We start from the raw sequence: 56,053 nt of genomic DNA, 5'->3' as shown, positions 1-56,053 counted from the left end.
CCGATCGTGGCGTACGCGGGCGGGTACGCCGGGCTGTATCTGACCTCCATGGTGGTTACGGTCCTCGGCGGGGTGCTGGTGTGGAAGATCCGCTCAGTGCCGTGAGCCGCTCAGTGCCGTGACTTCTGGGCGGCGATCGCGTCCCGGTACCAGGCGTACGAGGCCTTCGGTGTGCGCTCAAGCGTCTCGTAGTCGACGTGGACGAGGCCGAAGCGCTGGGACGCGCCCTCGACCCACTCGATGTTGTCGGTGAGCGACCAGGTGAAGTAGCCGCGTACGTCGACTCCCGCTCCGATCGCCTCGTGCAGCGAGCGCAGATGGGCGTCGAGGAAGGCGATACGACGAGGATCGTCAAGGCCGTCGTACGAGCAGCCGTTCTCGGTGATGTACAGCGGCGGCAGGCCGTCGCCGAACCGGTCCTTCAGCTGTACGAGCAGCTCGCGCAGCCCGTCGGGGACGACCGGCCAGCCGAAGTCGGTGCGCTCGTCGCTCTCGATGTCCCGCAGCCCGAAGGGGAGTTCGGCGGGCATGCCGACGCCCGCGAAGTCCCCGAGGGCGTTGTTCGAAGGCGCGCCGACGAGCATCGGGTGGTAGTAGTTCACGCCGTACCAGTCGAGGGGAGCGGAGATGACGGCGAGATCGTCGGCCACCGGTCCCGGCATCAGGGCGGCGAAGTTCTCGTCGGGGTAACGGCCGGTCAGGATCGGGTCGGCGAACAACCAGTTGGTGATCGTGTCGTACAGCTCCGCGCCGAACCGGTCCTCTTCGCTCGTTCCCGCGCTCCACACGGGCGAGTGGGAGACGGCGATGCCGATGTTCGCCGCGCCCGCCGCGCGCAGTGCCTGGACGGCGAGGCCGTGGGCGAGCAGCTGGTGGTGGGCGGCGGGCAGCGCGTCGAAAAGAAGCTGCTTGCCGGGCGCGTGCTCGCCGAGGGCGTAGCCGAGCAGGGTGACCTCGGCCGGCTCGTTGATGGTGATCCACATCGGTACGCGGTCGGCGAGCCGTTCGGCGACCACGGACGCGTACTCGGCGAACCGGGCCGCCGTGTCGCGATTGAGCCAGCCGCCCGCCTCGTCCAGCGGGAGCGGGGTGTCCCAGTGGTAGAGGGTGGGCGCCGGCGTGATGCCGTGGGCGCACAGTTCGTCGACGAGCCGGTCGTAGAAGTCGAGCCCGGCGGCGCTCACCCGGCCGCTGCCGCCGGGGACGACGCGCGGCCAGCTGACCGAGAAGCGGAAGGCGTCCGCGCCGAGCCCGGCGAGCAGGGCGACGTCCTCGCGGTAGCGGGCGTGGAAGCCGGTGCCGCGCGAGGCGTCGGCGCCGTCCTTGATCCGGCTCTGGGCGGCGAAGGCATCCCATCCGGAGGGGCCCTTGCCGTCGGTGTCGGCGGCCCCCTCGGTCTGGAAGGCGGAGGCGGACGCGCCCCAGAGGAAGCCGGGCGGGAACGCGGGCAGCGGCGGCGGCATCGACATGGTTGGTGACCTTAATGGCCCCAACGTCACCGCCTCTAGACCCCGATCTTGCCAGGATGGGAGTCGGCAGAGACGACGAGGGGACCGCCAGTGCTGTTCGAGGTGTGGGCGCCGCAGGCCGAGGACCGGGTCGCGCTGTGGCTGGAGGGCGAGGAGCGCCCGATGGTGCGCGCCGAGGGGCGTGCGGGCTGGTGGCACGCGGAGGCCGACGCGGGCGACGGCGCGCGGTACGGCTTCGCGCTGGACGGCGGTCCCGTGCTGCCCGATCCGCGCTCGCGGCGCCAGCCGGAAGGACCGGACGCCCCGAGCGCGGTGGTCGACCAGGGTGCGTACGAGTGGCGTCACGCGTGGGCGGGGCGCGGGCTCGGCGGCGCGGTGCTGTACGAGCTGCACATTGGCACGTACACCCGCGAGGGCACCCTGGACGCTGCTGCCGAACGGCTGGGCGAGCTGGCCGAGTTGGGGATCACACATATCGAGCTGATGCCGTTGTGCCCCTTCCCCGGGGTGCACGGCTGGGGCTACGAGGGCGTGTCGCTGTGGGCTGTGCACGAGCCGTACGGCGGGCCCGAGGCGCTCAAGCGCTTTGTCGACACGGCGCACGGGCACGGCCTCGGGGTGGTGCTGGACGTGGTCCACAACCACCTCGGCCCGTCGGGGAACCACCTGCCCGCCTTCGGCCCCTACTTCACCGACACCCACCACACGCCGTGGGGTTCGGCAGTCAACCTCGACGCCCCGGGCTCGGACGACGTGCGTGCGTATCTGCTGGGCAGCGTGCTGGCCTGGCTGCTCGACTACCGTCTGGACGGCCTGCGTCTGGACGCGGTGCACGCCCTCGCCGACACCCGGGCGCTGACCTTCCTCGAGGAGCTCTCGACCGCCGTCGACGCGATCTCCGGCGAGATCGGTCGGCCGCTGTTCCTGATCGCCGAGTCGGATCTGTGCGACCCGCGGACGACGAGGCCACGCGAGGCGGGCGGCCTCGGTCTGCACGCGCAGTGGAACGACGACTTCCACCACGCCCTGCACACCGTGCTGACCGGCGAATCCCAGGGCTACTACGCCGACTTCGCCGCCACTCCCCTCGCGGCCCTCGCCAGGACCCTCACCCGCGTCTTCTTCCACGACGGCACGTACTCGTCCTTCCGCGGCCGTACGCACGGCCGCCCGGTCGATGTGACGAGCACCTCCGCACTCCGCTTCCTCGGCTATGCGCAGACGCACGACCAGATCGGCAACCGGGCGCTGGGCGACCGGCTCTCTGCCGCCCTCTCCCCCGGGCTGCTGGCGTGCGCGGCCGCGCTGGTGCTGACCGGGCCCTTCACACCGATGCTGTTCATGGGCGAGGAGTGGGGCGCCCGTACGCCCTGGCAGTTCTTCACCGACCACACCGATCCGGAGCTCGCCGAGGCTGTACGGGCCGGCAGACGGCGGGAGTTCGCGGCGCACGGCTGGGCGGCCGAGCAGATCCCCGACCCGCAGGATCCGCGGACCAGGGAGCACTCCTGTCTGGACCGGGCCGAACGGGAGCGGGAGCCGCACGCCCGGCTGCTGGCCTGGCACCGCGAACTGATCGCGCTGCGCCGTACGCAGTCCGATCTGGCCGACCCCGATCTCGCCGCGGTGAAGGTGGCGTACGACGAACAGGCGCGCTGGCTGGCCTTCCGGCGCGGCGATCTGCGGGTCGCGGTCAATCTCGCCAAGGATCCGGCCGCGATTCCACTGGGCGGCGGCGGCCGTGTGCTGGCCGCCTGGGAACCGGTCGAGGCACCGGGCGCGGACGGCCTGTTGCACCTCCCGCCGGAGTCCTGTGTCGTCCTGGCAGACGACTGAAAACATTTGCCTTCGAGCGCACTCAAGCTCCTACTGTCGCTGCTATGAGGCAACGGAATCTGGGCAGGACAGGTCTGCGCGTCAGCGAGCTCTGTCTCGGCACGATGAGCTTCGCCGACGACGCGAGCGGACATCGCATCCTCGACGCCTTCACCGAGGCGGGCGGCACCTTCATCGACACCGCCGACATGTACGGGCGCGGCGGCTCGGAGGAGATCCTGGGCCGCTGGCTCAAGGGGCGCAGGCGCGACGACCTGGTCGTCGCGACCAAAGTGTGGGGACGGATGGGCGACGCGCCCAACGACGGCGGGCTGAGCCGCAAGCACATCGTGGCGGCCGTGGAGGCGAGCCTGCGCCGTCTCGGCACGGACTACATCGATCTGTACCAGACGCATGTGTGGGATCCGACGACGCCGATCGAGGAGACTCTCGCCACGCTCGACACCCTGGTGAAGGCCGGCAAGGTCCGCTATGTGGGCGCCAGCAATGTGTCCGCCTCCCAGTTGCAGCGCTCCCTCGATGTGGCCCGGCACCGTGGGTGGGAGCCCTATGTGTGTCTCCAGCCGCTCTACAACCTGCTGCGCCGCGAGTTGGAGTGGGAACTGGCGCAGCTGTGCGAGGCCGAGGGCGTCGGCGTCATTCCGTGGAGCCCGCTGTCGGGCGGCTGGCTGACCGGCAAGTACCGGCGCGGTATGGAGTCCGTGCCGGCCGACTCCCGGGAGGCCCGGTTCCAGGAGCAGTCGGGGAACGAGGGCTGGCGCGAGCGGGACACCGAGGACACCTGGCGGGTGCTGGACGCGCTGCACGAGGTGGCCGACGAAGCGGGCCGTACGCCGTCGCAGGTGGCGCTGCGCTGGCTGGCGGAGCGGCCGGCGGTGACCGCGCCCATCGTCGGGCCGCGTACGGCCGAGCAGCTGACGGACAATCTGGGCGCGGTCGGCTGGGAGCTGACGGCGGACCAGACCGCGAAGCTGGACGCGGCGAGCGCGCGCCCGCTGCCGTATCCGTACGACATGCTGGCGCGCCACAGCCACCACGACCCGCGCTAGAGCGGGCCCTCGGGCCCCGAACGCCTTCCGGCGACCGGGGCCCGGGGGCGGAGCCCCAGCTACTCCACGATCGCCATCTCGCGTGAGGTGGTGTTCAGGCGGCGGCCGCCGTCCTCGGTGACCGTGACGATGTCCTCGATGCGGACGCCGAAGCGCCCGGGGAGATAGATTCCCGGCTCCACGGAGAAGCACATCCCGGGTACCAGCGGCCGCCCCTCGCCCTCGATCATGTACGGCGGTTCATGCGTGGTGACGCCGATGCCGTGGCCGGTGCGGTGGATGAACAGGTCGCCGTACCCGGCCTCGTCGATGATCTCGCGGGCGGCGCGGTCGATCTCCTGGCAGGCCACGCCCGGCTGCACGGCCTCGATGCCGGCCCGCTGCGCCTCCTGTACGACGTCGTGGATGTGCTGCTCGGCGGGGCCCGGCTCGCCGACATGGACGGTACGGGAGGTGTCGGAGCCGTAGCCGTGCTTGAGGCCGCCGAAGTCGAGGACGACCATGTCGCCGTGCTCGATGGTGCGGTCACCGGCCTCGTGGTGCGGATTGGCGCCGTTCGGGCCGGAGCCGACGACGGTGAAGTCGACCTGGGAGTGGCCGAAGTGCTTGAGCAGGGCGGCGAGATCAGCCGCGACGTCCGTTTCCTTCCGCCCCGAAAAGCGGATCTTGAGGATCTCCTCGTACGCCGCGTCGGCGGCCGCGCCGGCCGCGGCCAGCCGCTCCAGCTCGGCCGCGTCCTTGACCGCCCGCAGCATCGGCAGCGCTTCGGTGAGCGATACGTACGAAGTTCCCGGCAGCTCCCTCTGCAGGCCGAGCAGATGCATCGCCCAGGCGTTGTCGCTGATGCCGAAACAACCGTCCACATCGAGCAGCGGCGCGGTGACGCCGTACGGATCCTTGCCGTCGGTCCAGTCCCGCAGGGTCAGCGCGCCGGCGCCCGGGGCCCGCTCGGCGTCCGGGGCCTCCAGGGTGGGGACGACGAGCACCGGGTCCTGGCCTGCCGCAAGGACGAGGAGGGTCAGCCGCTCGGTGATCGCGGGCCGGTAGCCGGTGAGGTACGTGAGGTCGGGGCCGGGCGCGACCAGCACTCCGGCGAGCCCCGCGTCGGCTGCGGAGTCGGCGGCACGGACCATCCGGGCCTGGTAGTCAGCGGCGGTGAAGGGCGCGGGCGTCGTGGACATGGGGCCATCCTGCCCGCAGCTCGTGGGGCGCGCGAGCTCAGTCCTGGCCCTTGGCCACGAGCCGCTCGAGAAGTTCCTGGAACTCGTCGCCGACCACGATCCGAAGGCCCTCGCCGTCCTCGTCGTGGTCGCTGAGCTGGGTGAGCGTGCCGTCGCGCCACCAGTAGACGTACGGGCTGATGGCCCCGGGGGTGTCGACGTAGCCGGAGGCAGCGAAGGAGGCCATGGCGTTGAGGGCGGGGATCATCCCGGCGTCGTGGATGCAGTGGAAGGCGAGTTGGTGCCGGAAGGGCATGGCCACCAGTGCGCCGTCGGCGGTGAGCTGCTGACCGGTCACCTGCCGTACGACGCTGTCCAGCGCCAGGACCCGGCTGGCGGTGTAGAAGGAGTCGCCGAGGACCACTTCGAAGCGCATGCCCTCGCCGTCCTTGACGGTCTCGTGCCCCTCGACGGGCAGTCCCCTGAGGTTGTAGAGCGCCTGGTCGCGCAGGTACTGGAGGTCGCCGAGGGGTTCCAGCGCCTCGTCGGTGAGCATCATGACGCTCTCCGGGAGGTCGAGCGCGATGATCTCGTACAGGCCGGGGGCCAGGGCGCGGGCGTAGCCGAAGTTCTCCGGGTTGAAGCCGTCGCGGCCGACGACGCGGGGGTAGAGCTGGGCGCGGATCTGCTCGGTGGGCAGAGTGTCGAGCGCGGAGGGGGCGTCCATGGTGCGAAGCACCATCCCGACGTGCTGGCGGACGAGTTCGGGCCAGGCCCGCGGCCCGCGTTCGTCGTTGTGGCAGACGGCGGCGAGGTTGGCGAGGCCGAACTGGCGGCCCGCGCTGTCGGTCACCACGTCCGCGTAGACGGTCACCTCCAGGCCCGATTCGGCGAAGGCCTCCCGCACCTGGGCGCGGAAGCGTGTGCCCTCGTCGGCCGAGAAGAAGGAGAACTCGGGGTCCCGGGGTGCATCGCGTCCGTCACGCTTCGGCCCTCGCCGGAACAACCCCACGTCAACCGCCTTCGCTCGTCCGCTCGCATGCAGGGCTTCGAGCGTACCGACCCCGTCCGGCTCCTTCGCCGCGGGCCGGTGCGTGCGGCGGGCCCAGGGCGCTACGGGGACTGCGTGACCACGAAGTCGGCGCGGTTGCGGCCACGGGCCACCAGCCGGGCGTTGGGCTCGTCGGAATCGTGGACCCAGCGCTCGGCATACTGCCGCTGCTTGCCGAACCGCACATGCCGGTCGACCAGGCGGCGTACGCGCACGGCGTCGTCGATCTCCAGGTACCAGACCTCGTCGAGAAGGGGCCGGACCTGCGCCCAGGGGCCTTCGTCATGGAGAAGGTAATTCCCCTCGGTGACGATGAGCGGGACGTCGGGGGCGATCGGGATGCTGCCGGCGATCGGCTCCTCCAGGGCGCGGTCGAAGGCGGGTGCGTAGACCGTGGCGTCCGGTGCGGGGGCACGCATCCGGGCGAGCATGGCGGCGTATCCGGCGGCGTCGAAGGTGTCGGGGGCACCCTTGCGGCCGGCGCGGCCAAGGCGTTCGAGTTCGGCCTGGGCGAGGTGGAAGCCGTCCATGGGGACGAGGACGGCGAGCCCGTCGAGGGCGTCGACGAGATGGGCGGCGAGGGTCGACTTCCCGGCGCCCGGGGCTCCCGCGATGCCGAGGACGAGGCGGCGACCGGGGACGGCGAGGGCGCGGGCGCGGTACAGGACGTGCGGTGGGTACTGCGGCGGAGGTGGCGCATGCATGCTGCGCATTGTTCCATCGCGTTGATCGATCTTCGTCATACGTATAACGTGGAACGCATGTCCTACATCGCCCTGGTCACCCTCGTCGTCCGTGAGTACGACGAGGCCATCGCCTTCTACACCGACGCGCTCGGCTTCGAGCTGGTCGAGGACACCGACCGCGGAGACGGCAGCCGCTGGGTGGTGGTCCGCCCGCCCGGGTCGGGCGGCGGCACCGCGCTGCTGCTGGCCCGCGCCAAGGGGGAGGTCCAGCGCGCGAGTGTGGGCGCGCAGACGGGCGGCCGGGTCGGCTTCTTCCTGCACACCCAGGATTTCGCGGCCGACCACGCGAGGATGACGGCGGCGGGCGTGCGCTTCCTGGAGGAACCGCGGCACGAGACGTACGGCTCGGTCGCGGTCTTCGAGGATCTGTACGGCAACCGCTGGGACCTGCTGCAGCCCGAGTAGTCTGCGGGCGCGTTCGCCGTCGAGCACATGCCTACGGTGCGACCGGTTTCCTCGTCGGCCGGAGATCGAGCTCCGCGCGAACGGTCTTCCCGAGCCCTCCGCGCTCCAGGACCTCCCACCGGCAGGCGAGCGCCTCGACGAGGACGAGGCCGCGGCCGGATTCGGCCAGGGGCGGCAGCGGCGGTACTTCTCCCGGGTGGGGCGGTCGCTGCTCGGTACGGGTGTCGGAGACCTCGATCCGGAGCGTGTCCGGGCTCAGGGTGAGCGTCAGCTCGAAGTCCCGGCCGGGTACGCGCCCGTGGGTCGCCGCATTCGCGGCGAGTTCCGCGACGAGCACGGCGGCGGTGTCGGAGGGCTCGGAGTCGTACGGGATGCCCCAGGCGTGCAGCTGGTGGAGGGCGAGGCGCCTGGCGAGCCGGGCGCCTCGACGGGTGGCACTGAAGCGCTGGGTGAACACACGTACGGTGAGGGGCTGTTGGGGGCTGGGTGCGTGCATGCGACCACGGTGGCCGCCGGGAGCCGCGTTCCCCCAGATCAGGAACCCGTACGCCGAGTCAGCGTACGGGTACCCACAGTGGACAGTACGGGTAACTGACCGTGACCATGGGCGGGTTGCGGGGTTGCTCAGCGCAGGCACGTGGGAGGTGGCCGTAGATGACGGAGACGGCGGGCGCACCGGGCGGTTCGGGCGGGGAGCCGGAGGTATCGGACAGCCTGAAGGCGTTCGGGGAGGTGGTCAAGGCCTTCCGGAGGCGGGCGAGGCTGACACAGGAGGAGTTCGCACCGAGGGTGCGGTACTCGCTCCCGACGGTGGCGTCGATCGAGCAGGGCCGCCGCTTCCCGCCGGCGGATTTCGTCGACCGGGCGGAGGAGGTACTGGACGCGTTCGGCACGCTGAAAGGCGCGGCACGGCATCTGTCGCGGCGGCCGGGGCTGGCGAGCTGGTTCCGGCAGTGGGCGAGTCTGGAGGCGGAGGCGGTCAGTCTCTACACATACGAATGCCGGTTGATTCCGGGCCTGTTGCAGACGGAGGCGTACGCGCGGACGCTGTTCACGAACCAGCTGCCGCCGCTGGGCGACGAGCAGATCGAGGCACAGTTGGCCGCACGGCTGGAGCGGCAGCGGTTACTTCGGGAGCGGTCGAACACGGCGTACAGCTTCATCCTCGAAGAGCACCTGTTCCTGCGGCGGACGGGCGGGCGGCAGGTCACGCTGGAGCTGATCGACCACGTCCTCGGTCTCGCCGAACTCCGCAACATCGAGATCCAGATCATGCCGGTGGTACGGCAGAGCCACGCGGGCCTCGACGGTCCCATGCAACTGCTGGAGACCCCGGACAACCGCTGGCTCGGGTACTGCGAGGGGCAGGAGAGCGGCCAGTTCATCTCCGACCCCAAAGTGGTCAGCATGCTCCAGATGCGGTATGCCAGGATGCGGTCACAGGCTCTTACCCTGGAGGACTCCCTGGGCCTGTTGCGGCAGATGCGAGGAGCGGCATGAGCACCACAGAACTGGTCTGGTTCAAGAGCAGCTACAGCGGCGGCTCCGGCGACTCATGCGTCGAAGTCGCCCTGTCCTGGCACAAGTCCAGCCACAGCAGCGGCTCCGGTGACGACTGCGTCGAGATCGCCACCTGCCCCACCACCGTCCACGTCCGCGACTCCAAGGACACGGAGGGCCCCCAACTCGCCCTCACCCCCGCCTCCTGGACGAGCTTCGTCACCTACGCCGCCGAAGCCCGGGGCTGACGCGGCTCAGGCGTGCGCGGTGCCGCCGTCGCCTCACTGTTCACATGCACCCGGGCGACGCCGCCGAGCGCCTTGATCGCTCGCTCCACCCGCTGGAGCATCACCCCCAGTTCGGCGGCGCGCTCCGGCAGCAGTTCGTGCAGGTCGTAGTGGCCTCGCACATGGCCGAGCGGCGATTGTCAGAGGTCGCTCCTATCGTTGTTGTCTTCGGTAGATCACCGCAGAGAACCACGGGGAATCATGACTGCGACGACCATCACCGTGCCCACGCACGCGCTCCATCCGTCGATCACGCACGAGGCGACGCGGCACCGTCTGACCGGGGCCGGGCTGCCCGCCACGCACAGCCTGATGCGGTTCGCGCCGCTGGCCGAGTCACGGGTGGTGACTGTGCGGCAGTATCTGGTCGACAAGGAGGCAGACCCTGCGAACCTCGACGCGGACATCGCGGATCTGCTCGTCGTCGGACACCTCATTGTCGAGAACGGCGACGCGGAGGAGGTCGTACTCGACGGGGGTACGGGGCGCTTGTTCAGCATGTGGCTGTACGAGAAGTCCCCGCACAACGCCGAGCTGTTCCCGCTCGCCCCGTCGCTTGACGCCCTGGCGCGTTTCCTTGAGATTGTCGACGAATTCGCCGCCCTGCGCGGCCGGTTCGCCGGACTGGCCGAGCGGACCGGCGCCAACGTCGTGGCGGAGGCATCGGCCCTGCTGATGTCGGTCTTCACCGACGAGGACTGGGGCCACGACGGGTGGGGCAGCGCGGGCACCCCGGCCGAGTGGGATCACGCGATCCCCGCGTTCTGGCGCATAGCCGCGCTGATACGGCCGATGGCACTGGTCGCCGGCCCGGGGCAGGGCCTGCGTCTGGACCTGCCCGACGGGCTGCTGGACGAGGAGTTCGGGGCCGACGGGGTCGTCCGCATCGATCCGTCGGAGCTGCCTGCGGCCCTGGAGCACGAGCCGACGCGGCGGCTCCTGACGGACATCGGGCTCCCGAAGGAGGAGCTCATGTTCGGCCTGTGGCGCGACGAATACCTGCTGCTGACTCTCGCGGAGGCCGATGCGCGTGAGGACGGCGACGCTTCCCGTGAGACACCGGCGGACGGGGACAGGCTGATCAGTCTCGGCAGTCTGGTCCACGACTTCGAGGTCGTGATCGACGGCCGTACGGGCCTCCTCTCGTACCACGAGTACGGCGCAGGCACGACGACGCCGGTCAACGCGGACATCTCCACGCTGGCGTTCACGGTGTGGATGTACAACCGTCAGCAGAACATGGAGAAGGAGCACGACTTCACGCAGGACTTCTACCACCAGCTCGCCGAGACCATGGTCGCCGTGCTCGCCTCGGTCGACCCCGTCGCCTGCCTCCCCGCGAAGGACGCCGACGACTACCGCTACTGGCCGGAGGTGTTCCACGACGAGGCGGGCGGCGTGCTCTGACGTCCGTGTTCAGGTAAGCCGGAAGACCGGGCCGCGGGGCGTGAACGGCAGCGCGGCCCCCTGCGGGATCAGGAAGGCGTGCTCCCGCCGTACGCGCAGCACGTCGCACCAGCCGTCGGTGATCACGAGCACCGGGGCGGTGGGCGGGAAGTCATCGGCCCGCTGCAACAGGTCGATCCCGGGCTGCAGTTCGGTCCCGCCGCGTCCGCGGACCCGCACCCGTCCGGCGATCTCGGTCGGTGGCAGATACCCGGCGTCGTACGCCGCGGCGTCGCAGAACACGACGCGTGCCGCCGGTACGTCGCGGGCATCGGCGTACGAGGCGATGGCGCCGAGCGCCTTGCCGAGCAGCGCGCTGTTCATCGAGCCGGAGGTGTCGAGGACGACTCCGAAGGTGCAGCGCGGTGTCTCCTCGGAGGGGAAGTACCGACCGGCGCGGGGAATGTCCGGGGTGGACGCCTGTCGCCTGGCCGGGCGGGCATAGGACCGCACGGGCTCGGGCCGGGGCACGAACTCGTCGAACCAGCGGGCCAGTCGCGCGTCCCACGGCACGGGCGGATGGGCCAGGGCCCTGATCTCCTGGATCAGCCCCGCGGGCAGCAGACCGCGTGCCCCGTACCGGTGAAGGTCGAAACCCTGGACCAGGCCGCGGCGGTAGAAGTCGTCCAGGTCGGCGTACGGGCGGGCGGCCGCGTGCGGCAGCGGCTCGCCGAGGATGTCACCGGCGCCCTTGCCGCGCAGGGTCGCGAGCCGGCGACGGCGGCGCAGGTCGGTGGCGATGCGGTCGTAGACCTCCTCCACCGACAGGTCCTTGAGGTCCGGGTCGTACAGCAGCCCTTCGGGCACCTCGCCGACACGCATCTCGACGAGCCAGCCGTTCACGACGAAGTCGGCGGCGACGTTGAACAACAACGGGTCGCGGGCCCCGCAGCGTTCACCGTGACGCAGGGCGGCGTGCAGCATCTCGTGCGCGAGAATGAACCGCCATTCCTCGTCGGTGAAGGTGCGCAGCGGGTTGATGTAGATCTCCCCGGCGGCGGAGCTCACGGCGGCGACGGAGATGTCCTGGGCGCGGGCGAGTTCGGCGTCGGCGACGACGGTGAGACCCGCTGCGAGTCCGCCGAGCAGCGGGTACGAGGAGACGAACCAGTTCAGGGCGCGGTTCCAGGGCCGCTGCGCGACGCGCTCTCCGGTGGTCCGGTCGCGACGGCCGCCCGCGACGTCCATGGCGGCGGACACGCTGCGGGTGAGCGCGTGCGCGAAGGCCGTCTCCCAGTCGGGCGCGGTGGTGTTCCACTCCCGCCAGGGCTGCAGCACCTGGTCGGGGTGTTCGCCCGCGGTGCCGCAGTGCTCGTAGGCGGCGGGGATGCCGTCGCGGCGCCAGCGTGCTGCGAGCTCGGCCTCGTCCCCGCCGGGATACGTCTCGGGGAGGTGGTCGGGTACCCGGCCGGCCGGGAAGGTGAGCAAGAAGCGGTTGACCACGGTGCAGCGGGCCGCGCGGTCGAACGGGTCGGGCTGCTCGCGCCGGTTGTCCTTGGCGGCCGGTACGTGTCCGAAGCCGAGGTGCAGCAGGCAGTGGGCGATCGTCCAGGCCCACTCGGCCGGGTCCGCACGCTTGGTGGGGTGGACGTGGACGGTTCCGTTGGAGTCGACGGCGGCCAGCCCTCCGGCGGGCGTTCCGGCGCACTTGGCCTGGCGGCAGAAGCGCGCGCCGACGGCCGCGAAGGCCGGGTTCCGCTTGACCAGCGCGAGCCCGGCGGCGAACGCCTCGGTGGCGGGGTCGGGCCTGTTCTTCTTCCTGGATGAGGAGCTCATCGCCGGGCCTCGACCAGCCGGGGCATGTCGCGTGCGGCCTCGACGAGGAACCAGGCGGGCAGCACCGGCAGACCGTCGCCGTCATCCGCGATGACGGTCTGCGCGACCTCGACGGAGATCTCGGCCAGCTGGACGAGCAGCGCCTTGGCCCGGTAGGCGGTCTGCCGCATGGACGGCGAGACATGCTCCTTCTGGCGCGGGAGCTCCTTCACCAGCCGCCCGCGGAACGCCTCCGCGAGGTAGTAGAGCAGGTCGCGGTCCTCCAGCCGGGTGGGCCAGGAGGCATCGCCCTTGAGGATCGCCTCGATGCCGAAGGTGTGGCGCACGATCTTCGCGTAGCCGCAGAAGGACACGGCGTGCGCGGGCGTGAGGGTGCCGTGCACGATCACCCGCAGGGTGGTCTCGTCGATGCCCGGCCCGAAGGAGTGCAGGGCGTCGGACAGCATGTGCCAGGACCGGGGTGTGGAGAACGGCTCCTCGGTCTTGGGCGGCTGGGACCACAGGTGGTCGGGCCGGTCGGTGAGATAGTCCGTCACCCAGGGGTGGATGCCGTGCTCGCCCGCCCAGACCAGCCAGTCCGCCGCCGATGCCTGCAGATGGACGTGCGTGAGCCTGTTGACGAGCGCGGACGCGATCGGCCGCGCCAGGGCGTTGTCCGTGGCACGGTTCCCGGCACCGATGACGATCGAACCGGCGGGCAGCTCGTAGGAGCCGATCCGACGGTCCAGGATCAGCGAGTAGAACGCCTTCTGGACGTCCGGAGCGGCGGCGTTCAGCTCGTCGAGGAAAGGCAGTACGGCTCGTCCCGCGCGATGGCCTCGGGCGGGCAGAACACGGACCGTCCGTCCCGGATCTGCGGTACCCCGATCAGATCCTCGGGCGCGAGCTGCGTCCCGAGCAGACTGACGCACTCCAGGCCCAGCGATTCGGCGAACCTCCGCACAAGCGAGGACTTCCCGATCCCGGGCGCCCCCCACAGGAACACGGGCCGCACGGTGGCGAGCCCCAGCAGCAGTTCGGGTATCTGGGCGGGAGTGACGGTGACGGCAGCCTGCACGCGGTGGTGTTCCTTCGGCGAACTCGGAGAAGAAGATCGGGCCCACCCAGTGTGGGCGGGCCCGATGGTCCCTCGCAGCCGATTTTCCGTCCGCGGGATCAGCCCTCGTCCGGGCTGAGCCGCAGCGAGATGCTGTTGATGCAGTACCGCTGGTCGGTCGGGGTCGGATAGCCCTCGCCCTCGAAGACGTGGCCCAGATGCGACCCGCACCTCGCGCACCGCACTTCCGTGCGCGACATCCCGTGCGAGCGGTCCTCGATCAGCTCGACCGCGTCCGTGTCCTTCGGGTCGAAAAAGCTCGGCCAGCCGCAGTGCGACTCGAACTTCGTGTCCGAGCGGAAGAGCTCGGCGCCGCACGCCCGGCAGGAGTAGACGCCCGCTGTCTTGGTGTCCGTGTACTCACCGACGAAGGCGGGCTCCGTGCCGGCCTTCCGCAGGACCTGGTACTCCGCGGGGGACAGCTCCGCGCGCCACTGCTCGTCCGGCTTTTCGATGTCGTACGACATGAGAACCGCTCCCTTGGGTCTATCGGCCGGCCAGGCGGGCCAGGATGTCCGGACCCAGGTCCGTGACGTCGCCCGCGCCCATGGTGAGAACCAGATCACCGGGCTTCGCCATTCCCGCGACCACCTGGGGCACGGTCGCCTTGTCGTGGACGGCCGTCACGTCCGCGCCCGCCGCGTGCGCCGCGTCGATGATCAGGGCGCTGGTGATGCCCGGGATCGGGTCCTCGCGGGCCGGGTAGATGTCGAGGACCACGGACGCGTCGGCCAGTGCCAGGGCCTGGCCCATTTCCGTGCCGAGTTCCTGGGTGCGGGAGAAGAGGTGGGGCTGGAAGACGACCAGCAGCCGGGCGTCCGCCGCCGCGCCGCGCATCGCTTCCAGGTCGGCGGTCATCTCGGTCGGGTGGTGGGCGTAGGAGTCGATGACCTGGACGCCCGCGGCCTCGCCCTTGAGCTGGAGGCGGCGCTTGACGCCGGTGTACTTGCCGATCGCCGATGCGAGGTTGTGCGCCGGGATACCGAGGGCGACGCCGGCGGCAAGTGCGGCAACGGCGTTGTGCGCGTAGTGACGGCCGGGAACCGAGACCGTGAAGGTGAGGAACTTGCCGTTCAGCAGGACCGTGACCTCGCTGGTGAGGCCGCGTGGGGTGACCTTGTGGACGCGGACGTCCGCGGTCTGAGCATCGCCGTAGGTGACGACCTTCAGCGTGGACAGGTCGCGGATACGGGAGGTGAGCTCGACGGCGCCGGGCTGGTCGGCGGAGATCACCAGCGTGCCGCCCGGGACGACCTTGCCGACGAACGTCTCGAACGAGTCGTAGATCTCGTCCATCGAGGCGTAGTTGGCGTGGTGGTCGAGCTCCACATTGAGGACGATCGCGAGCTCGGGGTCGTACTTCTGGAAGCTGCGGTCGCTCTCGTCGGCCTCTGCGACGAAGATGTCGCCCTCGCCGTGGCGGGCGTTCGTCCCCGGTCCGGCGAGGTCGCCGCCGATGGCGTACGCGGGGTCGAGGCCCAGCTCGGTCAGGGCCACGGCCAGCATGGAGGTGGTGGTCGTCTTGCCGTGCGTGCCGGCTACGGCGATCGAGCGCAGGCCCGTCATGAGCGAGGCCAGCGCGTCGGAACGGTGCACGACCGGGACGGACAGCTCGGCGGCGCGTGCCAGCTCCGGGTTGTCGGGGCGGATGGCGCTGGAGACGACCACGCAGGTCGCGTCGTCCGCGAGGTGCGAGGCCGCGTGCCCGATGTGGACGGTGGCACCCAGCGCCCGCAGGGCCTCGGCCGTCGCCGACTCCTTCGCGTCGCTGCCCGCGACCTTCGCTCCGCGCTGGGCGAGGATCTTCGCGATGCCCGACATTCCGGCGCCGCCGATGCCGATGAAGTGCGGGCGTTCCATGGCGCTAGGGACGGCGGGTGCCATGCGTGTGTCTCCCCAAGATGTACGAGCAAAATCAGCGAGCAAAATCAGCGAGCAAGATCAGCGAGCGAGGCGCACGGGTATGTGCGAGGGTCCAGCCTATTCGCTGTGCGCGAAGAGCTTGAGCACCGGTACGCCGACCTTGTGACGGGCCCTGGAGGCCCAGTCCCGGTGGAAGAACTCCTCCACATAGTGCGGCGCCGTCAGCACGATCACTTCGTCCGCGCCCGACTCGTCGACGGCAGCCTTCAGCTTGTCCAGCGGATGGTCCTCGACAACCTGGCCCACGGCCTCGCAGCCGACGGCCCGCAGTGCGGCGAGGGAGTGGTCCAGGGCGCGCTCGGCGGGGGCCTTGGCGTCCTGGCCCTCCGGCTCCTCGCCCTCCCGGACGGCTTCTCTCAGTTCGCCGATCGCCACGTCGTCGATGGCCCGCAGCAGCAGGTCGGCCTGGTCGCCGCGGGGCTGCATCAGCACGACGAACGAGACCGCCTCGTCACCGTGCAGGGTGGTGACGAATTCCACGTCTTCGGAAGTCAGGGGCTTCTCGATCATCAATACGCTTGTGAACACGTTCGGAGCCCTTCTGCGGAACCATCCTTCCCCGTGCCCGCACGGGGTCTGCGAGACCAATTGTGCCCAGCCGGAGCACCGGCCGAAGCTAACCGGAACGACAAATTCCGCCGATTGTCAGATGTGACGGTAGCGGGTGAAAAGGAACCCCGCCTCTTCCAGCACCGAAGCCAGGGCGAACCTCTCGGGAACGGCCAGCGCCGGGCCGCCCGCGATCCGCTGCGCGTCCCCCGCCGTCAGCATCGGCGACAGGGTCAGGCACAGCTCGTCCAGTACCCCGGCCGCCACGAATTGACCCAGCAGCCGCGGCCCGCCCTCGGTGAGCAGCCGCACCAGACCGCGCTGCGCCAGCGCTTGTACCGCTCTGGCCGGCTCCACCCCGGGCCCGTCCCCGGCGATCACCACCTCCGCGCCCGCCTTCTCCGCCGCGCGGATACGGTCCGGGGGCGCCGCGGCCCCCGTCAGCACCAGCGTCGGGACGAGCGGCTCGGCGAACAGCGGGAGCGAGTAGTCGAGGTCGAGTGAGGCGCTGACCACGGCGATCGCGGGCGCGGGGCCCTGGCCGGCCGCGGCCCGCCGCTCCGCGAAGGCATCCCGGGCGCGGGCCGGGCGGTACCCCTCCAGGCGTACCGTTTCCGCGCCCACCACCACCGCATCCGCGAGCCCCCGCAGCGTGCCGAAGATCCGCATGTCGGTGTCGGACGAGATGGGCTGCGAGCGGCCCTCGTGCTGGGCGGCCCCGTCCAGCGAGGAGACCATGTTCGCCCGCAGCCAGGCCCGGCCCGCAGCACCGGCCCCTCCCCCGGAACCGGCATCGGCACCCGTCCCGCCCCCGGATCCTCCCCCGGATCCGGTCCCGCCGGCCGGAGACGCGTAGGCCTCAGCCGGATACGCGTAGGCCTCGGCCAGCTCGTCCAGGGACCACTCCCGGTCCACGGCGGCTGTCTGGTCGGTCACAGGGAGCAGACGTCGCATGCCGTGCAGTCTGGCACGCCCCTTACAGTTGGGAACTGTGTCGACCAGTGCCATAACCGAAGCGGCCCCGCTGTCCCTGTGCGCCCGCGAGCCGCATGTCCCCGCCGACCGGCTGGTCGCCGAGATGGTGCCGCCGCCGCGCTTCGACTCGGTGCGCTTCGATACGTACGTCCCCGACCCGAACCAGCCGAGCCAGAGCGAGGCGGTCACGGTCCTCGGCTCGTTCGCGGCGGGCCTCGGCGGGGCGCACGCGAGCGGCTCGGGCCGGCGCAGGTGGTTCGCCAGGAAGCCCGCGGCGCCCACCGGACCTCGCGGCGTCTACCTCGACGGCGGCTACGGCGTCGGCAAGACGCATCTGCTCGCCTCTCTGTGGCACGCCACCCCGGCCGACCCGTCGCTGAAGGCCTTCGGCACCTTCGTGGAGCTGACGAACCTCGTCGGCGCGCTCGGCTTCCAGCAGACCGTGCAGACCCTGAGCGGGCACCGGCTGCTCTGCATCGACGAGTTCGAGCTGGACGACCCGGGCGACACCGTCCTCGTCTCGACGCTGCTCGGCAAGCTGGTCGACGCGGGCGTCGCGCTTGCGGCCACCTCCAACACGCTGCCCGGCAAGCTCGGCGAGGGCCGGTTCGCCGCCGCCGACTTCCTCCGCGAGATCCAGGGGCTCTCCGCGCACTTCCGCCCGCTGCGCATCGACGGCGAGGACTACCGCCACCGCGGGCTGCCCGAGGCCCCTCCCCCGTACTCCGAGGAACAGGTCGCCAAGACCGCGCACGCGACCGACGGCGCCTCCCTCGACGACTTCCCGCATCTGCTGGAGCACCTCGCGAAGATGCACCCGAGCCGGTACGGGGCGCTCACCGACGGTCTGCGCGCCGTCTGCCTCACCGATGTGCAGCCCATTGCGGACCAGTCGACGGCGCTGCGGCTGGTCGTGCTCGCCGACCGGCTGTACGACCGGGAGGTTCCGGTGCTCGCCTCCGGCATGCCCTTCGACCGACTGTTCAGCGAAGAAATGCTGAACGGCGGTTACCGCAAGAAGTACTTCCGGGCGATCTCCCGCCTCACTGCGCTGGCTCGGGACGCGAAGGGCTTGGTGTCCCAGTAGGTTGGGGCTGGTTGGTACCAATCCATCTGAAGGGACCCATCATGGCCACCACGCGTCAGGCGCACACCGTCTGGGAGGGCAACCTGCTCGAGGGCAAGGGGGTTGTGACCCTCGACTCCTCCGGCATTGGCGAATACCCGGTCTCCTGGCCGTCGCGTGCGGAGCAGGCGAACGGCAAGACCAGCCCGGAGGAGCTGATCGCCGCCGCTCATTCCAGCTGCTTCTCCATGGCTCTCTCGCACGGACTCGCCCAGGCCGGCAACCCGCCGACCAAGCTGAACACCCAGGCCGAAGTGACCTTCCAGCCGGGCACGGGCATCACCGGCATCCACCTCACCGTGCAGGGCGAGGTCCCCGGTCTTGACGAGACCGGCTTCGTCAAGGCGGCCGAGGACGCGAAGGCGAACTGCCCCGTCAGCCAGGCCCTTACGGGTACGAGCATCACGCTCACCGCCAAGCTGAGCTGACCCGGTCGCACCACGAGGCACAGTGGCCCGCACGGTTCACGAGTAACCAATTAGGTGATACACACGTGCGGGTCACATCTCCTGTCCTCCCCCATGGCCTTCGGTATGGGGGTACCCCCCACAGGGAGTTGCCTCATGTCCACAACACGCCGTCAGGTCCTGGCCCGCACCGGTGCGTTGAGCGCCGGAATCGCCTTCACCGGCGCCTTCTCCGAACTCTTCGCGGGCACCGCCGCCGCCCGCGGGCACAGCGGATACGGCCCGCTCGTCCCCGACCCCGCGGGACTGCTCGATCTGCCGAAGGGTTTTCGCTACCGGGTCCTCTCCCGGGAGGGCGAGCCGCTGCGCTCCGGCGAAGGCCGGGTCCCCAGCAACCATGACGGCATGGGGGCCTTCGCGGGCCGCCGCGGCCGCGTCCATCTCGTCCGCAACCACGAGAACCGCGTCTCCGCCGCGATCGGCGTCCCCACGGTCGAGGGCCTCACCTACGACCCGATGGGCAAGGGCGGCTGCACGGCGCTGGAGCTGGACGGCCGGGGCAATGTCCTGTCCGAGCGGGTAGCCATCGCCGGCACCGCCGTCAACTGCGCCGGCGGGCCCACCCCGTGGGGCACCTGGCTCACCTGCGAGGAGACCGAGGACAGGGCCGGCACCAACGGCTACACCAAGGACCACGGCTTCATATTCGAGGTCGACGGCGCCGATCCGCGCCGTACCGGAGCCGTGCCGCTCACCGCGATGGGCCGCTTCCAGCACGAGGCGATCGCCGTCGATCCGCACAGCGGGATCGTGTACGAGACGGAGGACGCCTTCGAGCGGCCCTTCGGGCTCTTCTACCGCTTCCTGCCCTGCAAGCCGCTCGGCGGTACGGGCTCGCTGCGCGCGGGCGGGACGCTGGAGGCGATGCGGGTGCCGGGCGTGCCCGACCTGTCCGCGATCCAGGAGCCGGGCGCGAGCTTCGACCGGATCGAGTGGGCGCCCGTACCGGACAGCCAGGCGAAGCAAACGCCTATCAGGCTGCAGGACTTCGGCCCGAAGGGCATCACCCACGCCCAGAAGCTGGAGGGCTGCTACTGGGGCGGGAGTTCGGTGTACTTCGTCTCCAGCTTCGCGCACAGCGCTGAGGGCTCGGCGGCCGACCACTTCGGGCAGGTGTGGAAATACGAGCCGCACCGGCGCCGGCTCACGCTGGTGATCGTCTTCGGGCCGACTACGGACATCCAGCTGCCCGGTGAGTCCCCCGACAACATCTGCCTCGCGTCCGGCGGCGGGCTGATGGTGTGCGAGGACGGCGGCGGTGCGCAGCATGTGTACGGACTGACCAAGCGCGGCGAGGTCTATCCGATGGCGCGTGGGCGGCAGAACATCGGCACGCCCGAGGCCCCGGAGTGGGGCGAGTTCGCGGGAGTCACCTTCTCGCCGGACGGGGAGACCATGTACGTCAACTGCTATGCGCCCGGCACGACATTCGCGGTGACCGGACCCTGGCGCTGATACACGCGGGCCTCGTGCTGTTCGCCACGGTCACGATGGTCGGGATCAATACGCTGCGCCGGGTCGACCTCGGCGACGCACCGGCAGCGGCATCACCGGCGCCGCGGTGACCGCGTTCGCGCTGAGTCTCCTCTTCCACCACACCACGTTCGCGGGAACAGCTGTTCCGCAGGACGACTTCGACGTGGCGGAATACCGGAAGCGGCTGCCGCAGGACTGACCTGCGGGCAGCCGCCCGGATCCGCCCGCGGGTCCGCCCCGCGTGCCGTATGACTACTCGATGACGAGCTCGACCGGCAGGTTGCCGCGGGTGGCCTTGGAGTAGGGGCAGAAGGCGTGGGTCTTCTCCAGGAGTTCGCGGCCCGCCTCGCCCTGGAGGTGGTCGGGCAGCTCGACGCGCATGACCACGGAGAGGGCGAAGCCGCCGTCGGTGTCCTTGCCGATGCTGACCTCGGCGGTCACCGAGACGTCCTTGACGTCGATCTTCTCCATGCGGCCGATGACACCCATCGCGCTTGCGAAACAGGCGGCGTAACCGGCGGCGAAGAGCTGCTCGGGGTTGGTCCCCTGGCCGTTGCCGCCGAGGGCCTTGGGGTGGGCGAGCGGCAGGTCGACGTGGCCGTCGGAGCTGACGGCACGGCCTTCGCGGCCGTTGGCGGTGGCGACAGCGGTGTAGAGCGCGTCCATGAGTTGCATCCCTCTTCGTCCGTAGGGGAACCGTTGGCCACTATCATGACACACAATTTAGTTGCGTACAACTAAATGGCGTACGAGTAACGGCCAGGTATGCTGTCTCCATGGAGAAGACGACGTTGACGACCGTGCCGGACGAGGACTTCCTGCGCCTCGACAACCAGATCTGCTTCTCGCTGCACGCCGCGTCCCGCGCCTTCAACGGCGTCTACCGGACCGCGCTGAAGGATCTGAACCTCACCTATCCGCAGTACCTGGTGATGCTGGTGCTCTGGGAGCACGGCGAGCTGCCGGTGAAGCGGATCGGCGAGCATCTGCGGCTGGACTCGGGCACGCTGTCACCGCTGCTCAAGCGCCTGGAGGCGGCGGGTTACGTGGAGCGCAGGCGCAGCCCGGAGGACGAGCGCTCGGTCACCGCCCGGCCCACGGCCGAGGGTGCCGCGCTCCGCGAGCAGGCGCTGGACGTGCCACGCAGGATCGCGGTGGCCACCGGGATGCCCCTGGAGCGCATCCGCGAGTTGCGCGCCGATCTCAATGCGCTTACCGCGAGACTGGACACCGCCGACCCGGACGCGGCCGACTGCGCGGCGGCCGACGACTGAGGTCCGGGTCGCTCATGGCTGGGCAGACGTACGGCCCCGGGCATCCGCCGACACCCGGGGCCGTTACTTGGAGACGTCAGCCGCTCTGACCGAGGCCGTCGTGCGCGCCGCCGCCGTCGTCGGCCGCGCCGCCGTCACCCGCAGCGCCGCCGTTGTCCTGAGCACCGGGGTCGGCCGTCGCGTCACCTTCCGCCGCAGCGCCACCGTCCGCCGCAGCGCCACCGTTGTCCTGAGCGCCGGGGTCTTCCGTTGCGCCACCGTCCGCCGCGCCGCCGTCCGCCGCGCCGCCGTTGTCCTCAGCGCCGCCGTCCGCCGCGCCGCCGTTGTCCTCAGCGCCGCCGTCACCCGCCGCGCCGCCGTCGCCGATCTGGGCGCCGACCGCCGCCAGGGCCGTCGTCACGGGCTGGAAGAACGTCTCGCCGCCCGCGGTGCAGTCTCCGCTGCCGCCAGAGGTGAGGCCGATCGCGCTCCCGTCCTGGGTGAACAGCGAACCGCCGCTGTCGCCCGGCTCCGCGCAGACATCGGTCTGGATGAGCCCGGTGACCGTGCCCTCCGGGTAGTTGACGGTGGCGTCGAGGCCGGTAACCGCGCCGTCCTTCAGCCCGGTGGTGCTTCCCATACGGAACACCTCCTGGCCGACCGCGGCGTCGGCCGCCTGCGTGATCGACACGGTCTCTCCGTTGCCCACGTCGACCGTGCTCGCGGCTTGCGTCGCCGGGTCGTCGTACGTGACGAGCGCGAAGTCACCGTCTCCGGGGAACGTCGCCGCCTGGACAGTACCGATGGGCTCGCCGTTCGGCTCCTCCGACCACTGCTCGGCGGCGACACCGCAGTGGCCCGCGGTCAGGAAGCCGGGGCTGCCGTCCTGAGTGGTGACATTGAAGCCGAGCGAGCAGCGCGCGCCGCCGCCGAAGATGGCGTCGCCGCCCTCCACGAAGGGCTTGAACTCGCCTGCGGACTTCTGGATCCGGGCCATGCCCGTGCCCAGGGACTTCACGGCCGATTCGATTCTGTCCCACCGCTCGCCCGACACCGTGCGGTCCGCCGTGACGAGGATCTGGTTGGTCTTCGGGTCGACGGCCCACGCCGTTCCCGGGATGGTGGCCTTCTCGGCCAAGGTGCTCGCGGCGGACTTCAGTTCGCCCGCGCTGTTCTCGACACTCCGCGCCAGGGCGCCGGCCTTCTTGACCTCGACGATGACGTTGTTGTCATTGCCTACCACGTTGACGACGACCTGCTGCTTCTCGGCGTCGTAGTACGCCCCACCGTAGGCCTCGCCCAGCTTCTCGCCGAGCTTCGAGACGAGATCCGCCGCCGATGCGGCGCTCATCGTCCTGGGGGCCGACCGTGCCTCGGAGTCGGATTCCGACTGCGAAGCGTTGGCGTGGGGCAGCAGGATGGCCGCTGCGGCGATTCCCACCGCCCCAGCTCCCGCCAGAATGGCCTTCCGCTTGGGTATTCGCCTGTGACTCAACTCGTCGCCTCCTGTAGGGGGGTACGGAGTCCGGTTGCCGACGGAAACCGGGGGACGCGTCCGACCGTTGATACGGATGGGGCGGGAGTTGTACTCATCCACGGTGCGGGACAAGTTTTCTGACGGCCTGTTACCGAGGTCGGCATGCGCTCAATCGGATAGCTTGCGCCAGTGACGACTTTCGTACGAAGACTTATGGTCGTGGCCGTTATGGGCACCATGCTCGTCGGCTGCGACAGCGGTTCCGAGAAGGCCTCCCCCACCTCCCGCACCTCCCCCAGCAGGACGACCGCGCCCGTCTCACCCCAGCCCGGGAAATCACCCCAGCCCGGGAAGCCGGTCGACAGGGTCGAAAAGAACGCTCCCAACGGCCTGACGCCCGTATTCGAGCGCGCGCCAAAAGCGGCATCCAAGACTGTCGCGCTCACCTTCGACGCCGACATGACGGCCGATCAGGGGCCGCGGGCCGCCCGCGGGGAGCGTTTCGACAACCCCGCCCTGATCGCCTCGCTGCGGAAGCTGAACGTACCGTCGACGGTCTTCATTACGGGCCGCTGGGCCGAGGAGTACCCCGACCAGGCGAAGTCGATCGGCAACGACCCGCTCTTCGAGGTCGCAAATCACTCGTACAGCCACTACGCCTTCAAGTCCCCCTGCTACGGACTGCCGGTGGTCGACAAGAACGACATGCGGGCCGACGTGGACCGAGCCTTCGCTGCGTTCAAGAAGGCCGGGGTGCGCAATGTGGTGCCGTACTTCCGCTTCCCCGGCGGCTGTTACAACGACGCGGCCCTTCGGGCCATCGCCCCGGCGAAGGTGACCGCGGTCCAGTGGGACGTCGTCAGCGGCGACGCCTTCGCCACGAATGCCGACGCGGTCGCCGAGCAGGTGCTCGCGGGCGTGCGGCCGGGATCCCTGGTGGTCATGCACTGCACGCACAGCGCGGCTCCTGTCACCGAGCAGGCGGTCCGGAGGATCGTCCCCGAGCTGCGCAAGCGCGGCTACCGCTTTGTGAAGGTCTCCGACCTCATGCGCGGCTAGCCGGAGGGGTCAGCCCGAACACGCCGTCCGCTGGGCCTCCTGCCATTCGCATACGGGGCAGAGCGTCACACCCTTGACCGACTCCGCATACTCCGTCGGCTTCCGGCACAGCACGCAGTCAGCAAACGGCGGGCCGCCGGCCGCCGTGGGCGCGCGGTCCGGGGCCTCGCAGTGCGACTCGTCCATGCGTACGAGGTTAGCTGGCCGACGCCTTCTGGGGGGTGAGCTCGCTGGGCCGTACGATCACGAATCCTTCGCCCTGGAGCATCAGCTGGACGGCCTCGCCCGAGCCGCCGCGGATCATCGAGCCCACGGACTGCGAACGGTGCAGGGAGGTTTGCAGCTGGGCGCTCCAGCCGACGACCGCGTCCGTGTCGACGTACACCGGCTGCGCGGCGGTGACGGGTATCACGATGGGGTTGCCCTCGCAGATGACGGCGAGCTTTCCGTAGCCGGTGAAGAGGCTGTTGAAGAGCCCGCCGCCGGTCATGCCGGCGCCCTTCACCGTCTTGATCTCGTACGAGAGGGTGGCGTCGAAACACAGGACGTTGCGGCCGTTGACGGTGAGCGCGTCGCCCTGGTCGATGTCGACGATGAAACAGTTCGCGGCCTCGTGCGCGAACCACGCCTCGCCCTGGCCGCGCACCGCCATCAACGGCAGGCCCTCACCGGTGACGGCGCGCTTGAGCATGCCGCCTATGCCCTGGCCCTTGCGCTCGAACTGGAGATTGCCGCGGAAGGCGATCATCGATCCCTGTCGCGCGTGCATCTCGCCGTTGACGGCGTACTTGATCGACTTGGCGTTCTGCAAGGTCATGCCGGGCGCGGTGGCCGGCTGCGCCATGTTCTCGGAAGCGAAGAGATCACTTTTCATGGTGTGCATCGTGTCCCGGAGGTACCCGTTCCGCCAACAGCCTCGACCGGGCAGAACAGCAGCGGCTGGCAGACTTGCCGGTGTGAGCAGCGAAGAAACCCGCCCCGACAGCCCCGCCGATGGTCCCGCAGGCAGCCCCGTCGGCAGTCCCGCCGACAGCCCCTTCCGGCACGAGAGCACCGCACGCGACGAGGCCCCGCAGTTCGTGCTTCCGCTGGTGGTGCGCATCGAGAAGGCCGAACCCCCGTCCCGTACCGACGCGCTGGAGACCGCGGCCCGCGCCGTGCTCGACATCCTGAGCGACGAGCGATCGGCGGGCGACGGAGAGTGGGCGCAGTCGATGCGGGACTGGCAGGACGCCCGGATCCGCAAGGTGGTGCGGCGGGCGCGCGGCGCGGAGTGGCGCAAGGCCGGGGCGCTGCCGGGCATCACGGCGACGGGCGGGACCGCCGAGGTACGGGTCTTTCCGCCCGTACCTCTGGACGGATGGCCCAAGGAGCTGGCCAAGCTCCAGGTCTCGGGCACGGATCTGGACGACCCCGAGCCGCCCGCCGCGCCCGACCTCGCGGGCCCGGTGCTGTGGCTGAGCCCTGATGTCGGCATGTCGGCGGGCAAGGCGATGGCGCAGGCCGGACACGGTGCCCAACTGGCCTGGTGGGAGCTGTCGGAGGCGGACCGCAAGGCGTGGCGCGAGGCCGGTTTCCCGCTCCGGGTGCGCACCGCGGATCCGGCGCGCTGGCGAAAACTCACGGTCAGCGGCCTGCCGGTGGTGCGGGATGCCGGCTTCACGGAGATCGCTCCGGGGTCGTGCACGGTGGTCGCGGACCATCCCTCGCTGCGCGGCTGAACACAGCGGGCCCGCCGTACGTACCTCTCAATACCGCCAAGTAGGTTGAGCGCTGATTTGTTGGCGGTTGGTTGCCGAGAAACTCATCGGTTCAGGAGGCACTTTGTTGCGGCGCATCAACGGGACGGCTCTCATCATCGCGGCTCTGGTCGCCACGGTAGGCGCGCTTGCGTTCCCCGTGTGGTCGTACGCGGACCGTTCCGGCACCGGGCAGGACAATCTCAACGCCGCGAGCGTGGCGACGCAGTGGGGACCGCTGTCCGCAACGGACCGCGACTTCCTGGTCAAGGTCCGGCTGGCCGGGCTCTGGGAGCTGCCCGCGGGACAGCAGGCGATCGAGCGCGCGCCCACGAAGGCGATCAAGGACGCGGGCGACCACCTCGTGGTGGGCCACGCCGACCTCGACAAGCGGGCGCGCGATGTGGCCGCCAAGCTCGGCGTCGAGCTGCCGAACCAGCCGACGGAGCAGCAGCAGGCATGGCTGCGGGAGCTGTCGGCGGCGAGCGGCCAGGACTACGAGCGGAAGTTCGCGAACCTGCTGCGCAATGCGCACGGCAAGGTCTTCTCGCTGGTCGCCCAGGTCCGGCACACCACCAGGAACACGCTGATACGCCAGCTGGCGACGGACGCGAACCAGACGGTGCTCGACCACATCACCATGCTGGAGTCGACCGGGATGGTCGACTTCGACTCCATCGCGAACGAAGCCGCGGGCGGGGCGACGGCCAGCCCGACCGGTCCGCCGCCGCCGAACGGCAACCTGCCGCCGCAGCCGGCGCCGGCGTCGCCGTCCGGGAACGACCAGTCCTTCACCTCGCGGCCGTCCACGCAGCCGGGGCCACCGACAGCGATCAACACCAACCGTCCGTAGCGCCGGCGCGCCGGGTCCCGGCCGGAACCGGCTGGAACCCGCCGGAACCTCAAATGAAGCTCTGAACGTCCCCTCCTCTGGGTTCGCCGCTGTCCGGCGGGGCCATGAGCTCTGCACGCACCGTCACACGGCGCAGAGGAGGGGGACCCAATGGAACTCGGTATCGGCATCGGCTGGCGCCCGGAGATCGCGGACGCGGTGGAGGAGCTGCCAGGCATCGACTGGGTCGAGGTCGTCGCGGAGAACATCTGCCCGGGCCATCTGCCCGCCGCGCTGACCCGGCTGCGCTCGCGCGGCACGCGGATCGTCCCGCACGGCGTCTCACTGGGCCTGGGCGGCGCGGACCGGCCCTCCGCACAGCGGCTCGCGGACCTGGCCGAGCGGGCGACGGCACTGGGCGCGCCCCTGGTCACCGAACACATCGCGTTCGTACGGGCCGGAGGCGTGCTCACCGCGTCCCCGCAGCTGGAGGCGGGCCACCTGCTGCCCGTGCCGCGCACCTGGGACGCGCTGAAGGTGCTCTGCGAGAACGTCCGCATCGCACAGGACTCCCTGCCGGTGCCGCTGGCACTGGAGAACATCGCGGCGCTGATCTCCTGGCCCGGTGAGGAGCTCACGGAGGGCCAGTTCCTGGCGGAGCTGGTCGAGCGGACGGGCGTGGGCCTGCTGATCGACGTGGCCAACCTCCACACGAACCATGTCAACCGCGGCGAGAACCCGGCGACGGCGCTCGACGAACTCCCGGTCGAGGCGATCGCGTACGTCCACGTGGCGGGCGGCACCGAACGCGACGGCATCTGGCACGACACCCACTCGCACCCGGTCACCGAGCCGATCCTGGACATCCTGTCGGACCTGCGGGCACGGGTGTCCCCACCCGGGGTGCTGCTGGAGCGCGACGACGACTTTCCGCCCAAGGAGGAGCTGGCGGCGGAGTTGACGACGATCCGCGGGAGAGTAGCGGGGCAGCCCGCCGGGCCGCGCGGCGAAGCCCGCGCGCGAGGGGGCCCGGGGGCCCGCCCGAAGGTTGTGGAGAGCAGCTCATCCGACGCCCGCGAGCGCGTCGCGCTCTCACAGGCCGCCCTTCTCTCCGCTCTCGTCGCCGGCACCCCCGCCCCCGAAGGCTTCGACTCACAGCGCCTGCGCGTCCAGAGCCGCGCCCTCGCCGCCAAGCGTGCCGACGTCGTCGCCAAGGTGGCCCCGGAGCTGCCCGAGATCCTCGGCGACGGATACCGCGCCGCGTTTCTCGCGTACGCCAAGGGACGCCCCATGCACGACGGTTACCGCCGCGACGCGCTCGACTTCGCCGAGCAGCTGCTCGTCTCAGGACGTCCCGATGACGACAATGCCCGCCGCCTGCTCACCCGTTGGTGGGAGGAGCGCGCCGCAGCCCATCCGCCGCGCCGGGGGACCCGACTCGTCCGTGCGGCCCGCGCCGCGCTCGTCAGGCGGTGAGCGGCATGGTCCTTCTCGCCGTGTTCGTGTACCTCGCCATCGGCGCTTCGTCCGCCGCGCTGATCGTCCGGGCCTCCGCGTCCCGGACCCGCCATCCGGCCGGCGGCGGACAGATCCAGCACGTCTACGAGGCGGCCTTCCTCAGCGGCGGCCCCGCCCGTGTCGCCGACGCCGCACTCGCCGCCCTGCACGCGGACGGCCGGCTGGTCATCGGCGGCCCGGGCATCGTCTCCGTACGGCATGCCCTCGCCCATGACCCCGTGGAGCGCGCGGTGTTCGAGCAGCTGGCCGCCGCCCCGACCGGCGCGCTGCACACTTTGCGCCTCGCGGTGATGCGCCACCCCGCCGTGCAGGAGATCGGCGACGGCCTCGCCGCGCGCGGGCTGATGACGCCGCCCGGACAGAACCGGGGGCTGACGGTGTGGGGCTACACCCAGGGCTTCCTCTGCGTCATGGGGCTGCCCCTCTCCTTCGGCCTGACCATCTTCAGCTTCATCCAGAACGACGGACCGGTGGATTTCGGCCCGCCGTTCATCCTGATGGTTCTGCCGGCCCTGATCGCGGGCATCGTGATCGGGTTCATGATGGGGGGTCGCGCCCGGCGGCGGATCACGACTGCCGGGCGGCACGCCCTGCGCTCGTACCTGGTGCAGTACGCCCAGGTGTACTCGGCGGCCCATCTCGTCGCGGTGCACGGTCTGCGCGGAGTGCCGGATCCCGCGCTCCAGGCGCAGCTGACCACGGCGGCACGGATCCCGGCGGGCCGCACGGACGGCTACTCGCCGTCGTACACGGACTCCGCGGCCGTGTGGTGCGCCGGGTCGAGCCCGGGATCCGGCTGTGGCAGCTCCAGCTGCGGCGCGAGCGGGGGATCGAGCTGCGGTGGTTCGTCCGGCGGCTCCAGCTGCGGCGGTTCGTCCGGCGGCTCCAGCTGCGGCGGTTCGTCCGGCGGCTCCAGCTGCGGCGGATCCTCGGGCGGGTCCAGCTGCGGAGGCGGCAGCAGCTCCTGACCGCAAGCAAAGCCACCACTTCCCGCAACACCCCACAGGATCACCCCGGAGCCGACTAGCGTGCTGGACCGCACGCAGGAGGCCCCATGCGTTCCCTCACCGGCACCGGCCTGGTCGTCGTCGCCCTGACGGCGACCATCGCCGCGATCCTCTTCCCGATCTGGTCGTACGACGACCGCTCAGGCACCGGCCGGGCCAACCTCAGGGCCGGTTCCGTCAGCACACCCTGGGGCCCGCTCTCCGCCGCCGACCGGGACTTCGTCGTCCGCGTCAGACTCGCCGGTCTGTGGGAGCTCCCCGCGGGCCAGCAGGCCGTCGGCCGCGCCCCCACCGTCGCGGTGAAGGTGGCCGGCGAGCATCTCGTCGAGGGCCACACCTATCTCGACGCCCGCGTCCGCGAGGTCGCGGCCCGGCTCAACATGGAGCTGCCGAACCAGCCGACGGCCCAACAGCGGGGCTGGCTCAAGGAGTTCACCGAGGCACGCGGCCAGGAGTACGAGACCAAGTTCGCCAATATCCTGCGCCGCGCCCACGGCAAGGTCTTCTCCCTCGTCGCCGACATCCGCAACAGCACCCGCAACACCCTGGTGCGCGAACTCGCCAACGACGCCAACACCACCGTCCTGGACCACATCAAGGTCCTGGAGGCGACCGGCCTGGTCGACTTCGACGCCATCGCCGACGACTCAGCCGCCACCGCGACCGCAAGTCCCACCGGACCGCCACCGCCCGCCCCGGGCGCGACACCGCCGCCCGCAGACCCCGTCACCCCCACCCCGGCCACGTCGTTCCCGCTGCCGCCCGCGGCCTCCCGCCCCCGCGCCGACGTCACGGACCGATAACGCCACGGTCCGTATGGTGAACAACCCATGGCGCAACCGCGGACATCTCGCGTAGAACTCGGCCATGTTCTGGGTCCTCTTCCTGCTGGTGGCCTGGGCCGCGGCGGGCATCAGCTGCGCCCGGCTCTGCATCGCCTCCGTCGAAGCCGCTCGCCCCGCCCCCGAAGGAACAAGCCGGAAGGGGCAGTTGAGCCTGTACGAGGCCGCCTTCCTGGCCGGCGGCCCGCACCGGGTCACGGAGCTCACGCTCGTCTCGATGCACCGCGGCCGCAGGCTGCTTCTCGCGCGCACCGGCTGGGCAACGGTCGTCGACCCGGAGGGCGAGGACGACTTGGAGCGCTCGGTCATCGGCGCGATAGGACCCGCGGGCCAGGCCCGGATAGCCGCGGTGCGGGCCGCCGCATCCGCCGCCGACGCGGTACGGGCCCTGGCCGACCGGCTCGTCAGCGCCGGCCTCGCCGTCCCGGACGCGGCCAGGTCGGGTGTCGCCGCCGCCGTGCGCGCCGTCCAGGTCGCGACCGCGCTCACCGTCGCGCTGGCGGCCGCCGCCCTGCTGATGCTCCCTCAGGAGCAGGGCGCGAAGGCCCCGGTCCTCGCCTGGTTCGCCCTCCCCCTCCTGCTCACCCTGGGCTGTCTGGCCATCGCGCGGATCGAGGTGCATCCGTACACCCGCTGGGCCTCGCCCGACGGCCAGCGTCTCCTCGGCGCGCTCTCCCCGGGGGACACGCTCACCGCCGTCGCCGTGCGCGGCGTCGGCGCGCTCGACGATCCGGACCTGCGGGCGGCGCTGGCGAGCGGCCGCATGGCGCATCGGAGTCATTGACCCCGACACCGGACATTGGTCCTTTACATCGCTAATAAGCCCACCAAGGATCCCTTTCGTCCCGTGGCCTCACGGCCGCTGTCCGCACGAAGGGAACTCGATGAGAGCAGTTGCGATGTACGGGGCCGCGACGAGCCTCAGTGCCTTGGTCGTCTCTGCGCTGGCCGTCGCCCCGGCCGGCGGCACCACCACTGTCGATGCCGAGTCGTACGGCACGACCGTCGCCGCCGAGCGCGCGGCCGCCGCCGGGATCTCCTTCGGACGCTGCCCCAAGGTCGAGATGCTGCCCGCCCCCGTCCAGTGCGGCACGGTCAAGGTCCCCCTCGACTACGCCAGCCCCTCGGGCCCGCAGATTTCCCTGACCGTCAGCCGTGTGAAGGCGAGCGGCAAGCCGGCCGAGCACCAGGGAGCGTTCGTCTACAACCCCGGCGGCCCCGGCGCCTCCAGCATGTACTTCCCGATGGCCGCCCAACTCCCCGAGTGGAAGCGGATCGCCCAGGCGTACGACATCGTCGGTTACTCCCCGCGCGGTGTCGGCCGCTCCGCCCCGCTGTCCTGCCAGGACCCGGCCGACTTCACCAAGGCGCCCACCCTGTCGCCGGTACACCCTTCCCCCTCGTACAAGATGGAGCGGATTGCGCAGGCGAAGGCGTACGCCCAGGGCTGCGCGAACAACGCGGGCCCGGCGCTTCGGCACTACACCTCGCTGAACAACGCCCGCGACCTGGATGTGCTGCGGGCAGCGCTCCGCCAGCCGCGGCTGACCTTCATGGGTGCCTCGTACGGCACGTACTTCGGCGCGCTGTACGCGACCCTCTTCCCCTCCCACGTACGCCGCATGGTCTTCGACTCGGCGGTCAACCCGGAGCCGGGCCGGATCTGGTACCGCAGCAACCTCAACCAGTCGCTCGCCTTCGAGAGCCGCTGGGCGGACTTCCGCGCCTGGGTCGCCAAGCACGACCAGACGTACCATCTGGGCGCCACGCCGGAGGATGTGGCCATGAGCTACGAGCAGGCACGCGCCCGGCTCGCCCTCGAGCCTGCGGGCGGCACGGTCGGCCCCGGCCAGCTGCACGCGGCATTCCTGCGGGCCGCTTACCACGACGACTACTGGCCACTGCGCGCCGGCGCGCTGGCCGAGTATCTGAAGGGCAACGAGGAGCCGCTGGTCAAGCAGGCCGCGCCGCGGCCGGAGGAAGCGTATGAGGCGGAGAACGGCAACGCCGTGTACACCGCCGTCGAGTGCAACGACGCGCCCTGGCCGACCGAATGGGAAGTGTGGGACCGCGACAACAGCGCTCTCGCACGCATCGCGCCCTTCGAGACCTGGGACAACGCCTGGATGAATCTGCCGTGCGCCTACTGGCCCGCGCCCCGGCAGCAGCCGCTGGACGTGCGTACCAAGCTCGGTGCGCTGCCGCCGACGCTCATCCTGGCCGCCGAGCGGGACGCGGCGACGCCGTACGAAGGGGCGCTTGAACTGGCGCGGCGGCTGAAAGGCTCCGTGCTGATCACGGAGAAGGACGCCGGCACGCACGGCATCGGCGGCGGCAACAACCAGTGCGTCAACGCCCACCTGGAGAAGTACCTGCTGTACGGCGTGACGCCGGTGCGGCGCGCATCGTGCGCGCCGCACCCGGAGCCGGACCCGGTGTCGCTGGAACGGGCGGCGGCAGAGCCGAAGCTGCCGCACGTCGTCTGATCTTCCGGGTCGGGGGACGGCCGGGTCCGCATCGCGCGGACCCGGCCATCGGGCTTCTGGGGCGAGCCCGCTTTACGCGAGCCCCGCCACCAGCTCCGCGACCGACTTGCGGCGGCCCGTGTAGAACGGGACCTCTTCGCGGACGTACATACGCGCCTCGGAGCCGCGCAGATGACGCATCAGGTCGACGATGCGGTACAGCTCGTCGGCCTCGAATGCGAGCAGCCACTCGTAGTCGCCGAGCGAGAACGACGCCACCGTGTTGGCGCGCACGTCCGGGTAGCCGCGGGCCATCTTGCCGTGGTCGGCGAGCATCCGGCGGCGGTCCTCGTCGGGCAGCAGGTACCAGTCGTAGGAGCGCACGAAGGGGTAGACCGAGACATAGTTGCGCGGCGTCTCGTCGGCCAGGAAGGCCGGGATGTGCGACTTGTTGAACTCGGCGGGGCGGTGCAGCGCCATGTTCGACCAGACCGGCTCGAGCGCGCGGCCGAGCCTGGTGCGGCGGAAGAGGTTGTACGCCTCCTGCAGCTCGTCCGCGGTCTCGGCGTGCCACCAGATCATGACGTCGGCGTCGGCGCGGAGCCCGGACACGTCGTACGTGCCGCGCACGGTGACGTCCTTGGCGGCGAGCTGGTCGAACAGCTCCTGGACCTCGTCGGCGTAGCCTGAACGGTCCTCGGGCAGCACATCGCGCAGCTTGAAGACGGACCACAGCGTGTACCTGATGACCTCGTTGAGGTCCTTGGCCTTCTTGCCTGCGTTCGGAATCTTTTCGGGCGCACTCATAAAGCTATTCTCCCGCGCCGCGATCGGTGCCCCGCGCCAGGGTGGGCGTGGCGAGGATCTCGTCGGCGGCGCGCTGGGCGCCGGCGATGCAGGCGGGGATGCCGACGCCGTCGTACGCCGCCCCGCAGACCCTGAGGCCCGGCAGTTTGGCGACCTCGTCGCGGATCCGGGCGACGCGCGCGAGATGCCCGACGGGGTACTGCGGCAGTCCGCCGATCCACCGGGTCACCTCGGTGGCGACGGGCCTGGCCGCGAGTCCGGTGGCCTCCCCGAGATCGCCCAGGGATACGTCGACGAGCTCGGCGTCCTCGCGGTGCAGGTGTTCCTCCTCGCCGTAGCGTCCGATCGAGGTGCGCAGCACGAAGAGGCCGGAGGAACCCTTGTCGACCCAGCTCCACTTGCGGGTGGAGAAGGTGGACGCCTTGATGGTGCGGCCGTCCACGGGCGGCACCAGGAAGCCGCTGCCTTCCGGCATGCCGGCCAGGTCTGTGCGCCGGAAGGCCATGGTGACCAGCGCCATCGAGGCGTACTCGACCTGGCCGAGCTCCGCGGCGGCGGCCGGGGATTCGGCGGCGAGCAGCGCGGACGCGGACCAGGCCGGGGTCGCGAGCACCACGCCGTCGGCGGCGATGACGCGCTGGTCGGTGCGGATCTGCCAGCCTTCGGCGCTACGGGTCAGCCCGAGGACGGGCGTCTCCATGAGGATCTCGCCGCCCCGGGCGCGTACGGCGTCGGCGACGGCGCCCGGCAGCTGCCCCACGCCACCCTCGATGCCCATGAAGACCGGCCCGGCGGCCTGCTGCTCGGCGGCCTTCGCCTGGATGTCGCGTACGGCGGCGAGCAGCGAGTCATGGGTCTTCGCCGCCTCGAAGAGCTGAGGGACGGCGGCGCGCATCGAGATGCGGTACGCGTCGCCCGCGTACACCCCGCCGAGCAACGGCTCCACCAGCCGGTCCACGACCTCGCGGCCGAGGCGCTCGGCGACGTACGCGCCGACCGCGACATCGTCGCCGAGCTCTGCGGGCGCGAGGTCCCGCTCCCGCTCGATACGGGCGATGCCCTCCGCCGAGAGCAGTCCCGCGAGCGCCGCCGGGTCGCCCGGCACACCCATCACATGCCCCTTGGGCATCGGGCGCAGCGCACCGCGCGTCCACACCGAGGCGGAGGCGGTGGCGGGCGGCTGGAGCCGGTCGGCGAGGCCGACGGCGCGGGCCAGTTCGACCGCTTCCGGGCGGCGGGCGAGCATCGACTCGGCGCCGAGATCGACGGGGGCGCCCTCGATCTCGCCCGCCTGGAGCTTGCCGCCGAGCCGGTCGGTGGCCTCCAGGAGCGTGACGCGCACCCCGGAGTCGAGCAGCCGGTGCGCGGCGGCGAGACCGGCGATGCCGCCTCCGATGACGACGACATGACCCGTACGTGTGTCCATGCCCCCCACTCTCTCAAACCCCCTACCGAGTCCTGACCGTGACCGCTTCGGAACCGGAAAACGGCAACCCTCACCACGGGCCCGTCCGTCAAACCGGCAACACTCACCATCTGTCCCTGGGGGGGACGACATGCGTGCACGTCGTACGGTCGCGGCACTGTTTCTCACCGCTTCACTCGCGCTTGCCGGATGCAGTGCGGCCGATTCCGAATCCGGCGCGGACGACAAGGCGCAGAGCGCCGCGAAACCCGCGCTGCAGGACGGCGGGGCCGGTGCGGGCTACGACTCCGACCGGCAGTCGTCCGGCGCAGAGCAGACCAAGCCGAAGGACCCGGTCGCCCTGGCGCCGACCCACATCATCCGCACCGCGGAGCTCGCCGTGGAGGTCAAGGACGCCCAGAAGGCCCTCGCGGCGGCCCGCGGGAGCGCTGAGAGCGCCGGCGGGCATGTCTCCAACGAGAGCACCGAGCGGATCGACGACACCCATGTGACCTCGCGCGTCGTGCTGCGCGTCCCGCAGGAGAAGTACGACGCGGTCCTGGCCGAGCTGGCAGGCGCCGGAAAGCTGCTCTCCCGCAAGGCCGACGCCAAGGACGTCACCGACCAGGTCGTCGACGTGGAGAGCCGCATCGCGACGCAGCGGGCGAGCGTCGCACGCGTACGGGCGCTGATGGACCGGGCCGAGAAGCTCAGCGACGTGGTCACGCTGGAGGGTCAACTGAGCAGCCGTCAGGCCGAGTTGGAGTCGCTGCTCGCGCAGCAGGCCGCGCTCAAGGACCGTACGACGCTGGCGACCATCACCTTGGTCCTCTCCGAGAAGGAGGACAAGGAGCAGAAGGAGGACGACGACCCGGGCTTCCTGGACGCGCTCGGCGGCGGCTGGTACGCGCTCGTGGCGGTGGGCGTATGGATCGCGTTGGCGGTCGGAGCGGTGGCCCCGTTCGCCGTGGTCTTCGGGGTGCTGTACGCGCTGTGGCGCTGGGTGCTGCGGCCGCGGCTCGCCAAGCGGCCTGTCGCTGCGCGGCCCGTCGCTGAGCCCGCGGTGCCCGCGCCCGGCCCCGGATCCGGCCCCGCCCCGGGTCAGGACTGAACGGCCTTCGCGCCGTAGCGTGTTCCCCATGGCAATGGAGCGGCTGGTGGTCATCGGGGGCGATGCGGCGGGCATGTCCGCCGCATCGCAGGCACGCAGGCTCAAGGGCCCGGACGAGCTGGAGATCGTCGCGTTCGAGCGCGGCCACTTCAGCTCGTTCTCGGCGTGCGGGATTCCGTACTGGGTCGGCGGTGATGTGCCCGAGCGCGACGACCTGATCGCCCGTACGCCGGCCGAGCACCGCGAGCGCGGTATCGAGCTGCGGATGCGCACGGAGGTGACGGAGATCGACGCCCCTGGCGGGCGGGTGCGCTCCCGTGATCTGGAGACCGGCGCCGAGTCGTGGACGGGCTTCGACAAGCTGGTGATCGCGACCGGCGCGCGCCCGGTCCGGCCGGCGCTGCCGGGCATCGACGCGCCGGGCGTGCACGGCGTGCAGACCCTCGACGACGGCCAGGCCCTGCTGGACACCCTCGCGCGCACCGACGGGCGGCGCGCGGTCGTCATGGGCGCCGGCTACATCGGCGTCGAGATGGCGGAGGCGATGCTGAAGCGCGGCTACGAGGTGACGGTCCTCAACCGCGGCGAGCAGCCGATGGCCACCCTCGATCCCGACATGGGCCGCCTGGTCCACGAGGCGATGGACCGGATCGGCATCACGACGGTGAACGGCGCCGGGGTCACCAAGATCCTCACGGGCTCAGACGGCCGGGTCCGCGCCGTCGCGACCGAGAACGCGGAGTACCCGGCGGACGTGGTGGTCCTCGGCATCGGCGTCGAGCCGGAGACCACCCTCGCCCGCGCCGCCGGTCTGCCGCTCGGCGCGTACGGCGGGCTGCTCACCGATCTCGCGATGCGCGTGCGCGGCTACGAGAACATCTGGGCCGGCGGCGACTGTGTGGAGGTTCTCGACCTGGTCTCGGGCCGCGAGCGCCATATCGCGCTGGGCACGCACGCCAACAAGCACGGCCAGATCATCGGCGCGAACGCGGGCGGCGGGTACGCGACCTTCCCCGGCGTCGTCGGCACGGCGGTCAGCAAGGTGTGCGATCTGGAGATCGCCCGCACCGGCCTGCGCGAGAAGGACGCCCGCGCGGTCGGCCTGCAGTACGTCACGACCACGATCGAGTCGACGAACAGCGCCGGCTACTACCCCGACGCCGCGCTGATGACGGTGAAGATGCTCGCGGAACGCCGTACGGGCCGGCTCCTCGGCGTCCAGATCGTCGGCCGCGACGGCGCGGCCAAGCGCGTCGACATCGCGGCCGTCGCCCTGACCGCGGGGATGACGGTGGAGCAGATGACGGCCCTGGATCTCGGCTACGCCCCGCCGTTCTCCCCGGTCTGGGACCCGGTGCTGGTGGCGGCGCGAAAGGCGACGGCGGCGGTGCGGAAGGCGGGGCCCCTGTAGAGACCCCCGAGCTGTCGTTCGACGAGGCCGGGCGCATCGCGTCGGTGGATAACGTAGCCCTCGGCGAGGCCTCGGCCTGAAACGCCCCCGCCGGCGCCGCGCCACGCTTCCGGATCAGCGCCCGGCCGGGCCCAGCCGTCTCTCGCCGCGCGCGGTCGCCTCGGACAGCGCGCCGGAGAGCCGACGGTGCAGCAGCCGGGTCACCGGTCGTTCGATCAGCCGGTGCACGAGCCAGGAGGCCACCAGCATGCCGCCGGTCACCAGCGAGAGCACGGTGTACGGCGGCAGCCGGTGTGCCAGCGCTCTGATGAGCTCCCAGCCGGCGTACTGGTGCAGCAGGTAGAGCGGGTAGGTGAGCCCCCCGGCGTACGGCAGCCAGCGCCACTTCATCCAGTCCAGCTTCCCGGTCGCGACCAGGGCCATCGCCCCGAAGCAGACGGCGAGGATGGCGACGACCGGCCAGAAGGGAATGCTCTGCTTGAAGTAGCCGAGGCTTCGGCTCCAGGTGTCGTGCGCGGAGGGCAGGGCCGCTCCGAAGCACACCAGCACAATGCCGGTGAGCAGCAGGTTGGGCCGGAAGCGGTACATCAGGAAGAAGGCCATTCCCGCGATGAAGTACCAGCAGTAGTTCGGCATGATCAGCAGCTGGAGCACCGAATCGTCGGACTTGGCGAAGAGCATGCCCACCGCGGCCCAGACGCTGCAGAAGGCCAGCACGCGTCGGTAGCTCAGGCCCCGCCACGCCATCAGCGCGAACAGAAGATAGAAGCGCAACTCGGCGAAAAGCGTCCAGTACACCCCATCGACCTTGGGGACGCCGAGCGGCTCCTCAAGCATGGTGAGGTTGGTCAGCACGTCCGCCACGGGCAGCGGACTCCGGCCATTCGGTATGAGCAGCAGTACGGCGGTGGTGGCCAGGACGGCGAACCAGTACGCGGGGTACAGCCGGCTCACCCGGGAGACGAAGAAGTCCCCCAGCGATCTGCCCCAGCAGCTCATGCATATGACGAAGCCGCTTATCAGGAAGAAGAGCTCGACGCCCAGCCAGCCGTAGGCGGTGAAGGGGAACGCGCCCGGGAATAGCGCTTCCCCGCGGGCCGTCCAGCCTCCGTAGAGCGCCATGTAGTGGTAGGCCACCACCATCAGCGCGGCCAGCAACCGCATGCCGTCCAGTGCGGACAACCGGCCGACGCGCTGGGGCGTCGTGTTGGGCACCGGCGCCGGCGCCGGCCGCGCACGGGGCAGCGTCAGCGTCGGGGAGTCTTGCACGCGCAACGGCGGTTCGCCCCCGTTACCTCTTTTGTGGCCCGCTTCACGATTCCCCGCCCGACAAGCCCCGCATGCGGCTCCCTCCCTTGCTCATTCCTTCACTTACTTGACGGCCTGACCCACCCGCGATGTTTCATCAGGGGCCGTGAATTTTTCTGTGCACCCGGCACCGGCTTGCGCAAATTCCGGCGAAGGAAACCAGGCGGCCGGGGGGACCCAGCGGTGCAGCCCTGCAAAGGCAACGCCGCCGCGTTCGACGGCCCTTGGCCGTTGCGGGGCACCGCGCCCCAGCAGTTGGCCCCTCAGCGCGCGGCCTGCGTGTGGACGTACTCGACGAGACGCGTCAGCGCGTCCGGGTCGGTCGTCGGCAGGACGCCGTGGCCGAGGTTGAAGATGTGACCCTCGAGCCCGGCCGCGGCGTCCAGCACCTCGCGGGTCTTGGCCTCGACGGCCTCCTGCGTGGAGAACAGGACGGCCGGGTCGAGGTTGCCCTGGAGCGCCTTGCCCGGGCCGACCCGGCGTGCGGCCTCGTCCAGCGGCACCCGCCAGTCGACGCCGACGACGTCCGCGCCCGCCTCGCCCATCAGGCCGAGGAGTTCGCCGGTGCCGACGCCGAAGTGGATGCGCGGCACGTCGTACGAGGCCACCGCGTCGAGGACCTTTGCGGAAGCCGGCATCACCGAGCGCCGGTACTCGGCGGGGGCGAGCGCGCCCACCCACGAGTCGAAGAGCTGCACCGCTGAGGCACCGGCCTCGATCTGCACCTTGAGGAAGGCCGAGGTGATCTCCGCGAGCCGGTCGAGCAGGTCGGCCCACAGCTGCGGGTCGCCGTACATCAGGGCCTTGGTGTGCTCGTGGTTGCGCGAGGGGCCGCCCTCGACGAGGTAGCTCGCGAGGGTGAAGGGCGCGCCGGCGAAGCCGATGAGCGGGGTGGCCCCGAGCTCGCCGGTGAGCAGCCCGATCGCCTCTGTGACGTACCAGACGTCCTCGGGCGTGAGGTCGCGCAGCCGTGCCAGGTCGGCGCGGGTGCGGATCGGCTCGGCGACGACCGGGCCGACGCCCGGCTTGATGTCGAGGTCGAGGCCGATGGCCTTGAGCGGTACGACGATGTCGCTGAAGTAGATCGCCGCGTCGACCTTGTGGCGGCGCACCGGCTGCAGCGTGATCTCGGTGACGAGCTCGGGCCGCATGCAGGACTCGAGCATCCCGATGCCCTCGCGGACCTTGAGGTACTCGGGCAGTGAGCGCCCCGCCTGACGCATGAACCAGACCGGGGTGTGCGGCACCGGCTCACGCCTGCACGCCTTCAGAAAGGCTGATTCTTCGACAGCGTGTGTCTTCGGCTGGCCCGAGGATGGGGTATCCCCAGCTCGGGCGAAGCCTCGAGCGAGGGGAAGGTCATTGGCACTCACGCCGAGAATCTTCGCACGTACACCTGAAGTGGCCGCTCCGGGCCGGGTGTCCCTCCCTGCGCGAAGCCCCCGTTCCGCCTACTCTTCCCCGCATGGCTGCGGCTCAGGGACATTTTTCCGATCATTCCAACAGCGCTGACGACGCGGACAGCGCGGAGGGGAATGCCATCCCGCGCGCGTTCCGGCTGGCGGTCGACGCACTGCGGGCCGCACGGCTGCGCCCCGAGGTCGAGGTGGACCCGACGCGCCCGCCGCAGCGGCTCGCGCCGCATGCCTACGCGCTGGAGGCGGCGGTCGTCGACGGCGACGACGACCTGGCGGACGGCCGCCTGGTGCTGCTGCACGATCCGGCCGGTCATGACGCCTGGCAGGGAACCTTCCGGCTGGTGACGCTGGTACGCGCCGAGCTGGAGCCCGAGATGGCGGCCGATCCGCTCTTTCCCGAGGTCTGCTGGTCGTGGCTGACCGGCGCGCTGGAGGCGCGCGGGCTCTCGTACGGAGAGGCGAGCGGGACCGTCACCCGCGCGAGTTCTCACTACTTCGGTGGACTCTCCGACCGGCGCCCGGCGACGCAGATCGAGATCCGGGCGTCGTGGACACCGCGCGAAGGTCTGGAGGGGGTTCCTGACTCGGCGGCACACCTCGTGGCCTGGTGCGATCTCCTCTGCCAGGTCGCCGGGCTGCCGCCGTCGCCGGCCGGTCCGGTGGACGCGGCGACGGGCGTGGTCTCGCTTCCACAGCGGCGGGGCCCGCAGCAGCCGTGACTCCGCGCCCGGGGCGACGCCCGGGAGACTGATCACGAGAGGTGCTCGCAGCCGCAGCCGGGACTCAGCCCGGGACGTGCCGGGAGGCCGACGCCCGCGACGTGCCCGGAGGTTGACGCCGGGGATGTGCCCGCAGGAACGCACCGGGACCGCGGCCGGAGATCGTGCACGGGACCGCCGGGACCGCGGCCGGAAGATCGAACACGGGGCCGCCGGGAGCTCGTAGGATGATCGATCACTCGTCCGAATTGCCCCAATTGTTACTCACCAAATCGTGATCATTCTCTAAAGGCGGACGGGTTCGGTGCCGAAGAGGTCTGTGACCCTAACTGCACGGTCCGCCCCGGCTTCTTCCCCCCGAGCCGGCTCCGTCCCGCACCCTCCCAGGAGGCCTGGTGTCCGTTCTTCTCGAGCAGCCCGCAAGCCTGGTCGCCTACCGCCCGAACAAGCCGACGGCCATGGTCGTCGTGGCCGACCCGCGCGTCCGCTCCACCGTCACCCGCCACCTGTGGGCCCTCGGAGTGCGTGACGTCATCGAGGCGTCGTCCATCGCGGAGGCCCGTCCCCGCGTCGGCAACCCGCGCGACATCTGCGTTGCCGACGTCCACCTGCCCGACGGTTCCGGGCTGACCCTCCTGTCCGAGACCCGAGCCGCGGGCTGGCCCAACGGCCTCGCCCTCTCCGCCGCCGACGACATCGGCGCCGTGCGCAACGCCCTCGCGGGCGGCGTCAAGGGCTACGTCGTCACCGGCACACGTACGAACATCGGGCACCCGACCCGACCCGGCGCCGCCCCCATCGGCGCCGTGGCCGGCCGGATGCACCGCCGCCCCCCGGGCGCCCCGAGCCACCCGGGCGGCTACCGCGAGCTCTCCGGCCGTGAGGTCGAGGTGCTCCGCCTGGTCGCGGAAGGCCAGTCCAACAAGGCGATCGGCGTCTCGATGGGCCTGTCCGCGCTGACCGTCAAAAGCCACCTCGCCCGTATCGCGCGCAAGCTGGGCACGGGCGACCGGGCCGGAATGGTGGCCGTCGCCCTGCGGACCGGCATCATCCACTGACCGCTGTACATATTCTTCGCGCCCGTCGACGGAACGTTCCGTCGACGGGCGCTCTCCGTTGACGGATACCCTTGACACGTGACCGACGCCCAAGACACCGCAGCAGAGACCGCACTGCGAACCACCGGGGGCGCTCCCCCGGACGACGTCGAACCGGCGCCGATTCCCTTGCTGGAGCCCCGTGAAGGCATTCCGCCCGTGGTCGCCGACGAGGCGGCACTCGCCGAAGTGATCGCCGCGTTCGCCAGGGGATCCGGCCCTGTGGCCGTCGACGCCGAGCGCGCGTCCGGCTACCGCTACGGCCAGCGGGCCTATCTCGTACAGCTGCGCCGCGAAGGCGCGGGCAGCGCGCTGATCGATCCGGTCGGCTGCCCCGACCTCTCCGAGCTCGGCGAGGTCCTGGCCGGTACGGAGTGGATTCTGCACGCGGCCACCCAGGATCTCCCCTGCCTGCGCGAAATAGGCATGATCCCGACCCGGCTCTTCGACACGGAGCTCGCCGGGCGCCTCGCGGGCTTCCCCCGGGTCGGCCTCGGCGCGATGGTCGAGTCCGTCCTCGGCTACGCGCTGGAGAAGGGCCACTCGGCGGTGGACTGGTCGACCCGCCCGCTGCCCGAGCCGTGGCTGCGCTACGCCGCGCTCGATGTGGAGCTGCTGGTCGATCTGCGCGACGCGCTGGAGAAGGAGCTGGACCGGCAGGGCAAGCTGGAGTGGGCCTGGCAGGAGTTCGAGGCGATCGCGTCGGCTCCGCCCGCTCCCCCGCGCAAGGACCCCTGGCGTCGTACGTCCGGGATGCACAAGGTGCGCCGCCGCCGTCAGATGGCGGTCGTACGGGAGCTGTGGACGGCCCGCGACAAGGTGGCGCAGCGGCGCGATGTGTCGCCGGGCAAGGTGCTGAGCGACTCGGCGATCGTGGAGGCGGCGCTCGCCGTGCCGGCGAATGTGCAGGCGCTGACCGCGCTGCCCGGGTTCGGCCACCGGATGGGACGACGGCAGCTGGAGCAGTGGCAGGCGGCCGTCGACCGGGCCAAGGCACTGCCCGACGCCGAGCTCCCGCAGCCGGGCCAGCCGCTGAACGGCCCGCCGCCGCCGCGTTCGTGGGCGGACAAGGACCCGGTGGCCGCGGCCCGGCTCTCCGCGGCGCGTGCGGCGGTCTCCGCGCTCGCGGAGGAGCTCAATCTGCCGCAGGAGAACCTGATCACCCCGGACACGGTCCGCCGGGTCTGCTGGGAGCCGCCGGCCGAGCCCACGGTGGCCGCGGTGGCCGAGGCGCTGGCCGGGCACGGGGCGCGCGCCTGGCAGATCGAGCAGGTGGCGCCGCTGCTGGCGAGCGCGCTGACGGCGACGGCCTGACGCCTGCGGCGGGGCTGAATTCGTCAGCCCCGTGGGGGTCCCCCGGACGAGGTCTGGGGGAGATCGAGGCGCGGGGGGCCGGGGGCGGAGCCCCGGCTACGAGCCGGCTCCCCCGTGTGACGTTCACCGCTCCCGCCGTAGGGGGTGGGCAGGGTGGTTACCCGCAAGTAGCATGAGCGGAGGAAGCGCGCGCTTAGGCGCGTGCCCGCAGCAGTGCCACCCCGCACCCTGGAGGAGAGCCATCGTGCCTCGTACCGTCAGGGACGTCGTCTTCGTCGACGGCGTCCGCACCCCGTTCGGCAAGGCGGGCCCGAAGGGCATTTACCACGAGACCCGTGCCGACGATCTCGTCGTGAAGGCGATCCGGGAGCTGCTGCGCCGCAACCCGGACCTCGACCCCGCCCGTATCGACGAGGTCGCGATCGCCGCGACCACGCAGATCGGCGACCAGGGTCTGACCATCGGCCGGACCGCGGGCATCCTCGCGGGTCTGCCGCAGTCCGTGCCTGGTTACTCCATCGACCGCATGTGCGCCGGCGCCCTGACCGCCGTCACCTCCGTCGCGGGCAGCGTGGCCTTTGGTGCCTACGACATCGCCATCGCCGGTGGTGTCGAGCACATGGGCCGCCACCCGATGGGCGAGGGAGTCGACCCCAACCCGCGCTTCGTGTCGGAGAAGCTCGTCGACGAGTCGGCCCTGTTCATGGGCATGACCGCGGAGAACCTGCACGACCGCTACCCCTCGATCACCAAGCAGCGCACCGACGAGTACGCCGTGCGCTCGCAGGAGAAGGCCGCCAAGGCGTACGCCAACGGCAAGATCCAGCAGGACCTGGTGCCGGTCTCCGTACGCCGTACCAACGCCGAGGCCGGCGAGACCGGCTGGGGCCTGGTCACCGCGGACGAGCCGATGCGGCCGGGCACCACGCTGGAGAACCTCTCCGGCCTGAAGACCCCGTTCCGCGTCCACGGCCGCGTCACCGCCGGTAACGCCGCGGGCCTGAACGACGGTGCCACCGCCTCGCTCATCGCCTCCGAGGACTTCGCCCGTGAGAACAACCTCCCGGTGAAGATGCGCCTGGTCTCGTACTCCTTCGCCGGCGTCGAGCCCGAGGTCATGGGCTACGGCCCGATCCCGGCGACCGAGAAGGCCCTTGCCCAGGCGGGCCTGTCCATCGCGGACATCGGCCTGTTCGAGATCAACGAGGCCTTCGCCGTCCAGGTGCTGGCCTTCCTCGAGCACTACGGCATCGCGGACGACGACGCACGCGTCAACCAGTACGGCGGCGCCATCGCCTACGGCCACCCGCTGGCCTCCTCCGGCGTACGCCTGATGACGCAGCTGGCCCGGCAGTTCGAGGAGCAGCCGCAGGTCCGCTACGGCCTGACCACCATGTGCGTCGGCTTCGGCATGGGCGCGACGGTCATCTGGGAGAACCCGCACTTCGACGGAGGCAACAAGTGAGCACCACCGCTGAACTCCTGAAGGGCGCGGCCGAGCTGTTCCCGGACGAGGTAGTCACTCAGGCGCACGTGCGCCACCTCGAACTCCCCGGCGGGGCTGGCAAGTTCGCGCTCATCACGCTGGACAACGGCCTGGACCACACCAAGCCGACCACCTTCGGGCCGCAGTCGCTGGCGAACCTCAACGCCGCCATCGACCAGGTCGAGAAGGAGGCGGCCGAGGGCACGATCGTCGGCATCGGCATCACCGGCAAGCCGTTCATCTTCGCGGTCGGCGCCGACCTCAAGGGCGTGGAGCTGCTGAAGCGCCACGAGGAAGCGCTGGCGATCGGCAAGGGCGGCCACGACGTCTTCAAGCGGCTGTCGGGGCTCGCCGTCCCGACGTTCGCGTACTACAACGGCGCGGCGATGGGCGGCGGTGTCGAGGTCGGGCTGCACTGCTCGTACCGCACCGTCTCCACGGCGATCCCCGCCTTCTCGCTGCCCGAGGTCTTCCTCGGTCTTGTCCCGGGCTGGGGCGGCTGCGCGATCCTGCCGAACCTGATCGGCGCGGACCGCGCGGTCTCGGTGATCATCGAGAACTCGCTCAACCAGAACAAGCAGCTCAAGGGCAAGCAGGTCTTCGAGCTCGGGATCGCCGACGCGATCTTCGAGGGCGCGGACTTCCTGGAGCAGTCGCTCATCTGGACCGCGTCCGTCCTCAAGGGCGAGATCGCCGTCGAGCGCGCGGAGATCGACCGCGGCGAGGCCTGGGACCAGGCCGTCGCACGCGGCCGCTTCATCGCCGACTCCAAGGTGCACGGCGCCGCTCCGGCCGCGTACCGCGCCCTCGACATCATCGAGGCTGCCAAGGACGGCGACCTGCAGAAGGGCTTCGACGCCGAGGACACCGCTCTCGCGGACCTGATCATGGGCGGCGAGCTGCGCAGCGGCATCTACGCCTTCAACCTGGTCCAGAAGCGCGGCAAGCGCCCGGCCGGGGCGCCGGACAAGTCGCTGGCCCGCCCGGTCACCAAGGTCGGCGTCGTCGGCGCGGGCCTGATGGCCTCGCAGCTGGCACTGCTCTTCCTGCGCCGCCTCGAGGTGCCGGTCGTGCTGACCGACATCGACCAGGAGCGCGTCGACAAGGGTGTGAGCTACGTCCACGCCGAGATCGAGAAGCTGCTCGGCAAGGGCCGCATCAACCAGGACAAGGCCAACCGCCTCAAGGCCCTGGTGACGGGTGTCCTCGACAAGGCCGAGGGTTTCTCCGACGCGGACTTCATCATCGAGGCCGTCTTCGAGGAGATCGGCGTCAAGCAGCAGGTGTTCGCCGAGGTCGAGGCGGTCGCCCCGGCGCACGCGATCCTCGCCACCAACACCTCCTCGCTGTCGGTGACCGAGATGGCGTCGAAGCTGCAGCACCCGGAGCGGGTCGTCGGCTTCCACTTCTTCAACCCGGTCGCGATCCTCCCGCTGTTGGAGATCGTCCGCGGCGAGCAGACGGACGACGCCGCGCTGGCGACGGCGTTCGGTGTCGCGAAGAAGCTGAAGAAGACCGCCGTACTGGTCAAGGACGCGCCGGCCTTTGTGGTCAACCGCATCCTGACCCGCTTCATGGGCGAGATCCAGAACGTCATCGACGAGGGCACTCCGGTCGAGGTGGCCGAGAAGGCCGTCGAGCCGCTGGGTCTGCCGATGTCGCCGCTGGTCCTGCTTGAGCTGGTCGGTCCTGCGATCGGCCTGCATGTCTCCGAGACCCTCAACCGGGCCTTCCCGGACCGGTTCACGGTCTCCGAGAACCTGGCCGCAGTCGTCAAGGCCGGCAAGCGCGGCTTCTACGTCTACGACTCCGGAAAGCCGGAGCTGGACCCGGAGGTCGCCGCTCTCCTCAAGCAGGGCGATGTCGTCCTGACGGAGGAGCAGACCCGCGAGCGCGTGCTGAACGCGGTGGCGCAGGAGATCGGCCTGATGCTGGAGGAGGGTGTCGTGGCCGAGGCCCAGGACATCGACCTCTGCCTGATCACGGGCGCCGGCTGGCCCTTCCACCTGGGCGGCATCACGCCGTACCTGGACCGCGAGGGTGTCTCCGAGCGCGTGAACGGCAAGCCGTTCCTGCCGCAGGGCGTGGCGAGCGTCCCGGCGTAACACCTGTCGCAAGCAAGCGAGCAAGCAAGCGGGCAAGCAACTGCCCCGGCACCGTCCTTCGGTGCCGGGGCAGTTTGCGTTGTCGAGGCGGCGGCGCGCGGCCGTCAGATCCGGGTCCAGGCCTCCATCGCCAGACCGGACTCCGTCGTCTTCTGCCGGGTGATCCGGAGGCCGCCGTCCGGGGCGAACGCGGCGAGCACGACGCGGCCATCGGCGTCGACAGCCAGTGCCGGGGCGCCCACGCACGCTTCTCCGGTGCCGGTCCAGACCGCGCCCGCGGGCTCGTCCTCGGTCGGATACGCGGCGAGCGCGGGCCGTCCGTCGCCGTCGCGCTGCGCCATGAGCGTGCAGTCGTGGCCGTCCACGGAGGCCCGCAGCACGGCCACCGGTCCCGTTCCCGTCCCGCCGCCCAGCGGCTCGGGCACGCTGTCCTGACGCCAGGCGTGCACCTCGGCGGACTTCTCGTCGCGCCAGAAGAAAGTGAGCCGGTCCTCACCGGTCGCCACACCCGATACTGAGCCGTCCCGGACCTGCGCGGGGATGTCCTCGTCTCTGGTGAACAGCGGCTTGTCGCCGTCCTGCAGCCAGCGCATGATGCCCTCGCGCGCGGGCGCGAGAATCTCCGCCCGGCCGCTGCCGGTCGCGGCGACGGCGAGCCTGCCATGGGCTCCGCTGCCCTTGAGATCGGCCCACGGCCGCCAGGCTCCGGAAGAGGTCTGGCTTCGGCCGCACACCCCGCCGCCGACGTTGCGTACGAAGACATGGACGTTGCCGACACCGTCCACGACCGACGCCGGACGGCCTATCTGCCCGGCGAGCTTCCAGTCGTTCGGATACGGCGTGCCCAGCGGCTGCCAGTCCTTCACCGGACGGCCCGACTGGTACTGGATCGCATGGACGAGGTCCGTCCGGACCTCGTCACCGCCCGCCGGGGTCTGCCGCAGGCCGAAGAGGTGCACATAGCCGTCGGCTCCCTGAGCGAAGGAGAGGTACGGCAGCAGACCGTCGGCCGGGACCACCAGCTCGGGGCCCGACCAGTCGGGCCCGGCAGGCAGGGTCTCGGTCCACCGGAGCACACCGCCTACGGTGGGTGCATACGCCGTGAGCCGGCCGTCCTTGCCGCGCAGCAGCCAGCCGGTGGCCGTCGGACTGCCGTCCTCCGCAGTGCTGACCGGTGCGTGGCCCCGCTGTGCGGTGGGAACCTCGCGAGTCCGGCCCGCCTGCTGCTTCGATCTTCGCGCAGGCCCCAACGCCATGGCTCACCGGCCACCTTTCCTGACGAGAAACCGCACTGAGCGGCCGCATACAACGCTCCATGAAGTGCTGCGACAATAACACCCAGCCGGTCGGCGAATTTTTGGGGATTTCTGATGCGAACGCTTGTGATCGTCGACGCGGCAAATGTGGTCGGTTCCGTGCCCGACGGCTGGTGGCGCGACCGTCGCGGGGCAGCCGAGCGGCTGCGGGACCGACTGGTCGATGTCGCGGCGGCCGGAGTCCCCGGGCATCCCGGTCCCGTCGAGCTGGTGTTCGTCGTGGAGGGGGCCGCCCGCGGGGTGGAGAGCGTGCCCCAGGTGCGGGTCGAGTCCGCGCCGGGCAGCGGGGACGACAGAATCGTGGAGCTGGTGTCCGAGCGTCCGGCGGGCCGGCCCTGCGTCGTGGTCACGGCCGACCGGGAGCTCAGACGGCGGGTTGAGGCGTACGGCGCCGAGTGCATGGGACCGCGGGCGGTTCAGCCGTCCGAGCGTACATAGAACACCGCGCCGTCGACCTCGTCGGGCAGCGGCTCGTAGTTCCGGGACAGCAGCCTGTTCAGGGTGGGGATCCGCTCCGGGGCGAACGGTTTGCCGCGGGAGTCATCCACGATCAGGGCCGGTCCGCGGCGGCGCATCTCGCCGGCGAAGACCTGCCACGCGCCAGCCACCGCGTACTTCTCACCGACCTGCGGACCGTTGCGGCCGCCGCTGTAGTTGGTGAGCAGTCCGGCGGTCAAATACCTGCTGGCGGGTGCCCGGTCGGCGAGCCAGTACGTCTCGGGGTGTATCCCCCACACCAGAACCGGCTCCGATGGGCTTGTACGGGCCTGTACGGCGGCGGCGAGCCGCTCGGCATGGTCCAGCTCCGGGCGCGGCGCCAGCATCCCCCAGGCGAGGAACAGAGCGCACCCGCAGGCCGAAGTGAGCAGCGCCGTTGCGAGCCGGTCGCGCGGCAGGATCTGCAGCGCTCCGGTCGCCAACAGAGCCAGCGGCGGGATCAGTTGCAGGTAGTAGTGGCCGAAGAAGTGGAAGCCGAGCAGCACGGCGGCCGCCGACGCCGCGAGCCACAGCCACAGGTCGGTGGCGCCGGTCCTGGCGATGCGCAGGACCCGCACGATCGGCGGGATCAGCCCGGCGCAGGCGGCGCCGAGCAGCGCGGAGTTGACCACGGCCCGGAACAGGACGTGGAGTTCTGAGCCGGTGAAGGTGGCGTACGCACCCGAGCCTGTCACCGTCCAGAACACAAAGCCGTACGGAGTGGTCAGCCCGGCGGCGCAGAACACCGGGAGCCCGAGGCCGACTCCCGTACGCAGCAAGGCTGTTCGGGGCGGTGACGTCTGCCAGAGCAGCCACAGGACCGGGACCAGGACTGCTCCGCCGGTCTGTTTGGTGAGGAGGGCCCCCGCCACCGCGAGGCCCGCCGCGGCCCAGCGGCCCCGGTCCGCGCACCAGATGGCGGCTGCCGTGAACGGCAGCATGAAGACCTCGAAGGTGGCCGCCTGCGCGTCCTGCGGATTGAGGCCGATGGAGACCAGCAGATAGAGGACGCCTGCGGTGCGTCCGGCCCGGTCGCCCCAGCGGCGGCGGGCGATGCCCACGAGCAGGGCGGCGGTGATCAGTTGGGCGATGACCGCCAGGATTTTGACGGAAAGCAGGGATTCGTCGCCGAACAACGCGAACGACGCCTGGTACAGCAGGGGCAGCAGCGGCGGTTTGCGGTCGACCACCGTGTCGTACAGCGCTCCCCCGTCGGCCAATATCCGTGCCTGGACGGCGAGATAGCCCTCGTCCGGGTTCCACAGCCGGCGTCCGAAGGAAGGGATGCGGGTGACGAGGGCGAGCAGGGCCAGCACCGGGAGCAGCCGCCGCCAGTAGCCGGGCGGGGGGACGGCGGACGGAGGGACGGCGGACGGAGCACGGCCTCGCTGCCGGGGCAATGCAGTTGCGGATACGTACCGTAGCGACGACGACGGCTCGACGGGCATGCCTGCCTTTCGCGGTCCGGGGGTTCACCCGGAAAAGCACAGTATCCGGCCCCGCAGTCCCCCCGAAGCGGGACATACGGGGCCGGGCAGAACAGGTCTAGTACTTGGCGTCGGCACCCAGCTTGCCGAGGCGGCTGTGGTGGCGCCCGTACACGAAGTACACCAGGAAGCCGAGCGCCATCCAGATGGCGAACCGCACCCAGGTCTCGGCCGGCAGATTGAGCATCAGCCAGACCGAGGCGGCCACCGAGAGGATCGGAACCAGCGGCACCCACGGGGTGCGGAACGCGCGGTGCAGTTCGGGCCTGGTGCGGCGCAGGACGATCACGCCGAGTGCGACGACGACGAACGCGAAGAGCGTGCCGATGTTCACCAGTGTCGCGAGCTCGTTGATGCTGGTGAAGCCCGCGATGATCGCGATGATCACGCCGAGCAGGATGGTCGGCCGGTAGGGCGTGCGGAAGCGCGGGTGTGTGACGGAGAAGAACCGCGGCAGCAGCCCGTCCCTGCTCATCGCGAAGAACACCCGGGTCTGACCGAGCAGCAGAATCATGCACACCGTGGTGAGTCCGACCGCGGCGCCGAAGCTGATGACACCGGCGTAGAACGGGTGCCCGACGGCCTTGAAGGCGTCGGCGAGCGGGGCGCTCACCGACATTTCGGTGTAGTGCTGCATGCCGGTGACCACCAGCGAAACGGCGACATAGAGCACGGTGCAGATCAAGAGCGAACCGAGGATGCCGCGCGGCATGTCCCTCTGCGGGACTTTGGTCTCCTCGGCGGCGGTGGCCACCACGTCGAAGCCGATGAAGGCGAAGAAGACGACGGAGGCGGCGGTGAAGATGCCCATGACGCCGAAGTTGGTGGGTGCGTATCCGAAGATCAGCTGGACCAGAGGGGCATCCAGACCCGCACCGGCGGGCTGTGGCTGCGCCTTGGGGATGAAGGGCGAGTAGTTGTCGGTGTTGATGAAGAAGGCGCCCGCGACGATCACGATCATGACCACGGTCAGTTTGATGGCGACCACGACCGCAGTGACCCGGGCGGACAGTTTCATGCCGAGCACCAGGATGACCGTGAGAATCAGCACCAGCACGAAGGCCAGGAGATCGAAGCCGAATCCTACCGCCACATCGGGCCCGGAGAGCGCTTCGGGCATGTGCCAGCCGACGTTGTCCATCAGCGAGCGGACATAGCCCGACCAGCCGACCGCCACCACGGCGGTACCGAGGGCGAACTCCAGGACCAGGTCCCACCCGATGGTCCAGGCGACCAGCTCACCGAGCGAGGCGTACGAGAAGGTGTACGCCGATCCTGCAACCGGGACGGTGGAGGCGAACTCGGCGTAGCAGAGCGCGGCGAGGCCACAGACGATGCCCGCGGCCACGAACGCGAGGGCGGTCGCGGGGCCCGCCGTCTCCTTGGCCACCTTGCCCGTGAGAACGAAGATGCCGGTGCCGATGATGACCCCGACCCCGAAGACCGTCAGGTCCAGCGCGGAGAGGGATTTCTTGAGCGCGTGCTCCGGCTCCTCGGTATCACGGATCGACTGTTCGACCGTCTTGGTCCGGAACAGGCCGTCTCCGGCTGGTCCCGTGTCCTGCTGCGTACTCACCGGCGTACCTCCACGCACTCGTCGTGAACGCCATGATTGAGACATTGGCGGTCCGAGAGGGCTCCGTACGGGTGGATTTCACGCGAATGGGCCGGTCGGACCACCCATACAGGGTGAACCCACCGGCCCTTCGGCGCTACAGGTCAGTCGCGGGCGGACTCGACCGCCTCGGTGTCGAACCGGCCGTCCAACTTGGAGACGAGACCGGTGATCTGACGGGCGATGTCCGGCGCGGTCAGGCCGATCTCCGCCATGACCTCCTTGCGGGAGGCGTGGTCGAGGAAGCGCGGCGGGATGCCGAAGTCGCGCAGCGGTACGTCGACACCCGCGTCGCGCAGCGCCTGGGCGACGGCCGAACCGACGCCGCCCGCACGGCTGTTGTCCTCGACGGTGACGACGACGCGGTGCTGCTCGGCGAGCGGCGCGAGGGCCTCGTCGACCGGCTTGACCCAGCGCGGGTCGACGACGGTGGTCGTAATGCCCTGGGCGTCGAGCAGATCGGCGATCTCCAGGCACATCGGTGCGAGCGCGCCGACGGAGACGAGGAGGACATCGGGCCGGTCCGTGCCGGCGGTGCGCAGGAGGTCCATGCCGCCGACCTTGCCGACGGCCTTCACTGCGGGGCCGACCGCGCCCTTGGAGAAGCGCACCACGGTCGGCGCGTCATCGACCTCGACGGCCTCGCGCAGCTGGGCGCGGACCTGGTCGGCGTCGCGCGGGGCCGCGATCCGCAGGCCGGGCACGCACTGCAGGATCGACATGTCCCACATGCCGTTGTGCGAGGCGCCGTCGGTGCCGGTGACGCCGGCCCGGTCGAGTACGAACGTCACGCCGCACTTGTGCAGGGCCACGTCCATCAGCACTTGGTCGAAGGCGCGGTTGAGGAAGGTGGCGTACACGGCGAAGACGGGGTGCAGTCCGCCGGTCGCGAGGCCGGCGGCGGAGACCGCGCCGTGCTGCTCGGCGATGCCGACGTCGTAGACCCGGTCGGGGAAGGCCCTCGCGAACTTGTCGAGGCCTACCGGCTGCAGCATCGCCGCGGTGATCGCGACGATGTCCCCCCGCTCCTTGCCGAGCTCGACCATCTCCTCGCCGAAGACCGAGGTCCAGTCGAGGCCGGAGCTGGCGATCGGCAGGCCGGTGTCGGGGTGGATCCTGCCGACGGCGTGGAAGCGGTCCGCCTCGTCCTGGAGGGCGGGCTGATAGCCACGGCCCTTCTCGGTGAGGCAGTGGACGATCACGGGCCCGCCGAAGCGCTTGGCGCGGGCGAGCGCGGACTCCAGGGCTTCGATGTCGTGACCGTCGATGGGGCCGACGTACTTGAGGCCGAGGTCCTCGAACATGCCCTGCGGGGCGATGAAGTCCTTGAGGCCCTTCTTGGCGCCGTGCAGGGTCTCGTAGAGCGGCTTCCCGACGACGGGAGTGCGCTCCAGGATGTCCTTGCCGCGGGCCAGGAACCGCTCGTAGCCGTCGGTGGTGCGCAGTGTGGCGAGGTGGTTGGCGAGGCCGCCGATGGTGGGAGCGTAGGAGCGCTCGTTGTCGTTGACGACGATCACCAGGGGACGGTCCTTGGCGGCCGCGATGTTGTTCAGTGCCTCCCAGGCCATACCGCCGGTGAGGGCTCCGTCGCCGATGACGGCGACGACGTGGTCGTCCTTCTTCAGCACCTCGTTGGCCTTGGCGAGGCCGTCGGCCCAGCCGAGCACGGTCGAGGCGTGGGAGTTCTCGATGATGTCGTGCTCGGACTCGGCACGCGCGGGGTAGCCGGAGAGGCCGCCCTTCATCTTGAGCTTGGAGAAGTCCTGACGGCCTGTCAGCAGCTTGTGGACGTAGCTCTGGTGGCCGGTGTCCCAGAGGACCTTGTCCTTCGGGGAGTCGAAGACACGGTGCAGTGCGATGGTCAGCTCGACCACGCCCAGGTTGGGACCGAGATGGCCGCCGGTCTTGGAGACGGCGTCCACGAGGAAGGTCCGGATCTCGGCAGCCAGCTGGTCCAGCTGCTCCGGGCTGAGCCGGTCCAGATCGCGCGGTCCCGTGATGCGGGTCAGCAGCGCCACCCGTGCCTCCTTGCAGTTGTGCGGTCTAGCTTGCCGGTCTGTCGAGTCTAATGTTCCGCCTGCGGCGCCGGTCGCCGGGCGGTGCGATCTACATCACGCATTCGGATGAACACGCAGAGGTGCGCGCATACGCAGAGGTGCCCGGCACCGCGAACGGCGCCGGGCACTCCTGCGGAACCGCGGTCAGGCGCGGCCCGCGGTCTTCTGTGTCTTACGGGTGAGGGAGTCGATCACCACGGTCGCCAGCAGCACGCCACCGGTGATCATGTACTGGATCGGGGTGGCGATGCCTTCCAGCGCGAGTCCGTACTGGATGGAGACGATCACCATGACGCCGAGCAGCGCGTTCCAGGTCCGGCCGCGTCCGCCGAACAGGCTGGTGCCACCGATGACGGCCGCCGCGATGACGTTCATCAGCAGGTCACCCGCGCCGGCGCTCTGGTTGGCCGCCGCGATCTTGGACGCCCAGAACAGACCGCCGACGGCGGCGAACGTGCCCGCGAGCGAGAACACCGAGATCCGGACCGCCGTGACGTTGATACCGGCACGGCGGGAGGCCTCGACGCTGCCGCCGAGCGCGAAGATCTTGCGGCCGTACGTGGTGCGCCGGAGCACGAAGTCCGTCACGACCAGCACCAGCAGGAAGAGGACCAGCGCCAGCGGCAGGCCCTTGTACTGGTTGAACATGGCCGCGGCGGCGAAGGCCACCACTGCGAGCAGAACCGTGCGCACGACGATGTCGACGAGCGGCCGGGACGGGATGCCGGCGGCCTCACGGCGGCGGGCGTCGAAGAAGGCCGAGAGGAAGAACCCGGCCACCGCGACCGCTGCGAGGCCGTAGGCGGCCGCCACGTCCGTGAAGTAGTACGTGGTCAGCTTGCCGATCACACCTTCGCCGTCCAGGTTGATCGTGCCCTGGTCGCCGAGCAGCTGGAGCATGAAGCCCAGCCAGAAGAGCAGGCCGGCCAGGGTGACGGCGAACGCGGGTGCGCCGATCCGGGCGAAGAAGAAGCCGTGGAGCGCGCCGATGACCGCGCCGCTGACGATCGCGACGATGACGGCGAGCCACTCGTTGATGCCATGGGTGACGCTCATGACGGCGGCGATCGCGCCGGCGACGCCGCTGACCGAGCCGACCGACAGGTCGATCTCGCCGAGCAGCAGCACGAAGATGATGCCGACGGCCATCATGCCGGTGGCGACCATCGTGACCGCGATGTTGCTGAGGTTCTGCGCGGAGAGGAAGTTCGAGTTCAGGCTCTGGAAGACCACGGCGATGATGATCAGGCCGATGATCACGGGCATCGAGCCCAGGTCGCCGGAGTGCAGCTTGCGCTTGAACTCTGTGAGGTAGCCGGCGAAGCCCTGCTCGCGGACCAGCAGCCGGGGGTCGACCGCGGTGACCGCGTCGTGGGCGGCCTCGGGGTTGACGACGGGCGCGTCGGTGGGAGTGGAGGTCTTTTCGGTGTTCACTTCTGAACCTCCGTGGTGCGCGCCGCACGCCGGGTCACGGCGTTGTCCGTGGCGCCGGTGATGGCGGAGATGATCTCTTCCTGCGAGGTGACCTTGACGTCGAAGACGCCGTTGTTCCGGCCGAGCCGGAGCACCGCCACCTTGTCCGCGACGGCCTTCACATCGGCCATGTTGTGGCTGATGAGGATGACCGCGTGGCCGCGCTCGCGGAGCCGCTCGACGAGGTCGAGAACCTGCGCGGTCTGCTCGACGCCGAGGGCCGCGGTGGGCTCGTCGAGGATGACGAGCTTCGGCTCGCCGAGCATGGAGCGGGCGATGGCCACGGTCTGGCGCTGGCCGCCGGAGAGCGAGGCGATCGGGATGCGCACGCTGGGGATGCGGATCGACAGCGTGTCGAGCAACTCGCGGGCGCGGCGCTCCATCTCGACCTCGTTGAGGATGCCGCGCTTGCGGATCTCCCGGCCGAGGTAGAGGTTGCCGACGACATCGATGTTGTCGCACAGCGCGAGGTCCTGGTAGACGGTCGCGATACCCAGGTTCTGGGCGTCGTGCGGCCTGTCGATCGATACGGACCTGCCTTCCCACTCGATGACGCCTTCATCGATGGGGTGCACGCCGGCAATCGTCTTGACCAGCGTGGACTTTCCGGCGCCGTTGTCGCCTACGAGGGCGACCACCTCGCCGCCGTGGACCTCAAGCTCTACGTCGGTGAGCGCCTGAACGGCACCGAATCGCTTGGAGACCCCGCGCAACGCCAGCACGGGCGTAGCGGACACGTGAACCATCTCCTTCGCCGCCTGACCGGCGGGGATACCGCGCCGGGGGAACGGGCGCGGTGGTTGAGCAGAAGCGAACAGAACGGAAGAAGCGTTTCTGTACGGCGCCCCGCCCCCGATAGCGGGGGCTGAATGAGGGGCAGAGCACCGGACAGGCTTCCAGGGGGCGTAAGTCCCGTAA

General features: G+C 70.6%; 52 protein-coding genes and 1 pseudogene (1 of these 53 cut by a window edge). 27 read left to right on the top strand and 26 right to left on the bottom strand.

Annotated features, from left to right (window positions below; translation table 11 throughout):
• Positions 1–105: the end of an MFS transporter gene (locus tag ACZ3H8_RS01400; RefSeq protein WP_467396095.1), read on the top strand. The gene continues 1,116 nt to the left of window position 1, outside the view; only the last 105 of its 1,221 coding nucleotides appear in the window; its start codon lies off the left edge, out of view; its stop codon occupies positions 103–105.
• 5 nt (positions 106–110) lie between these two features.
• On the opposite strand, the gene ACZ3H8_RS01395 is transcribed toward ACZ3H8_RS01400, so the two are convergent.
• The gene (locus tag ACZ3H8_RS01395; RefSeq protein WP_467396093.1) at positions 111–1,469 is read right to left on the bottom strand and encodes a GH1 family beta-glucosidase; all 1,359 of its coding nucleotides are present in this window, start codon (positions 1,467–1,469) and stop codon (positions 111–113) included.
• A 90-nt stretch (positions 1,470–1,559) separates the two neighbouring features.
• Here ACZ3H8_RS01395 and treZ point away from each other — a divergent pair, with 90 nt between their 5' ends.
• A complete protein-coding gene (gene treZ / locus ACZ3H8_RS01390; protein WP_467396091.1) occupies positions 1,560–3,305 on the top strand; it encodes a malto-oligosyltrehalose trehalohydrolase in 1,746 nt (581 codons plus the stop codon).
• 44 nt (positions 3,306–3,349) lie between these two features.
• Complete coding sequence (locus tag ACZ3H8_RS01385) at positions 3,350–4,354, top strand: aldo/keto reductase (protein WP_467396089.1); 1,005 nt, start codon at positions 3,350–3,352, stop codon at positions 4,352–4,354.
• Between the two features lie 59 nt (positions 4,355–4,413).
• Here ACZ3H8_RS01385 and ACZ3H8_RS01380 read toward each other — a convergent pair whose 3' ends face one another.
• From ACZ3H8_RS01380 to ACZ3H8_RS01370, 3 genes are all read right to left on the bottom strand, one after another.
• Complete coding sequence (locus ACZ3H8_RS01380) at positions 4,414–5,535, bottom strand: aminopeptidase P family protein (RefSeq protein WP_467396087.1); 1,122 nt, start codon at positions 5,533–5,535, stop codon at positions 4,414–4,416.
• 37 nt (positions 5,536–5,572) lie between these two features.
• Entirely contained in the window at positions 5,573–6,526 is a 954-nt protein-coding gene (locus ACZ3H8_RS01375; RefSeq protein WP_467396085.1) for a hypothetical protein, read from the bottom strand.
• 101 nt (positions 6,527–6,627) lie between these two features.
• Positions 6,628–7,269, bottom strand: a complete 642-nt coding sequence (locus ACZ3H8_RS01370; RefSeq protein ID WP_467396083.1) for a nucleoside/nucleotide kinase family protein — start codon at positions 7,267–7,269, stop codon at positions 6,628–6,630.
• A 57-nt stretch (positions 7,270–7,326) separates the two neighbouring features.
• Between ACZ3H8_RS01370 and ACZ3H8_RS01365 the strand changes: the two genes are divergently transcribed.
• On the top strand, positions 7,327–7,716 hold the full coding sequence (locus ACZ3H8_RS01365) for a VOC family protein (protein WP_467396081.1): 390 nt from the start codon (positions 7,327–7,329) through the stop codon (positions 7,714–7,716).
• Between the two features lie 31 nt (positions 7,717–7,747).
• Here the strand turns inward: ACZ3H8_RS01365 and ACZ3H8_RS01360 are convergent, their stop codons facing one another.
• Positions 7,748–8,212: an ATP-binding protein gene (locus ACZ3H8_RS01360; RefSeq protein ID WP_467396079.1), complete on the bottom strand. Its 465-nt coding sequence runs from the start codon at positions 8,210–8,212 to the stop codon at positions 7,748–7,750.
• Between the two features lie 158 nt (positions 8,213–8,370).
• On the opposite strand from ACZ3H8_RS01360, the gene ACZ3H8_RS01355 reads away from it, so the two are divergent.
• Positions 8,371–9,216, top strand: coding sequence for a helix-turn-helix domain-containing protein (locus tag ACZ3H8_RS01355; RefSeq protein WP_467396077.1), 846 nt, complete (start codon positions 8,371–8,373; stop codon positions 9,214–9,216).
• Positions 9,213–9,464: a DUF397 domain-containing protein gene (locus tag ACZ3H8_RS01350; protein ID WP_467396075.1), complete on the top strand. Its 252-nt coding sequence runs from the start codon at positions 9,213–9,215 to the stop codon at positions 9,462–9,464. The genes ACZ3H8_RS01355 and ACZ3H8_RS01350 overlap by 4 nt, the downstream gene beginning before the upstream one ends.
• Here the strand turns inward: ACZ3H8_RS01350 and ACZ3H8_RS01345 are convergent.
• Positions 9,440–9,625 carry a hypothetical protein gene (locus ACZ3H8_RS01345; protein ID WP_467396073.1) on the bottom strand — a complete coding sequence of 62 codons (186 nt, stop codon included), beginning with the start codon at positions 9,623–9,625 and terminating at the stop codon, positions 9,440–9,442. The genes ACZ3H8_RS01350 and ACZ3H8_RS01345 overlap by 25 nt on opposite strands.
• A gap of 79 nt (positions 9,626–9,704) precedes the next feature.
• Here ACZ3H8_RS01345 and ACZ3H8_RS01340 point away from each other — a divergent pair, with 79 nt between their 5' ends.
• Positions 9,705–10,910 carry an SUKH-4 family immunity protein gene (locus ACZ3H8_RS01340; RefSeq protein ID WP_467396070.1) on the top strand — a complete coding sequence of 402 codons (1,206 nt, stop codon included), beginning with the start codon at positions 9,705–9,707 and terminating at the stop codon, positions 10,908–10,910.
• 9 nt (positions 10,911–10,919) lie between these two features.
• On the opposite strand, the gene ACZ3H8_RS01335 is transcribed toward ACZ3H8_RS01340, so the two are convergent.
• The 6 genes and pseudogenes from ACZ3H8_RS01335 to ACZ3H8_RS01310 all read right to left on the bottom strand — a co-directional run bounded on the left by ACZ3H8_RS01335 (position 10,920) and on the right by ACZ3H8_RS01310 (position 17,247).
• Positions 10,920–12,725 (bottom strand): vWA domain-containing protein, encoded by a 1,806-nt coding sequence (locus ACZ3H8_RS01335; RefSeq protein ID WP_467396068.1) that lies wholly within the window; start codon positions 12,723–12,725, stop codon positions 10,920–10,922.
• A pseudogene (locus ACZ3H8_RS01330) lies at positions 12,722–13,782 on the bottom strand (ATP-binding protein). The gene ACZ3H8_RS01335 and the pseudogene ACZ3H8_RS01330 overlap by 4 nt, the downstream one beginning before the upstream one ends.
• Before the next feature lie 98 nt (positions 13,783–13,880).
• A complete protein-coding gene (gene msrB / locus ACZ3H8_RS01325; protein ID WP_467396065.1) occupies positions 13,881–14,288 on the bottom strand; it encodes a peptide-methionine (R)-S-oxide reductase MsrB in 408 nt (135 codons plus the stop codon).
• 19 nt (positions 14,289–14,307) lie between these two features.
• The gene (gene murC / locus ACZ3H8_RS01320) at positions 14,308–15,705 is read right to left on the bottom strand and encodes a UDP-N-acetylmuramate--L-alanine ligase (RefSeq protein WP_467396063.1); all 1,398 of its coding nucleotides are present in this window, start codon (positions 15,703–15,705) and stop codon (positions 14,308–14,310) included.
• A 96-nt stretch (positions 15,706–15,801) separates the two neighbouring features.
• A complete protein-coding gene (locus ACZ3H8_RS01315) occupies positions 15,802–16,272 on the bottom strand; it encodes an indole-3-glycerol phosphate synthase (RefSeq protein WP_467396061.1) in 471 nt (156 codons plus the stop codon).
• Positions 16,273–16,389: 117 nt separating this feature from the next.
• Entirely contained in the window at positions 16,390–17,247 is an 858-nt protein-coding gene (locus ACZ3H8_RS01310) for a pyrimidine reductase family protein (RefSeq protein ID WP_467396059.1), read from the bottom strand.
• Between ACZ3H8_RS01310 and zapE the strand changes: the two genes are divergently transcribed.
• The 3 genes from zapE (at position 17,246) to ACZ3H8_RS01295 (ending at position 20,316) form a co-directional block, all read left to right on the top strand.
• On the top strand, positions 17,246–18,355 hold the full coding sequence (gene zapE / locus ACZ3H8_RS01305; RefSeq protein WP_467396057.1) for a cell division protein ZapE: 1,110 nt from the start codon (positions 17,246–17,248) through the stop codon (positions 18,353–18,355). The genes ACZ3H8_RS01310 and zapE overlap by 2 nt on opposite strands.
• Before the next feature lie 41 nt (positions 18,356–18,396).
• The gene (locus ACZ3H8_RS01300) at positions 18,397–18,822 is read left to right on the top strand and encodes an OsmC family protein (protein ID WP_467396055.1); all 426 of its coding nucleotides are present in this window, start codon (positions 18,397–18,399) and stop codon (positions 18,820–18,822) included.
• A 135-nt stretch (positions 18,823–18,957) separates the two neighbouring features.
• Complete coding sequence (locus ACZ3H8_RS01295) at positions 18,958–20,316, top strand: alkaline phosphatase PhoX (protein WP_467396053.1); 1,359 nt, start codon at positions 18,958–18,960, stop codon at positions 20,314–20,316.
• 273 nt (positions 20,317–20,589) lie between these two features.
• On the opposite strand, the gene ACZ3H8_RS01290 is transcribed toward ACZ3H8_RS01295, so the two are convergent.
• Positions 20,590–21,003, bottom strand: a complete 414-nt coding sequence (locus tag ACZ3H8_RS01290; protein ID WP_467396051.1) for an organic hydroperoxide resistance protein — start codon at positions 21,001–21,003, stop codon at positions 20,590–20,592.
• Between the two features lie 110 nt (positions 21,004–21,113).
• Here ACZ3H8_RS01290 and ACZ3H8_RS01285 point away from each other — a divergent pair, with 110 nt between their 5' ends.
• Positions 21,114–21,611, top strand: a complete 498-nt coding sequence (locus tag ACZ3H8_RS01285; RefSeq protein ID WP_467396049.1) for a MarR family winged helix-turn-helix transcriptional regulator — start codon at positions 21,114–21,116, stop codon at positions 21,609–21,611.
• A gap of 76 nt (positions 21,612–21,687) precedes the next feature.
• Here ACZ3H8_RS01285 and ACZ3H8_RS01280 read toward each other — a convergent pair whose 3' ends face one another.
• A complete protein-coding gene (locus ACZ3H8_RS01280) occupies positions 21,688–23,085 on the bottom strand; it encodes a S1 family peptidase (RefSeq protein WP_467396047.1) in 1,398 nt (465 codons plus the stop codon).
• 210 nt (positions 23,086–23,295) lie between these two features.
• Here ACZ3H8_RS01280 and ACZ3H8_RS01275 point away from each other — a divergent pair, with 210 nt between their 5' ends.
• Positions 23,296–24,126: a polysaccharide deacetylase family protein gene (locus ACZ3H8_RS01275; protein WP_467397879.1), complete on the top strand. Its 831-nt coding sequence runs from the start codon at positions 23,296–23,298 to the stop codon at positions 24,124–24,126.
• Between the two features lie 9 nt (positions 24,127–24,135).
• Here the strand turns inward: ACZ3H8_RS01275 and ACZ3H8_RS01270 are convergent, their stop codons facing one another.
• Together ACZ3H8_RS01270 and ACZ3H8_RS01265 are read right to left on the bottom strand one after the other, a co-directional pair.
• Entirely contained in the window at positions 24,136–24,312 is a 177-nt protein-coding gene (locus ACZ3H8_RS01270) for a hypothetical protein (RefSeq protein WP_467396045.1), read from the bottom strand.
• 10 nt (positions 24,313–24,322) lie between these two features.
• The gene (locus ACZ3H8_RS01265; protein ID WP_467396043.1) at positions 24,323–25,000 is read right to left on the bottom strand and encodes an AIM24 family protein; all 678 of its coding nucleotides are present in this window, start codon (positions 24,998–25,000) and stop codon (positions 24,323–24,325) included.
• An 82-nt stretch (positions 25,001–25,082) separates the two neighbouring features.
• Between ACZ3H8_RS01265 and ACZ3H8_RS01260 the strand changes: the two genes are divergently transcribed.
• The 7 genes from ACZ3H8_RS01260 to ACZ3H8_RS01230 all read left to right on the top strand — a co-directional run bounded on the left by ACZ3H8_RS01260 (position 25,083) and on the right by ACZ3H8_RS01230 (position 32,550).
• Complete coding sequence (locus ACZ3H8_RS01260) at positions 25,083–25,847, top strand: aminoacyl-tRNA hydrolase (RefSeq protein WP_467396041.1); 765 nt, start codon at positions 25,083–25,085, stop codon at positions 25,845–25,847.
• Positions 25,848–25,953: 106 nt separating this feature from the next.
• Positions 25,954–26,718: a DUF4142 domain-containing protein gene (locus tag ACZ3H8_RS01255; RefSeq protein ID WP_467396039.1), complete on the top strand. Its 765-nt coding sequence runs from the start codon at positions 25,954–25,956 to the stop codon at positions 26,716–26,718.
• 150 nt (positions 26,719–26,868) lie between these two features.
• On the top strand, positions 26,869–28,173 hold the full coding sequence (locus ACZ3H8_RS01250) for an MbnB/TglH/ChrH family RiPP precursor modification enzyme (RefSeq protein WP_467396037.1): 1,305 nt from the start codon (positions 26,869–26,871) through the stop codon (positions 28,171–28,173).
• Between the two features lie 5 nt (positions 28,174–28,178).
• A complete protein-coding gene (locus ACZ3H8_RS01245; RefSeq protein WP_467396035.1) occupies positions 28,179–29,183 on the top strand; it encodes a TIGR04222 domain-containing membrane protein in 1,005 nt (334 codons plus the stop codon).
• Between the two features lie 86 nt (positions 29,184–29,269).
• On the top strand, positions 29,270–30,025 hold the full coding sequence (locus ACZ3H8_RS01240; RefSeq protein ID WP_467396032.1) for a DUF4142 domain-containing protein: 756 nt from the start codon (positions 29,270–29,272) through the stop codon (positions 30,023–30,025).
• Positions 30,026–30,089: 64 nt separating this feature from the next.
• Positions 30,090–30,848, top strand: a complete 759-nt coding sequence (locus ACZ3H8_RS01235) for a TIGR04222 domain-containing membrane protein (RefSeq protein ID WP_467396030.1) — start codon at positions 30,090–30,092, stop codon at positions 30,846–30,848.
• Between the two features lie 100 nt (positions 30,849–30,948).
• Positions 30,949–32,550, top strand: a complete 1,602-nt coding sequence (locus ACZ3H8_RS01230) for an alpha/beta hydrolase (protein ID WP_467396028.1) — start codon at positions 30,949–30,951, stop codon at positions 32,548–32,550.
• A gap of 72 nt (positions 32,551–32,622) precedes the next feature.
• Here the strand turns inward: ACZ3H8_RS01230 and hemQ are convergent, their stop codons facing one another.
• Positions 32,623–33,336: a hydrogen peroxide-dependent heme synthase gene (gene hemQ / locus ACZ3H8_RS01225; RefSeq protein ID WP_307660519.1), complete on the bottom strand. Its 714-nt coding sequence runs from the start codon at positions 33,334–33,336 to the stop codon at positions 32,623–32,625.
• Between the two features lie 4 nt (positions 33,337–33,340).
• Positions 33,341–34,762 carry a protoporphyrinogen oxidase gene (gene hemG, locus ACZ3H8_RS01220; protein WP_467396025.1) on the bottom strand — a complete coding sequence of 474 codons (1,422 nt, stop codon included), beginning with the start codon at positions 34,760–34,762 and terminating at the stop codon, positions 33,341–33,343.
• Between the two features lie 130 nt (positions 34,763–34,892).
• Here hemG and ACZ3H8_RS01215 point away from each other — a divergent pair, with 130 nt between their 5' ends.
• Entirely contained in the window at positions 34,893–35,852 is a 960-nt protein-coding gene (locus ACZ3H8_RS01215; protein WP_467396023.1) for a DUF4349 domain-containing protein, read from the top strand.
• Positions 35,853–35,886: 34 nt separating this feature from the next.
• On the top strand, positions 35,887–37,263 hold the full coding sequence (locus ACZ3H8_RS01210; RefSeq protein WP_467397876.1) for an FAD-dependent oxidoreductase: 1,377 nt from the start codon (positions 35,887–35,889) through the stop codon (positions 37,261–37,263).
• A 114-nt stretch (positions 37,264–37,377) separates the two neighbouring features.
• Here ACZ3H8_RS01210 and ACZ3H8_RS01205 read toward each other — a convergent pair whose 3' ends face one another.
• Both ACZ3H8_RS01205 and hemE read right to left on the bottom strand, forming a co-directional pair.
• On the bottom strand, positions 37,378–38,478 hold the full coding sequence (locus ACZ3H8_RS01205; RefSeq protein ID WP_467396021.1) for an acyltransferase family protein: 1,101 nt from the start codon (positions 38,476–38,478) through the stop codon (positions 37,378–37,380).
• 356 nt (positions 38,479–38,834) lie between these two features.
• The gene (gene hemE, locus ACZ3H8_RS01200) at positions 38,835–39,944 is read right to left on the bottom strand and encodes a uroporphyrinogen decarboxylase (protein WP_467396018.1); all 1,110 of its coding nucleotides are present in this window, start codon (positions 39,942–39,944) and stop codon (positions 38,835–38,837) included.
• A 92-nt stretch (positions 39,945–40,036) separates the two neighbouring features.
• Here hemE and ACZ3H8_RS01195 point away from each other — a divergent pair, with 92 nt between their 5' ends.
• From ACZ3H8_RS01195 to ACZ3H8_RS01175, 5 genes are all read left to right on the top strand, one after another.
• The gene (locus ACZ3H8_RS01195) at positions 40,037–40,708 is read left to right on the top strand and encodes a DUF3000 domain-containing protein (protein WP_467396016.1); all 672 of its coding nucleotides are present in this window, start codon (positions 40,037–40,039) and stop codon (positions 40,706–40,708) included.
• Between the two features lie 395 nt (positions 40,709–41,103).
• Entirely contained in the window at positions 41,104–41,766 is a 663-nt protein-coding gene (locus ACZ3H8_RS01190) for a helix-turn-helix transcriptional regulator (protein WP_215090828.1), read from the top strand.
• A 78-nt stretch (positions 41,767–41,844) separates the two neighbouring features.
• On the top strand, positions 41,845–43,119 hold the full coding sequence (locus tag ACZ3H8_RS01185; protein WP_467396013.1) for a ribonuclease D: 1,275 nt from the start codon (positions 41,845–41,847) through the stop codon (positions 43,117–43,119).
• Positions 43,120–43,363: 244 nt separating this feature from the next.
• The gene (locus tag ACZ3H8_RS01180; protein ID WP_398981304.1) at positions 43,364–44,584 is read left to right on the top strand and encodes a thiolase family protein; all 1,221 of its coding nucleotides are present in this window, start codon (positions 43,364–43,366) and stop codon (positions 44,582–44,584) included.
• Positions 44,581–46,710 (top strand): 3-hydroxyacyl-CoA dehydrogenase NAD-binding domain-containing protein, encoded by a 2,130-nt coding sequence (locus ACZ3H8_RS01175; RefSeq protein WP_467396009.1) that lies wholly within the window; start codon positions 44,581–44,583, stop codon positions 46,708–46,710. Before ACZ3H8_RS01180 ends, ACZ3H8_RS01175 begins: the two co-directional genes overlap by 4 nt.
• Positions 46,711–46,814: 104 nt before the next feature.
• Here the strand turns inward: ACZ3H8_RS01175 and ACZ3H8_RS01170 are convergent, their stop codons facing one another.
• On the bottom strand, positions 46,815–47,966 hold the full coding sequence (locus ACZ3H8_RS01170; protein ID WP_467396007.1) for a PLL family lectin: 1,152 nt from the start codon (positions 47,964–47,966) through the stop codon (positions 46,815–46,817).
• A 114-nt stretch (positions 47,967–48,080) separates the two neighbouring features.
• Between ACZ3H8_RS01170 and ACZ3H8_RS01165 the strand changes: the two genes are divergently transcribed.
• Positions 48,081–48,464, top strand: a complete 384-nt coding sequence (locus ACZ3H8_RS01165) for an NYN domain-containing protein (protein WP_467396005.1) — start codon at positions 48,081–48,083, stop codon at positions 48,462–48,464.
• On the opposite strand, the gene ACZ3H8_RS01160 is transcribed toward ACZ3H8_RS01165, so the two are convergent.
• From ACZ3H8_RS01160 to ACZ3H8_RS01140, 5 genes are all read right to left on the bottom strand, one after another.
• A complete protein-coding gene (locus tag ACZ3H8_RS01160) occupies positions 48,443–49,951 on the bottom strand; it encodes an ArnT family glycosyltransferase (protein WP_467396002.1) in 1,509 nt (502 codons plus the stop codon). The two genes, ACZ3H8_RS01165 and ACZ3H8_RS01160, sit on opposite strands and share 22 nt — an antisense overlap.
• Before the next feature lie 97 nt (positions 49,952–50,048).
• Complete coding sequence (locus tag ACZ3H8_RS01155; RefSeq protein ID WP_467396000.1) at positions 50,049–51,566, bottom strand: amino acid permease; 1,518 nt, start codon at positions 51,564–51,566, stop codon at positions 50,049–50,051.
• Between the two features lie 143 nt (positions 51,567–51,709).
• Positions 51,710–53,623: a 1-deoxy-D-xylulose-5-phosphate synthase gene (dxs, locus tag ACZ3H8_RS01150; protein WP_467395998.1), complete on the bottom strand. Its 1,914-nt coding sequence runs from the start codon at positions 53,621–53,623 to the stop codon at positions 51,710–51,712.
• A gap of 183 nt (positions 53,624–53,806) precedes the next feature.
• Positions 53,807–55,096: a sugar ABC transporter permease gene (locus ACZ3H8_RS01145; RefSeq protein WP_467395996.1), complete on the bottom strand. Its 1,290-nt coding sequence runs from the start codon at positions 55,094–55,096 to the stop codon at positions 53,807–53,809.
• Positions 55,093–55,881, bottom strand: a complete 789-nt coding sequence (locus ACZ3H8_RS01140) for an ATP-binding cassette domain-containing protein (protein ID WP_356229827.1) — start codon at positions 55,879–55,881, stop codon at positions 55,093–55,095. The genes ACZ3H8_RS01145 and ACZ3H8_RS01140 overlap by 4 nt, the downstream gene beginning before the upstream one ends.
• Between the last annotated feature and the right edge of the window lie 172 nt (positions 55,882–56,053).

It is taken from the genome of Streptomyces sp. NPDC002868 (assembly GCF_055563295.1).
Note: the sequence above shows the minus strand (reverse complement) of the source record. Positions and strands in the feature narration are given on the sequence as shown.

Coding starts and splice junctions, on each gene's coding strand:
- ACZ3H8_RS01395 (WP_467396093.1), bottom strand. CDS start 1,469: ATGTCGATGCCGCCGCCGCTGCCCGCGTTCCCGCCCGGCTTCCTCTGG.
- ACZ3H8_RS01385 (WP_467396089.1), top strand. CDS start 3,350: ATGAGGCAACGGAATCTGGGCAGGACAGGTCTGCGCGTCAGCGAGCTC.
- ACZ3H8_RS01380 (WP_467396087.1), bottom strand. CDS start 5,535: ATGTCCACGACGCCCGCGCCCTTCACCGCCGCTGACTACCAGGCCCGG.
- ACZ3H8_RS01370 (WP_467396083.1), bottom strand. CDS start 7,269: ATGCATGCGCCACCTCCGCCGCAGTACCCACCGCACGTCCTGTACCGC.
- ACZ3H8_RS01365 (WP_467396081.1), top strand. CDS start 7,327: ATGTCCTACATCGCCCTGGTCACCCTCGTCGTCCGTGAGTACGACGAG.
- ACZ3H8_RS01360 (WP_467396079.1), bottom strand. CDS start 8,212: ATGCACGCACCCAGCCCCCAACAGCCCCTCACCGTACGTGTGTTCACC.
- ACZ3H8_RS01355 (WP_467396077.1), top strand. CDS start 8,371: ATGACGGAGACGGCGGGCGCACCGGGCGGTTCGGGCGGGGAGCCGGAG.
- ACZ3H8_RS01350 (WP_467396075.1), top strand. CDS start 9,213: ATGAGCACCACAGAACTGGTCTGGTTCAAGAGCAGCTACAGCGGCGGC.
- ACZ3H8_RS01340 (WP_467396070.1), top strand. CDS start 9,705: ATGACTGCGACGACCATCACCGTGCCCACGCACGCGCTCCATCCGTCG.
- ACZ3H8_RS01335 (WP_467396068.1), bottom strand. CDS start 12,725: ATGAGCTCCTCATCCAGGAAGAAGAACAGGCCCGACCCCGCCACCGAG.
- msrB (WP_467396065.1), bottom strand. CDS start 14,288: ATGTCGTACGACATCGAAAAGCCGGACGAGCAGTGGCGCGCGGAGCTG.
- murC (WP_467396063.1), bottom strand. CDS start 15,705: ATGGCACCCGCCGTCCCTAGCGCCATGGAACGCCCGCACTTCATCGGC.
- zapE (WP_467396057.1), top strand. CDS start 17,246: ATGCCGTGCAGTCTGGCACGCCCCTTACAGTTGGGAACTGTGTCGACC.
- ACZ3H8_RS01310 (WP_467396059.1), bottom strand. CDS start 17,247: ATGCGACGTCTGCTCCCTGTGACCGACCAGACAGCCGCCGTGGACCGG.
- ACZ3H8_RS01300 (WP_467396055.1), top strand. CDS start 18,397: ATGGCCACCACGCGTCAGGCGCACACCGTCTGGGAGGGCAACCTGCTC.
- ACZ3H8_RS01295 (WP_467396053.1), top strand. CDS start 18,958: ATGTCCACAACACGCCGTCAGGTCCTGGCCCGCACCGGTGCGTTGAGC.
- ACZ3H8_RS01290 (WP_467396051.1), bottom strand. CDS start 21,003: ATGGACGCGCTCTACACCGCTGTCGCCACCGCCAACGGCCGCGAAGGC.
- ACZ3H8_RS01285 (WP_467396049.1), top strand. CDS start 21,114: ATGGAGAAGACGACGTTGACGACCGTGCCGGACGAGGACTTCCTGCGC.
- ACZ3H8_RS01275 (WP_467397879.1), top strand. CDS start 23,296: ATGGGCACCATGCTCGTCGGCTGCGACAGCGGTTCCGAGAAGGCCTCC.
- ACZ3H8_RS01270 (WP_467396045.1), bottom strand. CDS start 24,312: ATGGACGAGTCGCACTGCGAGGCCCCGGACCGCGCGCCCACGGCGGCC.
- ACZ3H8_RS01265 (WP_467396043.1), bottom strand. CDS start 25,000: ATGAAAAGTGATCTCTTCGCTTCCGAGAACATGGCGCAGCCGGCCACC.
- ACZ3H8_RS01250 (WP_467396037.1), top strand. CDS start 26,869: ATGGAACTCGGTATCGGCATCGGCTGGCGCCCGGAGATCGCGGACGCG.
- ACZ3H8_RS01245 (WP_467396035.1), top strand. CDS start 28,179: ATGGTCCTTCTCGCCGTGTTCGTGTACCTCGCCATCGGCGCTTCGTCC.
- ACZ3H8_RS01240 (WP_467396032.1), top strand. CDS start 29,270: ATGCGTTCCCTCACCGGCACCGGCCTGGTCGTCGTCGCCCTGACGGCG.
- ACZ3H8_RS01235 (WP_467396030.1), top strand. CDS start 30,090: ATGTTCTGGGTCCTCTTCCTGCTGGTGGCCTGGGCCGCGGCGGGCATC.
- ACZ3H8_RS01230 (WP_467396028.1), top strand. CDS start 30,949: ATGAGAGCAGTTGCGATGTACGGGGCCGCGACGAGCCTCAGTGCCTTG.
- hemQ (WP_307660519.1), bottom strand. CDS start 33,336: ATGAGTGCGCCCGAAAAGATTCCGAACGCAGGCAAGAAGGCCAAGGAC.
- hemG (WP_467396025.1), bottom strand. CDS start 34,762: ATGGACACACGTACGGGTCATGTCGTCGTCATCGGAGGCGGCATCGCC.
- ACZ3H8_RS01215 (WP_467396023.1), top strand. CDS start 34,893: ATGCGTGCACGTCGTACGGTCGCGGCACTGTTTCTCACCGCTTCACTC.
- ACZ3H8_RS01210 (WP_467397876.1), top strand. CDS start 35,887: ATGGAGCGGCTGGTGGTCATCGGGGGCGATGCGGCGGGCATGTCCGCC.
- ACZ3H8_RS01195 (WP_467396016.1), top strand. CDS start 40,037: ATGGCTGCGGCTCAGGGACATTTTTCCGATCATTCCAACAGCGCTGAC.
- ACZ3H8_RS01170 (WP_467396007.1), bottom strand. CDS start 47,966: ATGGCGTTGGGGCCTGCGCGAAGATCGAAGCAGCAGGCGGGCCGGACT.
- ACZ3H8_RS01165 (WP_467396005.1), top strand. CDS start 48,081: ATGCGAACGCTTGTGATCGTCGACGCGGCAAATGTGGTCGGTTCCGTG.
- ACZ3H8_RS01160 (WP_467396002.1), bottom strand. CDS start 49,951: ATGCCCGTCGAGCCGTCGTCGTCGCTACGGTACGTATCCGCAACTGCA.
- ACZ3H8_RS01140 (WP_356229827.1), bottom strand. CDS start 55,881: ATGGTTCACGTGTCCGCTACGCCCGTGCTGGCGTTGCGCGGGGTCTCC.